The organism is Mongoliitalea lutea, from assembly GCF_014652135.1.
GTDB lineage: Bacteria > Bacteroidota > Bacteroidia > Cytophagales > Cyclobacteriaceae > Mongoliitalea > Mongoliitalea lutea.
The window spans coordinates 1-49,304 of the sequence record NZ_BMYF01000028.1; the positions used below are offsets into that span (position 1 = coordinate 1).

A 49,304-nucleotide genomic window follows, 5' to 3' on the forward strand; every position below is an offset into this window, starting at 1 on the left:
CATGTGTAATTTATGTTGTCGTAAACACAAAGTACACAAAATAGGGTAGGTTTAAGCAATTGAATCTACCCTTATTTTAAAATCGTTTCTCGGACACTAGTGATTAGATACCATTTATTTTAGAACAGCACTACTGTAAGCTGCCAAAATCAATTTGCCCTCATCAATTTTTGCAGTACCCAAAGAATGAAGAAAATGGTCATATTCATTTGGCAGATTTAAAGAAACCTCTGTATCACCAATATTGTGCACCACAAATAATGATTGATTCTTGTAATCCCGGAAATAGGCCATCACTTGCGTCTCAAGGTCTCCCTCGTACAAATTTAAATCACCTAATGCCAAAGCACGATTGGAGTTACGCAACTTGATGATTTCTTTGTAATGGTTGAAATAAGAAGTTGACATCGATTTTTGAATCGCCAATGGAGTGACCGTTTCATCGGTACTGTACTCCGGCTCTATCCACCGTGTTCTTCCTTTATCATTATTTTTCAGATCCCACAAGAAAGGTTCACGGATATGCTCATCAGGTTTTTTACCTAACATACCTATTTCCTCTCCATAATACAAGTAAGGAGCCCCAGGCATAGTCATCAAAATGGCAATCGCTTGCTTTAATTTTTTAGGATTCTCATCCAAAGAATTCAATAAACGCTCTTGGTCATGATTGGAAGAAAAGGTAGCATCAATAAAATCTTTGGTGATGCCTTGGTAAAAGTCTAAGACTTCTTTTTGCTTTTTGGCAAGCAACATCCCATCCCCTTTGCGATAGGCTTCGATTAAAGTATAGTGAAAGTCAAAATTAAACAACGCAGGAAGTCCAGGCAGATATGGCGCTACAATTTCTTTGCGATCATACACCTCACCTACCAAGTAAATATCAGGCTTGATAGCAGTCATTTTATCACGGAATTCCTTCCAGAACGCATGGTTATCCTCCGGTCTGTCATCTGGAAATATATGTTTAGCAGCATCTAGTCTGAATCCATCTACACCGACTTCCTCCAACCAAAATCTCCCTATGTCATAAATTTCTTCACGCACTTTAGGATTATCAAAATTCAAATCTGGCATTCCACCCCAGAAAAATCCATAGTAATAATCTTCTCCAAAGCCTGGATCGTGCCATTGACGGATATTATCACTATCCAATGTGATGGTTTTTTTATTGATAAAGTCAGCAATGGTGTCTTTTTGAGCCCATACATAATAATCTCTGTAAGGGTTATCTCTTCCTTTTTTGGATTCAATAAACCATGGGTGCTCAGTACTTGTGTGATTAATGATCATATCAATCACAATTTTAATATCCCGCTTATGGGCTTCCTTAATCAGATTTTTGAAATCCTCCAAAGTCCCGTAATCAGGATGAATTTCTTTATAATCGGTCACATCATACTTATGGTATGTGGGTGATGGCATGATTGGCATAAACCAAATAGCATTGGCCCCTAACTCTTTGACATGATCCAATTTTTTGATTACCCCATTGATATCTCCGATTCCGTCTCCGTCAGAATCGTAAAATGACTGGATAAAAATTTCATACGTAATGCCCGCATGGGGCCAATGATTTTCAACCTCCCCAGAACCAACACCTCCACATGATGACAACATTCCCACGATAATGGAAAAAGCAATACCTTTTAAATACTTCATAATCCTCGAGAAACAGAAAAAGTCACTTCCCGTGACTTTTTCTGATTTTTTAAAGTCAACTAATTAGTTCCTATTGATGGCATTCAACATATCGAATGCCAATTCCAAACGCTTAATAAAGGTCTCTTCACCTTTTCTTAACCATACGCGTGGATCGTAATACTTTTTATTTGGACTATCTGCACCTTCAGGATTACCCAGCTGTGTTTGCAGATATCCTTCATTGGATTTGTAATAGTTCTTAATACCTTCCCAGAATGCCCACTGCTGATCTGTATCAATATTCATTTTGATAGAACCATAGCTATTGGCTTCTCTAATTTCCTCTAATGAAGAACCCGATCCTCCATGGAAAACAAAGTACACTGGCTTAGGACCTAATCCATGCTTTTTGCTGATATAGTCTTGGGAGTTTTTCAAAATCTCTGGCTTCAAGCTGACATTTCCTGGCTTGTACACCCCGTGAACATTTCCGAAAGAAGCTGCCACAGTAAATAAATCAGAAACCTCTCTCAGTTGCTCAAATGCGTAGCAAACTTCCTCAGGCTGTGTGTATAGCTTACTGCTGTCTACGTCTGAATTATCTACCCCATCTTCTTCTCCACCTGTAATACCCAATTCGATTTCAATAGCCATTCCTAGCTTAGCAAATTCCTTGAAGTATTCAACGGAAATTTCCAAGTTCTCATGCACTGGCTCTTCCGAAAGATCTAACATGTGACTGGAAAACAATGGCTTTTTAAAGGCTTCATAATAAGCTTTTCCTTCTGCTAATAGCCCATCAATCCAAGGGAGGAGTTTTTTGGCCGCATGGTCTGTATGTAAGATTACCGGAACCCCATACGCTTCTGCCATTCTTTGTACATGCATTGCTCCAGAGATACCTCCTGCAATTGCACCTTTTTGTCCTTCATTGCCAAGACCTTTACCAGCAAAAAACTGCGCTCCTCCATTCGAAAACTGAATGATAACTGGAGAATTCACTTTTTTGGCTGTTTCCAATACTGCATTCACTGTACTGGTATTGATTACATTTACAGCTGGCATTGCAAACTCAGATTCTTTGGCATATGCCAATAAATCTTTTAGCTCTTCACCGTACTTTACACCGGGTTTAAATTTCATGGTTTTTGTTGTTGATTACTGTTTCAAAAATCGTTTCCTGATAACCGTACGATTATCATTGATTTCAAATATATAAAGACCCGATTTAAAATCCTTTAAATCCATTTGTAAAATGTTGTCTCCACCCGAAAATACCTGTTCTGTCAATACTGCTCCTGTCACATCAATAACACGGTATTGGAAAGATTCCATGCCCTCAGGAATGAGAATATTCACTCGATCCTGAGCCGGTACAGGGTATATTTTAAGCTGGGAAGCATCGATTTCAGGATTGATAGACAATATTGGGTCCTCCATTAGAATTCCTTTTTCAGGTGTCGGCAAAGGCTGATTAGTGAATAAAAGGAATTCGTTGGCCCTTAATCTAAATGTCCTAGAATTACCTGTAACAGTAACCTCTTCCCCCGTGAAATAATTATAATACGTACCTGGTCCTGGGAAACTCAAATTAGCACTATTCAAGTCAGTAAGTCCAAAATTACCGTGAAGAATCACCTGAAAATCCCCATCCACCAATCGAATAGATTTGAGTGGCTGTGATAGATTTAGAACTGCATTATCTGGATTATTGAAGGCATTATGTTCGCTCTTCAAATGAATCATGGCTCGATAAAGTTTAAATAAGCGCTGTCTCTCCGGATTGTCCAAATACTCCCAGCGCGTAGGCTTGATTCCCAAACGATCATTATTCAACTCCAGATCATAACCAAATTCTTCAAACTGCCAGAGCATTTTCGGGCCTGGTATGCTAAAGAAGAAGGCTGCCATCAATTGATTCCTGTTAACTGCATTGGTCAGATTTCGGATATTTAATGGTGTAGTAGCACCCCAAGTCAATGACTCCCACATGGTGCGCTCCTCATCATGGCTTTCCATGTAGGTAACCAAGTTGTTTTTAGCCCATCCCCTTGTCTGGAAATAGCCCCAATCAAAATTCCGGTTACCTCCTTTAGCTATTTCACGGAAATTAAAGTTTTCATTTCCCCAAAACATCATCCCATAATCTGCCAACTCACGCTCTTCTGAATTATCCGCAAAATGCTCCAAAATCACATAGGCATCTGGATGTGAGCTTTTGATGTTGTCGTAAATATTCTTCCAAATAGCAATCCTAGACTCATCCCGCTGACTCCAAAATCCAACATCATCTCCAGAGTTCACCTGAGTAAAGCCTTTACTCAGATCAAATCTGTACCCATCAAATTTATATTCAGTTAGCCAGTAATTATTTACGGAATCCACAAATGCTTTGGTGTATGGACTCTCGTGATTGAAGTCATACCCTACGTTGAATGGATGCTTAGCTACCCTATTCAACCATGGATTATCTTCAGTAGGAGCGCCAAAATCACCATCATTGTACAAGCGTACAAAAGGATTTTGACCAAAAGCATGATTGAGCACCATATCTAGGATCACTACCATATCCCGCTTATGAGCCTCATCAATCAATTCTTTCAAATGATTTCTAGGACCATAAAACTTGTCGACAGCAAAGAAAAATGACGGATTGTAACCCCAAGAGATATTTCCCTCAAACTCTTTGATAGGCATCAATTCGATTGCATTGATACCCAAATCTTTCAGATAATCCAAACGTTCGATGACAGCTTTGAAAGTTCTCCGTTCATCAAAATCCCTCACCAACAATTCATACACAACCAACTCTTCTGGCTTAGGCTTGTTATAATCGGTATATTTCCACTCATAGGGCTCTTGGGCTGTTTGAAGGAAGGTGGCCTGAAACTGGGTTTTCCCCTCTGGATAAGGTTTTAATCCCGGGTATCTATTTTGTTGGATAATCTCCGTATCCAAGAAAGGATCGGATATTTTATCCGCATAGGGATCCCCTATCCGTATTTCACCATCTACCAAATATTGAAAAATATATTCCTCCTGAGGAATCAAATCTTCAATTTTCAACCAAAAAAGTTCACCATCAGGCGTGAGGTTCATTTGGTAATCTGCTAGAACTTCCCAATCGTTGAAGTCTCCTATGACAAAAACATTCTTCTTTCTAGGGGCTTCCAATACTAAAATAACTTCTGTATCAGAGATATAATTTATCCCTCTTCTAGCCCCTTCTGGCAATGGCATTCTTGGACTTGGTCCTACTACGTTGATTCGTGCCGTAGATTCAGCGGTATCCTCTCCGCTTGTTGCAATTGCCTTTAATTCAAACTCTCCAGCTTCAGCAGCTGTAAAGGTATATTCTAAATTGGAGGCTTCTTCCCCAAAGGCAACTCTTGCTCCATTGACCTGAATCTCCAAATCAGAGACCTCATTCGCCACTATTCGCACCAATTGTTGCTCTCCAATTTCCAGCAAGGTTGTTGGACTACTCGGTTGTTGGAATGTAACTTCAAAACCTTGGCTTAAATTGACAAAAAAGTCTTGATTGGTAGCTGTTTTACCTTCTAAATTTCCGCTGGCATTTCTGAAAACCATACCCAATCTGAAGATGGTTTGATTGGGATTGATGTTAAAAAATTCATTAGGAGTCAATTCCCATTCCCAAATATTTTCATCCACTTTGGTCATGCGTGCATCTGGATTGGAAGTCCCCCACTGAAAAGGCACGATTGCCCATGTGGTGGATGTTGGCCCTGCAACTACGGCACCTATGTGGATATATACTGGTTCAACACCTCGGAGGCCTGTTGTCCCTTGAGTAGCATCGTAAATTATTTTTACCTTTTGATTGGCTCGTGGAAACTCAGGTATCGTAGTGACCTGAGCAAAAGTAAGAGCACATAAGCATAAACTAAAAAATAAACTAAAGAAAACTTTTTTCATACAAGTGGAATTACTAACTGTGGCAGCATGAGAATAGAATAAAAAAGGCTACCTGATAAGAGTAGCCTTTTTTATCAAGGTTAATTTTTATTGTTCGATCAAGATATATCTACCATCCAGGGAATTGAACCAAATCAAGTAATTACCAGCTTGAGGAACTGGAATATTTGGACCACCTTGTACCCCTTTTCCTGATATCGGAGTATCAGCTCCCCAGTTGACTGCCCAATCATTGTCCGCTCTAAACTTAATATCACCTTCTGTTAGCGTAGCAGTGATTTTCCATATATGGCGGTCAAATGCAAAACCAGTCATGGCGGTTGAAGCATCCCAGCCATTAGCAGTTGCGGAACCGATAATTCCGACAGTTGCAAAAGTAGTATCAGTAGGTCCATCAAACGGCTCTAATGAAAAGGCTCCATCTGATAAATCAACCGTAAATGTATAGAACCCAGCAGCAGGCACAGGAATAACATCTGGTTCATTACCACCATCATTAACTCTAACAGTAGTTCCATTATCAGTTCCCCACTGTGGTTGCCACTGACCTAGAACTTCAAGCAATTTAAACGCACCTTGAGCAAAGAAACCGGAGTAGACATACAAATCAGGATTTTCTGGATCTCTGAACAAAGCAGGATTCTGATTATTATTATTCCATCCTGGCTTAGTTGCATCTCCTACTAAAAATAAATTTCTTAAGATTTCAGCCGCAGCAAATGTAGAAACTGTAATAACAGAAGTTGGACCAATAATAGGAGATAGGGATCTTGAAGTGGAAGCTCTCACTCTGAATTCAAGAGGACCTGATTCACCTGCCAAAATGCCTTTTGCAATTGCTCTTCTATTCAATACATCACCTCTAACTTGAATGGTTGTAGTTTCTGAGGAAGCAACGTCCAATGGGCTGGCAAAGTTTGCTCCTTGTCTGTCTACTTGAAGCGTGTACAATACATCGGTAGGTACTCCAAAGTCTGCTGGAGAAACAGTGAACGAAATCATCGCCGCTGAATCGGCCTCTTCAATTACAATAGTTGATGGCGCAGACAAAATACTAGAGCCTGTCTGAGGAATGATAGGCGGATTATCAATATCTCCGCAGGACCATAGTAAAGGTAGTAGCAGGGCTACCAAAGATAGTTTAGTAAGTACTCTCATAAATTAGTAGTTTTGGTATTCATTTGGATTTATTTATATTGGTTATGTTCAATTTTTTCCCTGTTTTAACTCAAACTTGTGCAGTGGATTAATCTTTTGTCTATTTCAAATGAATTCAACCACATGAAATATTAGCAAAATCTTGACGTTATACCAAACAAAAGCAAAACTTATTTTAGATTTAGTTTATGCAAACGTCACCGCAAACGTTTTCAATGACTAAAAAATATTTTCGTAAACCATGCAAAACACCAAAATCCTAGCTTTCAGGAACTTTTTTTTAGTTTGTGAAAAACTAAGTTTCCGCAAATAATTTCTATCTTTAACATCTTAGAAAAGTATAATTTTTATGAAATTAGGTCAAGCTACAATCAAGGATATTGCTAAAGAGCTGAATGTGAGTTTATCTACTGTATCCCGTGCGCTAAAAAATTACCCTGGGATCAGCGAGGAAACGAAAAGACGCGTGAAGGAGACTGCTGAGCGATTGAATTATCGACCTAATGCTGTTGCACTGAGTTTACGACAGAGTAAGTCCTTCACTATCGGTGTAATTATTCCAGAAGTTGTTCACTTCTTTTTTTCTACTGTGATCAGTGGAATTGAAGAAGTGGCTTATGCAAATGGATACAATGTAATTCTCTGCCAAACTAATGAAAAGTACGAGCGCGAAAAAAGTATTCTCGACACCATGCTTGCCAACCAAGTAGATGGCTTATTGGTATCTTTTTCGAAAGAAACAAAGGACTTTGACCACTTTACCAAATTAATCGAACTGGAACTTCCTATAGTATTTTTTGATAGAATCCCTGCTATTGACAGCTCGGTACACGTGACTGTCAATGATTTCCAAGGAGCTTATGATGCAGTAACACACCTACTCCAACAAGGATACAAGAAAATTGCGCATATTTCTGGCCCTGAAAATCTCACAATTACTAAGCAAAGAAAAGAAGGGTATTTGAAGGCCATTAGAGATTTTGATGAAGCAATATCCTACACCAAAATCCTTGAATGCCCTAGCGGTAATGAAGACGAAAGCTTTAAATTGGTAAACGCATTATTCACAAATGGTGAAGAGAAGCCTGATGCTATTTTTGCCCACCATGACCTGGCAGCCGCAGGTGCTTTGATGGCTTTGAAATCATTAGGCATCAAAATCCCTGAAGAAGTGGGCTTGGTAGGTTATTCTAATTGGCAATTTTCATCCATGATAGATCCCCCATTGAGTACAGTCTCCCAACCTGGAGCATCCATAGGTGAGACTGCTACAAAACTATTGTTGGATATGATCAATAAAAATGGAAACACGGGAACTATATCCAAAAGTGTCATGCTTGACACAGAATTGATCATTAGAAAATCTTCTAGTAAATAAAAAATTACATAAAAATTAAACTTTTTGTGCAAACGTTTGAATATTGGAAAATTTGAAAAACAGCCACCTTTGAACAAACATCAAGTGGCAAAAATTAATCCCACTCTATTGTAGACACTTTTTTACTTCATTTTTACTACTTAATTTAGTTAATTCCTTCAACTCAATTATAACCAAAGACCAATGAAGTCAGCCTCTCAGCGATCAGTTAGCAAGCAAAATTTAGCGGTTGGTAAAGTTAATTTTTGGAAAAAAACAGAACGTGGTATCAGCGGAGAAACTGAACATGCTTTTTTCCAATTGACCGTTTATGCGGACCACACCATCAGAGTTCAAGTAAGTAGAGAAAATAGTTTTTCCGGCAATCCATACAGTGTCATTGCTCAACCTGCCAATACTGAATTCACTATTACCGAAAATGAAGACAAAATCACTTTACGTACGTCAATCATCCAATGTGAAGTAAATCTACAACCTTTTCACCTCAGCTTTTTAGATAGTAACGGTAATTCACTCAATCAAGACGACCCTGCATTTGCGGTTTCTTGGTTGGGGACAGAAGTGACCAATTATAAAAAAGTACAAGAAGATGAAAAATTCATAGGCTTAGGAGAAAAGACTGGTGGACTTAACCGGGCAGGCAGTGCATATACCAATTGGAACACCGACTATTTCGGCTACGGTGTAGGTGATGATCCACTTTACATGAGTATTCCTTTCTATATTGGCGTTCATCACGAGCGAGCATACGGTATTTTCTTTGATAATACTCATAAAACCATTTTTAACTTTGGAGCCTCCAACAACCGCTTTATTTACTATTCGGCAGATGATGGAGATATGGACTATTACTTTTTCCATCATGAAACAGTAGCTGATATCATTCAAGCATATTGCCAATTAACCGGTACCATGGAACTCCCCCCTCTTTGGTCTTTAGGCTTTCAGCAGTGTAGATATTCTTATTATCCTGATTCGGAAGTGTTGACTTTAGCAAAGACTTTTCGGGATAAAAATATGCCGGCGGATGTCATTTATCTGGACATTCATCACATGGACAAATACAAGGTCTTTACTTTTGACCCGGAGAAATTTGCTGATCCGAAGGGGATGATTTCCCAATTGAAAGACATGGGCTTTAGAGTAGTAATCATCATGGACCCTGGCATCAAAACTGAAGAAGGATACACTCCATATACCGAAGGCTTAGCAAAAGATTTATTTGTCAAATATCCAGATGGTAGCATTTACGAAGGTCAAGTATGGCCTGGTTGGTGTGCTTTCCCGGACTTCACCAAAGAAGAAACCAGAACCTGGTGGGCCGAACAAATGGAATTTTATAAAAATGCAGGTGTGGATGGCTATTGGACTGACATGAACGAACCGGCATCTTGGGGACAATTCACTCCTAATTTGATTGAATTTTCATACGAAGGTGAAGAAGTGTCCCATAGAAAAGCAAGAAATATCTACGGCTTCCAAATGGCCCGCAGTGCCAAAGAAGGTGCCGAATTCCAAAATCCGGAGGAACGTGCCTTTGTCCTGACAAGAGCTGGCTTCTCCGGAATCCAACGCTATGCTGCTGCTTGGACAGGTGACAATGTAGCAAGTGATGAGCACATGTTGGCCGGCATCCGCTTGGTGAATAGCCTTGGTTTGAGTGGGGTTTCATTTGCAGGCTATGATGTAGGAGGATTTGCAGGAGAGGCTTCCAAAGGTTTGTTTGCACGCTGGATGAGTGTAGCTGCTTTTGCACCATTTTACCGAGCCCATAGCATGATCAATTCCAATGATGCAGAACCTTGGGCCTTTGGAGAGGAAGTGGAAGAAATTTCCAGAAATTATATGAAGCTCAGGTATCGACTACTACCAACTATTTACAGCAGCTTCAAGCAAAGTGCAGATACAGGACTTCCAATTTCCCGAAGCTTGGCAATAGACTATTCCTTTGATACTAAAATCTATGAGTCTGCTTTTCAAAATCAGTACCTTTTCTGCGATCAATTATTAGTAGTACCCGTAGAGAGCTTCAAAGAAATCACTAAAGTTTACCTTCCAAAAGGAGACTGGTACTACCTGTTTGATGACCAAAAACATGTAGGAAATCAAGTGATCTACCAAGATTGCCCGCTTAACTACTTACCTGTTTATGTCAAAGGTTCTGCGATTTTGGCATTACAGTCTGATATCAGCCACTCAACAGATACTACTGACGGAATCCTGCAACTACATGTATATCAAGGACAAGAGCCAAATTCATATCTGCATTATGAAGATGATGGGATATCCAAAGCTTATCTTGAGGGAGTCTACCATAGCCGGAAAATCACCTGGAATCCTCAGGAAGGAACTTTGCAAATCGAAGCCGCCGAAGGAACATACCCAAGCAAGTTTGAGAAAATAGCGGTCTACATACATGGAAGAGAAGTAAACAAAGCTCTTATACAGGAACAAAGCACCGAGGTTGTTAAAGAAACCGTTGCTTTCTTAGGGAAATTAACTGAGTTTGATCCCTTACCCGAGTATTTGCATCCCTATTATGAAATCAAAGACGTTCCTTGTATTCAAGTAAGCAATACAAGCGAAGCTATTGTGATACACTTACAATAACCCATCAACCACCATCCTTTATGGAACAATCTGAAAATAAACCAAGGCTTAGTTTCTGGCAAATCTGGAACATGAGCTTTGGATTTTTGGGAATTCAATTTGGATTCGCTTTACAGGGAGGATTTATGTCCCGGATCTTCCAAACCTTAGGAGCAGATAAAGACACCATTCCAATTTTATGGATTGCTGCACCTTTGACAGGCCTGATTGTACAACCGATCGTGGGGTATCTGTCTGATAGAACTTGGCATCCACGCTTTGGGAGACGGCGCCCCTTTTTCCTGATTGGTGCAATCATGAGCACCATTGCACTCTTTTTTGCCCCCTACTCCAGTGCTTTATGGATGGCGGCAGGTGCACTATGGATCTTAGACGCTTCTATCAATATCAGTATGGAACCTTTTAGGGCTTTGGTAGCGGACAAACTCCCCGACTCCCAGCGCTCGTATGGTTTTGTGGTGCAAACATTGATCATTGGGGTAGGAACCTGGGTAGCCAGTAACCTGCCATGGATGATGACTCAACTAGGAGTTTCCAATACTGCTGCACCAGGAGTCATCCCCGATTCTGTAAAATATGCATTTGCTATAGGAGCACTTATTCTTTTTACCTCTATCTCTTATACCATTTTCACTACTGATGAGTATCCTCCAGAGGATTTAGAAAAATTCAAACGTGAAAAAGAGGCAAGTAAAGGCTTTTTTATTGGGGTGTCTGAAATATTCAAAAACATTATTGGAATGCCTTCCGTCATGCTAAAACTCGGAGTCGTTCAGTTCTTTTCATGGTTTGCATTTTTCACTATGTGGTCTTTTGCTACTCCTGCCATCACCGAACATGTCTTCAAAGCAACGGACACAAGCTCCCTAGAATATAACAACGCAGCGGATGCAGTAGGGAACTACCTGGGGACTTATGGGTTGGTATCCATGATTTTTGCACTAACCTTGGCATTTATCACAAGTAAAGTCAAAATCAATCGAAAACTCCTCCACATGTTTTCCTTATTTGCTGGTGGAATAGGTTTCATCAGCATTTATTTGGTGGAAGAACCCTGGATGCTTCATATTTCATTTTCTTTAGTAGGTCTTGCTTGGGCAAGTATCCTTTCTATGCCTTATGCCATGCTCTCTAGTTCGGTAGACCCTAAGAAAATGGGCGTATTCATGGGGATTTTCAACATGTTCATTGTCATCCCTCAAATCGTAGCAGCTATCGGTGGAATCAACCTCATGTACAAATTCCTTTTTGGGGAAGAAGTGATTTTCACCATGGTATTAGCAGGAACTTCCTTAATTTTGGCGAGTTTAGCAAATCTATTGATTACCGATAGAAATGTAACGCACGACGGATAAGGATAAAAAACCGATGAAGCAAGTCAGAATCACAGGAGTTCCAGAGCACTTTAACATTCTTTGGAAAAAGTTAGTCCAAGCTCAACCTTTCAAAGATCAAGGTTATGAATTAGTCTGGATTGACGAGCCAAAAGGCTCCGGAGCAATGAATGCAGCATTGAGAGAGGGCAAAACTGACATTGCCTTATTACTGACCGAAAGCTTTGTGCGGGATAAAATCGACGGGAATCCGGGTCTGATTACAGATTGGTACGTATCCTCTCCCCTTACCTGGGGAATTCATGTGTCAGTCCAATCTTCTCAAAATGCGATTGATTCTTATAAAAACCCTCCTGTAGCCATTTCCCGATTTGGTTCAGGCTCACATCTAATGGCATTCTTATTGGCCAAACGTGAGCATTGGGATTTGGAAAAAGTAACCTTTGAGGTAATTAATGATCTGAAGGGTGCAATTGCCAATGCTGAAAATGGGGGTGAACACATTTTTCTTTGGGAGAAATTCACCACCAATCCTTATGTAGAAAAAGGGATTTTCAAACGAATCGGTGAAATCCCTACACCTTGGCCCTGCTTTGTGACTGTCGCTCACGAAAATTTCTTAGCCTCTGATGCTGCTATCATGAAACAAATTCAGCAAGCCATTAAAGCATCAGCTTTTGAGCTTCAAAAAAATAATGAGACTATTACTGAGATTAGCGAACATTATAACCTGATCAAAAAAGATGTTGAACGATGGATTTCACAAACATCTTGGGCGGTAACGAATGAAATCAAATCATCTGAGTTGGAAGCCGTGATGCAGATCTTAAAAGAATTGGGATTAATATCCCATCAAATTCCAGTTTCTTTATTGGTTTCTACTAAACTGTCTAAACTTTTACCGTAAGATGCAGTAGCAAATAGTAAGCTGACCTCCGTTCCTTTCCCCTGCTCGCTTTGAATTTGAAGCTGCCCATCAATTTTGGCGATAAATTCATTGATGAGTGAGTACCCTAAACCTGTCCCGGACTCTTTTTGAGTGCCATCAGCAGATTGGACCAATGTCTGCCGTGTTGAAACGAGTTCTTTGATTTTTCTTTGACTCATTCCTTTTCCCTGATCTTTGATAGCTATTTTAATCTTTGAATCCTCATTGATTGTTTTGATAGTAATAACAGAGTACTTATCGGAAAACTTGATGGCATTACTCAGAATATTCCGGATGATAAGCGTCAGAATATTTTTATCCGTTTCAATAGCTAATGAGCGATCAACATCAATTTCAATTAACACATTTTTCTCGTCAGCCAAAAAGCGTAAAAGATTGAATGCCCCTTCCACAGATTCAATGATAGGAGTATTTTCTTTGTGAATTTTAAAGCCCTCCATTTGAGATATTGACCAAAATAAAACATTGTCAAGGTTTACATAAAGATCATCAACATTCCGTAATATCTTTTTATGGACTTCTTCAAATTCAACCCTGTTTAAATCTTTATCAATAATTAATTGTAGTATACTTTTCAATTGTGCAACAGGAGCTTTCAGATCATGACCGATAATCGACAGCAATTTATTCTTCGTTCTATTAACTTTTCCTAACTCTTCAGACTTTAATTCCAGATCTTCTTTTTGTTTTTTGACAAGTGCTGTTTCACTCAGTAGGTATTCATAAAGACTTTTCTTTCTTCTATTTAAAAACATCAACCAAAGCACAAGTGTAATCAAAATAAAACCTAACACTACACCAATGAAAGTAAAACGTTTGTACAAATCCAGCTTTATATTGCTCACTTGAGACTCCGCTTTCATTGCAGCTAAAAGTGCATCAGCACGCTCTACTTCAAACATCCCCTGAATAAGTTTGAGTTTATTCTCATCGCTTTCTCCTTCCCTAATTTTATACAACTCTGTATATTTTTTCAAATTTTCAAAAGCTAGCTCTTGGTTGGAAATTTGATCATACACCAAAAAAAGATTATAGTAGGTTTGAACCAATTCATCATGAAAACTCCCATTTTCGGAGATAGCCTTCCCATTTTCAAGAAGGGAAATAGCTTTTAAATTATCTCCTAACAAAAAATATGCTTTACCTAAGCGGTGAAAAACAGATGCCTCAAAGGAGTGTAACCGCTGATGACTCGCTTGATTAAGAGAACTTTCATAAATATCAATAGCTTCCTTAATATTATTTTTCGCCATTAATATATCTCCAATCACCCGCATAGTAAAACTGGCAAAATAAACTGATCCAGCAGCATGATTCCTTTCAAGAGCTTCATTTGCAAAAAAAAGAGCTGAATCAAGTTCATTGATTTTAGAGTAATTCAACGCAATATTATTAAGACTTCGAATGACAGTAAAACTATCATCAATAGATAAGGCTATATTATAAGCTTCTTTGAAGTAACTAATCGCTTGTACATAATTTGTTTGTTGATAATACAATGCCCCAAGGTTATTTAAAACCATTGCTAATTCCGATTGATCTTTTGTTGCAAGACCAATCAAGTACGCATCTTTTGAATAACGAAAAGCAAGATTCCAGTTACCTTTACGGTAATGAATCCATCCAATATTTCCTTTGGATCTACCTAAAGAAATACTATCATTCAACTCATAGGCCAAAGCTTCCGCAGAAATTGCATATCCGAGTGCTTTATCTAGTTCACGCTCTCTTAGAAGAAATGTCAACCTATTTAAAGCATGAAGCTTATTAAATTTATCGCTTGTTTCTAGAACAAAAGAAGCTAAAGAATCAATTTCCTGCACCTGATCAGATGCAATTACTCTGAAATTCAATAATAAATTAAGAAATAATAAATTTAAAAAAAGTCTCATGGCGGTGACGAATATCCACGTTAAAGGTACTAATGAAAAAGTAAAAAACTACAGAATTGTATATTTAAATAGTAACAAATTCGATAGTTCACATATATAAAATTTTGCAAGTCAGCGACTCTTTAAATAGAACTACTCCCTACTTTTACCCTTAAAAACAAACATGTGACCCGTGAGCTTCAAAAACTCACGGATACATTTTTTTTATTCAAGCTATTAACTACTTCAGGAAATTATAATTTATCCCAATCCCAATCTGTATTGATTTGATTAATCGCATAATGTGCTGTTAAATCATATTGGCATGGAACTATGGATACATAATTATTAGCAATAGCCCACTCATCATTATCTTCTCCTTTATCGAAATTCACAAAGTTTCCTGCCATCCAGAAATATTTTCTCCCATTAGGATCAAATCGCTCCTGAAATTCCTCTTCCCACTTGGCATGTGCCTGTCTACATACTTTCACTCCTCTGATTGCTTCATTCCTTTTGGGAGGAAAATTTACATTCAAGGCTATACCTTTGGCCAAACCATTGTTCAATACCTGTTCAGCAATTTTGTACACATACTCCTCTACATGAGAAAAATCTGCTTTAGAGGAGAAATCACACAAACTAAACCCAATAGAAGGCAAACCTTCCAACGCTCCTTCAATAGCGGCAGACATAGTCCCAGAGTACAATACAGAAATGGAAGTATTGCTCCCATGATTGATCCCTGACACTACTAAGTCAGGTTTTTTATCCTTCAGTACATAATGCTTGGCCAATTTGACACAATCAGCCGGTGTACCACTACACTTGTAAGCCTCTATACNGCTATCTGGTGCTACCACCACAACATCCCCCAATTTTTTCATCACATTTACCAGCACACGTATGCCTTTAGACGTGATCCCGTCGTCGTTTGAAACCAAAATCAATGGTCTTGAATTCATAAAATTATCGTATCTGATTATAATAAGCGGTGATTCGTAAGAGATCGCCTCTTTTGTCGTGTGACAATCTATTTTTTCTCATAAACAACTCTACCTCATCTGAGCGATCGCCAAGCACCTCCAATAATTCTCTTTTCTTTTGAGAATACCTGATAATCTTGCCGTCTTTGATAAAATAATAATTGAAGGCTAGCTTATATGCTCCTCCCATTTGTGGTCCCCACATTGGATTCATAGGCATACCTCCCCACATTCCCATTCCTCTGCTGTCTGCCACTACATACTCTCTGCACAACAAAACTATATTGTCTCCTTCCGTCAAAATTTCGAAAAACACAGGGGTGTCATAATCTCCATTTAAAGGAAAAGGCAGTGTGTAAAAGGTACGGACACCTCCATATTGCTCATCAAATATTTCAAATTGAGAAACATTGGAGGCACCAAAAGTATTTATACTGTTGGTCTGTAATTGAACCAGGTTGTTATCCAAATCATACTTCACTTGTCCTTGATAGACCTGTCCATTAACAGTTACAATCTGACCCTTGTGCCAAACCTGAGACGGAAAAACACCTGATTGAGCATTGCTTTGCATGCACACAAGAAGGAAGATCAAAGAAAGTACGTATCTCATAATTCACATTGATTAATACTAAGATAACGAACCCAAAACAAATAAGTTGATTTTCGGAAAGAAAACAGGAGTTAAATTACTTTTTAAGGATACTATGCCCCATTTTATCTCGCTTGGTTTCCAAGTACTTTGAGTTGTGTTGATTCGGTTCAATTTCTATAGGTATTTGCTCTACTATTTCCAAATTGTATCCAATTAATCCAACACGCTTGGTAGGATTATTGGTAATCAATCGGATTTTGCTAATGCCCAAATCCCTCAAAATCTGGGCCCCTACTCCATAATCTCTTTTATCCATTGGGAATCCTAGAGCTAAGTTTGCCTGAACTGTGTCCATACCCTGCTCCTGTAACTTATAGGCTTTTAATTTATTCAACAGACCAATGCCTCTTCCCTCTTGATTCATATACAGCACCACACCTTTCCCTTCTTTATCCACCATCTCTAATGCTTTGTGCAATTGAGGACCACAATCACATCGGCAAGAGCCAAAAATATCTCCTGTTACACAGGAAGAATGGACACGGACCATCACAGACTCGTCTTTATCCCAAGTCCCTTTTATCAAGGCCAAGTGTAAATCATCCGTATTAGTTTGTCTGAAAGCAATTAAATCAAAATCCCCATAAGCCGTAGGCATATCAACGCCTATTTCCCGCTTAATAAGGGATTCATTCTTCAATCGATAAGAAATCAAATCTTTGATTGATACCAATTTCAGATTAAACTTTTTGGCGACTTTGATCAAATCTGGCAGTCGTGCCATGGTGCCGTCTTCGTTCATAATTTCCACCAAAACACCTGCTGCCGAAAACCCTGCCAATCGGGCAAAATCAATAGAAGCCTCTGTATGACCTGCTCTTCTCAATACTCCTCCCCTCTTCGCCTTCAATGGAAAAATATGCCCTGGCTTCCCCAATTCATCTGGATGAATACTATCATCTACGAGTGCGCGAATAGTTTTGGCACGATCACTTGCTGATATACCCGTGGTACAACCATGTCCTATCAAATCCACAGAAACTGTAAATGGTGTTTCATAAGCAGCAGTATTGGTTCCTACCATCAGTTGTAAACCGAGTTGATCACATCTATCTTCAATCAATGGGGCACAAATCAAGCCTCTTCCATGTGTGGCCATGAAATTGATGATTTCCGGAGTTACTGTTTCAGCAGCACATACGAAGTCACCTTCATTCTCTCGATCCTCATCATCTACTACAATGATTACTTCACCGTTTTTGATCGCTTGAATTGCGTCTTCTATGCTGTCTAATTTGAATTCTTGAGACATATTATTTTTTGTATATCTGGGTTAGCTCCCGTAAAATTACTAGGATTTATGAGCAAAACCGTCAAAAACCAATTAAAGTTTTGTTCAGAAGGAGATAACGATCCCCAGCTGCTTATCAATAGCAACCTGATAGTTCTTTAATTCCATATATGTACGGACTTTTTCAGAGACCTCCTCCTCAGATCCCTCATTCATTTCGGCTTTTTTGATCTGATCTCTCGCCTCTTCCAGTAATTTTTTGATTACTTTTTTCTTCAAGTGCAAAATATTATCATACACAGTTTTGGCCAAATCATCTGCTTCATGTGTAGTAAAGATCTGAAACCTCGATTCCCATAATGTAGACAACTCGTACTTCGGTGTAATCAAATTGATGACTTCTCGTTTGATTTCACTGTCTTCAATAGAAAGGAAATAAGCAGGTTGGGGAAGTAAACCTTGTTTGAGTGCATCCTTAAAAATTGCCAGAATCTTATTGAAAACAGGTGTTTCAAAAGTCAAGTCCTCGGTCTCCTGCAACAAATACTCACAAACACTCAGCTCCTCCGAAACCATTTCAAAACCGTAATTGACCAACAGTCGAAGCATCTCCCGCTCTTGCAATTGGATCAATTGCAAATTACTTGTCTCCTCCTTGGTAACAGGAAGTAAAGTTTCTATGGGAATGCTCGGTTCTTCTTCCGCTCTTTTTTCTTTAAAAAACTGGTCCTTTTGAGACTTAAGTAGGATTTTATTCAACTCCGTCATCAAAATATCCTCATCCATTTCCAATAAACTGGAGGACTTTTTAATGAATACGGAACGGATAATCGGATCAGGAATTTTGGAAAGACTCTGCACTACCTGCTTGACAAGGTCTGCATATTTGATTGGATCTTTTGCCGCTTCTTCCGCATACAAGCCTATTTGAAAAGAAATAAAGTCAACTGCCTTTTCTCTCAAATACTGCTGAAAAGCCGAACTACCAACTTTTCTAGCATAGGAATCAGGATCTTCTCCATCTGGAAAAACGACAGCTTTTACGTTAAGTCCGCCTTCCAGAATCATATCAATCCCACGTAAAGAGGCTTTGATTCCGGCGGCATCACCATCATACAATACGGTGATGTTATCCGTGAAGCGCTTGATCAATTTTATCTGATTCTCTGTCAAAGAAGTCCCAGAGGAAGCCACCACATTCTCGATGCCTGCCAAATGTAAACTGATAACATCCGTGTATCCTTCTACCAAATAACAATTATCCTGCTCACGAATGGATTTCTTTGCCTGAAAAATACCGTATAGGATATCACTTTTGTGGTAAACTTCTGTTTCTGGAGAGTTGATGTATTTAGGCTGCTTTTTATCATTGGTCAAGATTCGCGCGCCAAAACCAATGGCCTTTCCTCCAAGGTTGTGGATGGTAAACGTGACTCTTCCTCTAAATCTATCATAAAACCTGCTGGCATCTCCTTCCTTTTGAAGAATCAGGCCTGCCTTTATTAAGAGCTCTTTTGAATGTCCAGCTGCCTCAGCCGCTATCAACAATTTATCCCATGCATCTAAGGAATATCCTAAATCAAATTTTTCTATGATGGAAGGACTGAATCCTCTCTCTTTGAAGTAAGACAGGCCAATGGATTTACCTTCTTCTGTTTGCAGATTTTTAACAAAAAACTCTTTGGCAAAATTGAGTACGATATAGAGACTTTCCCGCTCATTGTGAGCTACAATAGCTTCAGGACTCATCTGCCTGTCTTCTTCGATTTCTATGCCATACTTTTGGGCAAGATGCTTGATGGCCTCGTTAAAACCAATGCCTTCTATATCCATTACAAACTGTATAGGGTCTCCAGCTTTACCGCAGCCAAAACACTTATAGATTTGTTTGGCAGGAGAGACGGAGAAGGAAGGGGATTTTTCATTGTGAAATGGACAACAAGCCCAAAGATTTTGACCTTTCTTTTTGAGGGGCACATAGTCACCTACCACCTCTTCTATATCGGCGCGTTCTCTTACTCGTTCTGTGGTCTGCTTACTGATGGCCATAATCTGGATAAAAAACCAAAGATAAGAAGACAATCTTTATTTGAAAGCCTTCTATCGAATGTGAAACTATTTGCCTCTCCCGGAAGTTTGGATTAAAGATTAAAATCCTTTTTGAAAGGTTTTTATTTAGCTTAATTATAAACTAATTTGCACGGAAAATTTACAATCAGTTATGGCTATCAGTCAAGAGCAAGTACTCAAGTCCCTATCAAAAGTTGATGATCCAGATTTGAAAAAAGATTTGGTCACCTTGGGAATGATTCAGGGATTAGAAATCGTAGGTAACACCATCAAATTCAAAGTAGTGTTGACTACTCCTGCCTGCCCGCTTAAAGAAGTAATCAAGAATAATTGTATCGAAACACTTACCTCAGACTTGGGTGAGGACATCGAGTTGGATATAGAAATGACTTCAAATGTAACTACTGCAAGAACTAATGCACCCTTGTTGCCTGAAGTCAAAAACATCATTGCTATTGCCTCAGGTAAAGGTGGAGTTGGAAAATCTACTACTTCGGCAAATCTAGCAGTTGCCTTAGCGAATGCAGGTGCCAAAGTAGGCCTCATAGATGCAGATATCTCTGGTCCTTCCATCCCTACCATGTTCAATGTAGAAGCTGAACAGCCTATGGTGAAACAGGTGGATGGAAAGAACACCATCATTCCCGTAGAGCAATATGGGGTGAAATTGATGAGTATAGGTTTCTTAACCCCAGCTGATGCAGCTGTGGTGTGGAGAGGACCAATGGCGAGCTCAGCACTTCGACAGTTTATCCAAGATGTGGAATGGGGCGAATTGGATTATTTGCTGATTGATCTACCTCCAGGGACCTCAGATATACACCTGACTATGGTACAAACAGTCCCTGTTACAGGAGCAGTAATAGTCACTACTCCCCAAAAAGTTGCCCTAGCAGATGCTACCAAAGGTCTAAGCATGTTTAAGCAACCTCAAATTAATGTTCCCGTTTTAGGTGTTGTAGAAAATATGGCTTATTTTACACCCGAAGAGCTCCCTGATAATAAGTACTACTTATTTGGAAAAGACGGTGGAAAAAAATTGGCTGAGAAATTTGACATACCTTTCTTAGGAGAAGTACCTATCGTACAGAGTATTCGAGAAAGTGGAGATACCGGATATCCTGCCGTATTGAAAAAAGGAGTCACCCAAGACGCATTTTCTGCTCTTGCAGAGTCTGTCGCAAGACAAGTTGCTATCAGAAATGCAGAAAAATCGAAAACAGAAGTAGTACAGATAAATTAATATCACATGAATAGAACATTGTTGGAAAGAGTTGAAGTAGCATTGGATACAATCAGGCCTTATCTGGAAGCTGATGGTGGCAATGTGAAAGTTGTGGATGTTACAGAAGAAATGACTTTACGATTGGAACTCACAGGTACTTGCAGTTCTTGCCCAATGTCAGCAATGACACTAAAGGCAGGTGTTGAAGAAGCTGTAAAAAAAGCTGTTCCTGAGATCCTTAAAGTTGAAGCTGTAAAAGTTGAAGTAGCCTAATTAAGTCCCGAATGTCCCAACGTCAGCTAACTAGTTTTCAATTAAAAGAGGTATTTTTTCTTTTATTTTTTTTCACTTTCAGCAATTTAGCGTACTCTCAAGCTTTTTTTGGCAAAGCTTTTCAACATATACATGATGAAAAATGCGGCCATCGATTCATGGAGGAACTCTTTGAGGAAAAACTAGGGATTTATGGCACTAAAGAGTATTTCGAATCTTGGCTAAAGGAGAAAAAAGTAGTAAGGGACGGTAAATTGCAGTCCCTACGTACTCAAAATGAAATAAAAACTATCCCCGTAGTAGTCCATGTCATTCACAATGGAACAGCCGAAGGTGTGGGTGCAAACATTCCGCTTGGGCAAATTGAATCTCAAATAAAAACACTAAACGAAGATTTTAGAAGACAGAACCCTGATAGGACACAGACTCCGGGCGATTTTCAATCAGTAGCAGCTGATACTAAGATTGAATTCGTGTTAGCTAAACAGGACCCAAACGGTCTTCCAACAACAGGTATCGTAAGAGTGCAGGGACCTCGTAATGTATACTCTCCAAGTGATGCTACTTTAATCAGTCAGACCTCTTCTTGGCCACCAGAAGAGTATTTCAATATTTGGGTAGTTCAATTGACATCACCAATTATTGGATTTGCTGTTTTCCCAGTTTCTGATCTTCCAGGACTAAATTTTCCTACCAGTATCCGTGATTTAGATGGTATTACAGTAGATTTTCGCTATTTCGGTACAGGTTTCAATGCTGTCTCTACATCTAGAGGTAGAACTGCCACACACGAAGTTGGGCACTTCCTTGGCTTAAGACACATTTGGGGTGATGGTGACTGTTCAGTCGATGATTTTGTTGCAGACACTCCGCGTCAAGATGGTCCTAATAATATTTGTAGAACTATCAACCCGCGAATTACATGTGATTCGCGGGATATGGTTGAAAACTACATGGATTACACCACAGACGCTTGTATGAACCTCTTCACTATGGGTCAATCTGAACGAATGAATATCGTATTAGAAAACAGCCCAAGAAGAGCTAGTCTTGTCAATAATCGGGCTACCAGAGAACCTGAACTACTGGCAAATGACCTCAGCCTTAGAGCTGTACTTGAACCTCAGGACTTTATTTGTGACCCTGTGGTAATTCCAAGTTTGGTGGTGTTAAATACAGGAAACAATGCAGTAAATAGTACTACCATCGAAATCCGTCTTAATAATCAAATCATTGAGACGAGAACATTCGATTTGGATTTGGCTACGGGCGAGTTTGACACCTTACGATTTAATGCCTTAGAATTGGCAGGGGTTGGAAATCAATTTACAGCAACAATTCTGACAGTTAATGGTATTCAAGATATAAATAGCTCCAACAATACGCTAACATCCACGCCTGTTTTGCAAGGACAAATTTCTTTACCGTATAATTTGGACCTTCAAGATGTGGGAAACAGTTGGATCATTCGAAATCCTGATGACAGCTTCACTTGGGAGGTAGTTAATAATCAATTTGTTGATGGTAGTGTCAGACCATTGATCAGATTACGGAATTATGAGTATGACGCTAACGGTCAATTGGACTTCCTAATATCTCCACAAATCAATTTATCCGAATTCCCGAATGCCCAACTAGTATTCCGAATGGCCCATGCACCTTTCGCCGCCCAAGGTTTTTCAGATGTTTTATATGTCGCAATATCAACAGACTGCGGAAATACGTTTAACCTAATCGATGCGCCTTACGCTAAAAATGCAGAATTCCTGCAAACTGTAAATCCGATTTTGGATGAATTTGTAGCAAATTCCGACGCGCAATTTAGGACTGAAATAGTAAACTTAGCACCTTTTAAAGACTTGGGAAATGTAAGGATTGCCTTTATCAATCAAAATGGTTTTGGAAATAATATTTTCCTCAAAGATATACAAATTTTGACCGAAGAAACCTTCAATTATAAAGTAGAAATGAGTAGTTTGATTTCGCCAAATCCAATAACTAACAATAACTACGAAAATGAACAAATTGAAATTTTTAATTCGGGAAATTTACCCGCAACTGGTTTTATTTTAAGAAGGAGGTATGGGAATAGCCCCCAAATTCCCTTCATATTTAGAGGACAAATAGCACCGGGAGCTTCTGCCATATTGAACCTGCCAAAGACTACTCTGAATGGAACTCAAAACTTCCAATTCTCCTTAGAAAATCCAAGTTTTGATCAGAACCCAGGGAATTCCTCCAGTCTTTCCAGATTTGTTGTGATCGACACGGAAACGCAAAGAACACCTTGGAGACAAAATTTTGACAATATTGCCACACTTAGTCCGTGGGTAACTATCAACCCGGAAAACAACAATCCTGCATGGACGCTAACACCTGTTCAGAATGCTCCAAATTCTAATGTAGTACGCGCCCAAGCGACTGCTCCGGGTAACTCATTCTGGTTGGGAACTCCGATTTTCGAATTGAATAGAAGTCCACAAGCTGGTTTATTCTTTGATAGAGCTGCCGGACCAATGCCGTCCACTGCAGTACTTCGAGTATTGGGTAGTGAGACAGGAGGAGGTACATACAGAGAAGTTTTGACCTTGAGGGGAAGTGAGATTAGTACGGTTACATCTGGTGAACCAAATCCCAATAACCCAAATGATTTTAGACGTACGTTTGTCAACTTATCAGAATTTGCCGGTAGGGGTAAAACTACCAGCAGAGTGGCTATCGTATTGGAGGGCATTAATCCAGAAGATGGCCCTGTATTCCTAAACAATGCAGAATTGTTTATTTCAGCTAATCCTGAACCTGTAGATCCAGGAGTTGGAAATGTGAGACTATACCCGAATCCAGCCAGAAATCAATTTAACTTGGCCTTCAACCTTAGGAATTTTGAAATGGTCAACATCAAAATGATCTCCCCTACAGGAGCACTCGTCCATGATGTTGATTATCCAAATACCTTGAACCAGACTTATAGCTTTACGACTCAGATGTTGTCCAAAGGTCTATTTATCATACAAATCAGTAGTCCTACGATCACAGAAACAAAAAAGCTTTACATCCATTAAGGGGATCAACAAATCTTTTAAGGGCTGGTACTTTTCCGAAGACCAGCCTTTTCTTTATTTTTGGCCTCTGTTTTGTGATAAATTGTATAGATTTGTCTAAGTCTCCGTACTTTCATAAGCACGCAAACGTTACTAATTCAAAATATAATTCCATGAGTAAACTGAAGGACTCAACAAAAAAAATCCTTATTCACTTTTCAATCATATTAGGGTTGACGATTGTTCTTGCCTTTATTTTTCTACAAATCTTTCTACCTAGCTACACCAATCATGGAGAGACAGTGACTGTACCCAATTTGGAAGGCTATAACTATCAGGAAGCAAGTAAGTTTCTAGCAGACCGTGATCTAAGCTATGAAATCAATATTGATAGTGGGTTTAATGCTGAAGTGAAGCCATTCACTGTTTTGCAGCAAAATCCAAGACCGGGAAACCAAGTGAAAAAAGGGAGAAAAATTTATCTGACGCTCAACTCAAGAAATGCTCCTTTGATTCGAATGCCAAATTTGGTCAATACACCGCTCAAAAATGCGCAAGAAATATTAGCGAATGCAGGCTTGATCCGAGGAGAAATTGTATATGTGCCGGACATTGGACAAAATGTAGTACTGGAACAAAAATTCCGAGGTAGAAACATTACCGAAGGTTTTGAAATCCCCAAAGGTTCTCAAATTGATTTGGTGGTAGGTGATGGTTTAGGAAATCAGATCTTGGAAGTTCCTAGAATTATTGGTATGGATGAAACCGATGCTGAATTTTTAATTATCGGTTCTGGGTTAAGGTTTGGGAAAATAAACTATATTGAAACGGATTCGGTGCTTTCTGGTACAATCATTCGTCAAATGCCTCCTGCGGGTTCGGAAGTACGAACGGGAGAACCTATCGATGTATGGATTTCCGAATCCAAAAGATTTTCTAACTTTTAACTATGCCCACGAGGAAACAAATAGTGATTGTATTGCTTTTGCTAAGCATTGGCTTTAGTGCTATGGCTCAGCTTCAGCAATTACCCACTCCCCTTCCTCCACCCCCCAAAAGCACACAGCAAAATCTGAGAATCAACCATGAAGCTTTGTCCCTTCCCTTTTGGGATGATTTTTCTTTGGGAATCATCGACAGTACGAAATGGATCAATGAAGGAACTACTGTAAGTTTGACCGTAGGAAATGCTGCTCCGACAATTGGAGTGCTATTACTGGATGGAATTGATGAACGGGGGGCTCCCTACTCCAATAACCCTTTGGAACAGGGATTTGCCGACAGAATCACTTCACAAGTAATTGATCTATCCAGCATAGCCCCAGCACAAGCAAATACGGTTTTTTTGAGCTTTTATTGGCAACCAGGCGGCAAGGCCGAGATGCCGGATTTCAACGATGAACTAAGCCTTGAATTCTTGAATGAACTTGGAGAGTGGATAGATGTCTGGAGCCAACGTGGCGATTTAGAATCCAATCGAAACTTTTTCCTTCAGGAAGTGATTCAGGTGACTCCAGAGTTCCAGCATGCAGTCTTTCAATTCAGATTTAGTAGCAGAGGAAGAATTTCAGGACCTTTTGATTCTTGGTTGATTGATTATGTATACCTCAATCAATTTAGAAATCCAAACGATATTGCAAGGAGGGACCGTGCACTTACAGAAACCAGTAGAAGACCATTGGAGAAATACTCAGCAATTCCTTTTTTCGAGTATCAAAGAAGAGGTGATGAACTTTGGAACAGAACATCGAATGAGTTTAATAATCTCAATAATTTATTCTCACCAATGGAATTCACCATTGCGCTGAAAGATCAGTCAACGGGAGAAATTTTACAGGGGATCAATACCAACACCCCTATTAACCCTGTTCCTTTAGCCTTTGAGCGAAGAAGATTCCAAAGTAATGAAATCGGATCTCCACCTAGTCTGAATACTGAAACTGATATTGAATTGTTGACCTACCTAAGTACAGGAGATGAATTTCTATTCCAAATAGTCAACGGAGATACAATCCGCTATCAAAATATTGACTTACGGGTCAACGATACTACACGCACAATCATACCAATCCGGGATTTCTTTGCCTATGATGATGGTAAAGTGGATTACTCTGCTGGTATCAATCAACGATCAGGCATGTTGGCCAACCGGTTTGAGGTTACCTCTCCCAGCTATGTCAAAGGTATCAGTATCAACTTCACTAATTTTGCGCAAGTAGGTAGAGTATTGGATTTAATGGTTTGGAACAATCTGAATCAGGCCCCTGTATATGTTCAGGAATTTTTCCTACCACCCTCTGATGGAATCAATGAGTTTACCTATTTTGAGCTTGAAGAAAACGTATTAGTTGATGATGTGTTTTTTGTCGGATTCACCCAATTCACTAATGAATTCATTCATGTAGGATTGGATAAATCATTTGATAATGGTCGGGAAATTTTCTTTAATGTAAGTGGCTCTTGGCAGCAAAACACCATCGTGGAAGGTTCCCTGATGATTCGGGCGCATATGAGTGAATCTCCTGTTTTTGAAGAACAAAGTGAAGCTGATACAAGTACACAAGTATATCCAAATCCAGTATCTTCAAGATTATTTATTGAAGGAAAAGCGGAAGCCATTCAGGTATTTGATCCATTTGGTCGCTTGATAAATCTTCCTCAAACGGTAGATGGGGATAGGAAAATCCTTAACTTTGAAGGCATGATGAAAGGTATTTATTTGTTGAATATCTTCCAAAATGGCACTGTAGAAACCAAACGAATTTTAGTACAATAAGATGCAAGATATAACAGTAGAAGAACTCAGAGATAAGCTGAACGCAGGTGAAGATTTCCTATTTATTGATGTGCGTGAAGAATGGGAATATGAGGAGGACAATTTAGGAGCAAAGAATATTCCTTTGGGAGAACTCCCTTTTGCTTTAGAGGAATTTGAAGCATTCAAAGACAAAGAAATCGTATTGCAATGCAGGTCAGGTGCCAGAAGTGGCAATGCGAAAAACTTTATGGCCAGCAAAGGTTTTACAAAGGTCAGAAACCTACTAGGTGGAATCATGGCCTACCGAGAAATGAAAGAGGAAGAGGGCTAATCCTTTTTATGGGGAAAGCGGAATAAGCTTTCCCTTCTTCGGGTTTAATGGAATCGGCAATCCAATGTCAGGACAGGTTATTGGAACAGTTAAACCCAAAAAACATGAAAAACGCAGTAATTACCGGCGGTAGTAGCGGTATTGGCTTAGGCATTGCCAAGTATTTTGCCCAGCATGGTTACAATCTTTTAATCAATGGTCTTGAAAAAAATGGGCAGGAAATTGCCTCTTCCATTGCCGAGACCTACGGGGTCACATGTATTTTTAGCCCTGCCAACTTATTAATTCCCGAAGAAATTTACCAAATGATTGCTTTAGCAGAAGAGCAATTGGGTTCCATTCAGGTATTAATCAATAATGCAGGCATCCAATTCGTATCACCTATAGAAGAATTCCCCGATGCCAAATGGGAAGCCATCCTAGGTGTCAATCTATCCTCTGTATTCTACGCATCCAAAGCTGCTTGGAAAGGGATGAAAGCTCAAGGTTTTGGCCGAATCATCAATATCACTTCTGCTCATGGTTTAAGAGCGAGTGAATTCAAATCAGCCTATGTAGCTGCCAAGCATGGGGTCACAGGACTGACTAAAGTATTGGCACTTGAAGGTGCTCCATTTGGTATTACCTGCAATGCTATTTGTCCGGGATATGTCCGTACACCATTGGTGGAAGGTCAAATTGCCGACCAAGCCAAAGCCCACAACATGAGCGAAGAAGAAATCATAGAAAAAGTGATGCTTAAAAAACAAGCCATCAAATCATTTATTGCCATTGAAGATTTGGCTGCGTTGGCACTTTTTCTGGCTTCTGAAAACTCCAGCACCATGACGGGCGTTAGTCTTCCAATGGAAGGTGGTTGGACATCCCAATAACTCAGGCGCATGGAGATAATTGCAATTATTAGTTCATTGGTTTTATTGATGGTATTGGCATACCGTGGATATCCGGTGATTTTAATTGCTCCTCTCTTGGCCATCCTTGCAGTCCTTCTGAGTGGAGAACAAGGGGCACTTGCATTTTACTCAGAAGTATTTATGAAAGGATTGGGCAACTTTATCATCAAATACTTCCCCATCTTTTTATTAGGAGCCATTTTTGGTAAATTGATGGATGTCTCTGGTGCTGCTCGATCCATTTCCCATCAAATCATCCAAAGCTTAGGGAAAAACCAAGCAGTAATAGCTGTGGTGACATCATGTGCGCTCTTAACCTATGGAGGTGTTAGTATTTTTATTGTAGCCTTCGGGATTTTTCCGATGGCTCAAGCACTATTTAGAGAAGCTAACATTCCGAAGCGATTGATCCCCGGAACCATCGCATTGGGAGCCTTTACTTTCTCCATGACTGCACTTCCCGGCACCGTTCAAATTCACAATATCATCCCTATCCCCTACTTTCAGACGGATGCCTTTGCTGCGCCAATCTTTGGCTTAACAGGAAGTTTGATCATCGCAAGTTTGGGAATTACATGGCTGCAGCACCGGGTCAAAAAAGCTAGCCAAGCTGGTCAAGGGTATGGGTTTGAAGTTGATGAAATGTCTACAAATATTGACTCCTACCCAGCTTTTTGGAAATCCATAGCACCGATTCTTCTCCTGATTAGCCTCAATTTCCTTTTTTCACAGGTAATCATTCCATCTTGGGACGATACATTTTTAGAAAATCCAGCTTTTGGCAATGTGAGTTTGGAGAGTGTCAAAGGAATTTGGTCCATCATTCTAGCCATGATTTTAGCAATTGCTAGCCTTATTGCATTACACTTCAGGCGACTCACTACCTTAAAAGAAACCCTCCAACAAGGTATTCAAAGTAGTCTCATGCCAATTTTCAACACTGCTACAGAAGTCGGTTATGGGAGTACAATCGCTGCATTAGCAGGTTTTGCAATTATCAAAGATTATGTTCTAAATTCCTTTCAAGAAATTCCCTTGCTCAGTGCAGCAGTAGCAATCAATATTTTGGCAGGTATCACGGGGTCTGCCTCGGGTGGTTTAGCTATCGCTTTGGAAACATTGGGTAGCACCTACTATGATTTGATGATCCGTGAAGGCATTAGCTTGGAACTGATGCACCGAGTGGCATCCATGGCGAGCAGCGGCTTGGACAGCCTTCCGCATAATGGAGCAGTCATTACCCTTTTGATGATTTGCGGAATGACTCACCGACAAAGCTACCTGGATATAGCTGTAACGACATTACTCATTCCTGTGAGCACTTTATTTGTGATGCTATTGGCAGTTTCTTTTATTTAAGCTTTCCCAATAAAAATTCATTCGCCATCTTTTCCGTAGGATGATACTCAATTTTCATATCATGATGCTTATCGATCAGTTTTTTGGCAATGCTCTTACTGGAAATCGTCCGAAAAGTAATCGGAGAAGGGATAATGGCCATTCGGATGTTTTCACCCAAACTTTCAAATAATACTGGAAACCAAGTTTTGTACAACCATTTTTGTTGGGCATCTGTAAGGGGCTGTATCTCTCGTTGATCAACTAAAATGCGTTTGATCTGATGGTCAGCCATGTATTTCAAACCAAAATTCAATGCTTCTTGATACGTTTCCATGGGAATTTTTCCTTTCCATACAAATCGCACACTTTCCCGATCTACATCGTGAAAAATTTTCACCAAAGCCTGTTCATAAATGATTTGCATATCCTGTCCGAAAGTATTGCTAAAAATATATACCTCAGGGCACAAATAAAACATTCTCATCAAATAAATAAACCCTTCACTCAAGAAGCGAAGGGTTTAATGGAATCATTAGGACAGGTTATTATCGTTACTTCTTATTGAAGTTAAATTTCACTTCCAAGGAATATAATCTCCCGATGATCGGAGAACCCACAAACTCCCGCTGCTCTGCATTGAACAAGTTGGAAATACCACCACCTACGGTAATCATTTCACTGAAGGCATAGCCAGCCGAAATATCCACTGTTGTAAATCCTCCCAAAGGACCATAGTTGTATAAAAATGGAGCCACTCTGGTATTTGCTCCCGCAGCTGTGGCAATTTGATTCCCTGATCTAAAGTCGTATTCTGGCAACCAACGCACATTTACAGAGGCATTTACTTTGTTATTCACCAAGTTCAAAGCAGAAAAATTGAAATTAGCTCTGTGGGCTGGAGCATTCAACACTTGTAATGCTTCTCTAGATGCAGGAGGCAACAAGGAAATATTCGCATCATCGTCAAATTTCCCTTCATCAGTAATATTAGATCCGAAGTATGAGTATTTCGCTCCGAAGCTGAAGTTTTTGTTGAACAAATAGTTAAAGCCTAAATCAGCTCCCCAGTTAGTTACTTCACCGAAATTCAAATAGGTAAGGTTGATACCACTCAAATTAGCTGGAACTGGCTGTCCACCTCTTTCCACAATGCGTTCGCCACCCAAGAATAAGTTCACCGCAGGGCTGATGAAGTTTCTTGTAGTCCCATACCAAAAAGTACCATCAAAATAGAAGTTTTTAGCAGGAGTACCTTTGTAACCGAATTCCCACGTTGTATTTTCTTCAGGTTGTAATGGATCGATGGTTCTTCTAGCACCTGTAGCTAAATTCTCCAATGTCAACCCCTGACCTGAACCAATAATAGCTCCGTTAACCCCCGCAATTGGGAACAAAAACTCCAAGAACTGAATGGATGGAGCTGCATATGCACGACCATACGTCAAACGGAAACTACCATCACCAACTGCTTGGGTTAAAGCTAGTCTTGGACTTACCTGTAAATCATAGTAATCATGTTTATCCACACGTAAAGCACCTACAAATTTCAGGGTATTGGTCAATTCATAATCCGCTTGGGCTACAGCACCATATTGGGAGATAATAATATCTCCGTCGATATCAAATAAGTACGTACCCAAACTATTGGCCACATCTCGCTGATAACTACCCGCCAAGACATAGCTGAATTTCCCTACACTGTTATTGTATTGCACTTCGGCATTTAAGCGTGAAGACTCATCTTTAAAACCTGGAAAGCCAAGTCCACCTTCAGAAACAGGAAGCAGTGACCTTCTTCTTGCCTCTTCAGGACTATTACCCTGAGCGAGTAAGGTAGCATAATTGACTGTTCTACCGTTAATCTGGAAGGTATTACCAGCATTATTCCAAGTATTGGTCAATTGGGCAAAAATACGTGGGGAAACATAGCGGGCCTGTAAATAACTGAATGTCCATCCATCAATTTGGTTTCTTCCCAAATTGGTAACACCAATATTGGATCCTTGCCCGATTCCATAATCCAAAATAATATCATGGCCTGTCTTGGGTGTATAATAAACAGCAGCACCACCACGGATTGCCTTAAAGTTAAAATCAGGATCTAACTCTGGAATTGCCAATGCACCAACATACACAGTATCTATAAATTCAAAATCACGTCCCTCGGTATATTCGAAATTTACTTTGTAGGCAAATTTGTCGGACACCTGATCCGCATGTCTAATACGACCGGAGAAAACACTTTGATTTCCTACACCTAAAGCAACTGTTGTTCCTTGAGACGTTCTTGGATCTTTTGTAATAGTATTGACAACACCTGCATGCGCATTAGGTCCATACAATGCTGAAACAGGTCCAAGGATTACCTCTACGCGCTCAATGTCTTCCTTAATAATGGTATTGTAGAAACCTGCCGGTAAGCCAGTTCCTCCCGGTAACATACCGTTTCTACCATCATTCAATTGAAGCATACGCACGTTGAAAGCGGAGTTAAAACCTCTTGCGTTGATCCCAATCCCGATCACACCTGAGCGAACCACTTCAATACCTTGGATTTTGAAAAGCATTTCCCCAACGTTGAAGGAAGGCAAACGGTCCAGGTCTCTGGAAGAAATTACTCCAATGGAGGCAGGAGCATCGGTTAATCGTTCAGGTTTTCTTGTGGCCGAAACAACCACTTCTCGACCCAAAATCGCAGTACTTCCCATGGAAATTGTGCCAAGGTCCAAATCTGAATTTAAGGTAATTCTTCGTGTGATTGTCTCGTAACCTAAAAATGAAAATCTCAAGGTGTAAGCACCCTCATTAACTGATGGAATAGCAATCTTCCCATCCAAATCCGAAGCTGCTCCAAGCCCCGTACCTTCCAAAATAGCATTGACACCGATCAAAGGTTCTTTGGTGTCCGCATCTACTACTTTCGCAGTGATGTTGAATTTTTGGGCGAAAGCAAACTGAACACTCAGTAGCAAGATGCCCATCATCAGGGTAAATCTTTTATTCATGGATAAATTGGGTTTAATTGTTTTTGGCGTTCGTAAACTTACATAAAAAACAATAACAACAAAATATTATATATGCTATTTGATTTTTTACAAAATAATGATTTAAAATAATGCAATTTTGACTTGTTTTTTCCAAGAAGAAAATACACTCATATCCCATTGATATTCAAAAATATAGATAGCCTCAATAACCAAATAAAAATACCCCATCTTAGAATCTCAATATTTCCAACCCTCTTTTTATACTCAAAAAAAAACTTAAAAAAAAATTCGGAGCCATCCTAACAGCTCCGAATCTTCCTTTACAACACCAAATAAAAATTGGGATTTAACTTATTTTACAAATTCCCGAATGAAGCGATTAACCTCGATTGCTTGCTCAAACATCAGCATATGACCTGCAGCAGGTATCAAATTCACCTTCACATCAGGTATCATCTTTTTAGCAGAGGCCGCGACAGCCTCAGTAGTCAAGTGGGGATTAAGCAATTTATTTGGAATGAGGTCATCGTTAGCTCCAAAAAGGACTAGCACAGGAATTTTCAAACTTCCAAGCAAGTCAGCAACAGGCTGTCGCACCATTCCTCGAATGCCATTGACCACCATAGCTGCATAGCGCGGAAACTCTGGATCATCTTTGATGACGATTCTATCATCGATCATAAATCGAGCATCATCGGTATATGAATAGAAATTTCTTTTCAGGTTGGATTCGATTTCTTGATCTGAACTTGCCGCAATAGCTTCTGGACTTATCATTTCGAAGAAAGCTTTTTGTTGATCGGTAAAAGTCTCAATACCCGCAGGAGCCACTAAAATCAGGGATTTGACTATTTCGGGATAAGCAAGCCCTACATGAATAGCAATCTGCCCTCCCATAGAATGCCCAACCAAATGAATCTCTGAAAGCCCAAGATTTTGAACTAATTCCTGAATCACTCTTGCTTGATCTTTCAGCAAATAGGTTTCCTCTGGTTTGCTTGATTTTCCATAGCCCAGTAAATCGACCGCAATGCAGCGGTAATGCTTGCTCAATTCCTCCACATTCTTTTTCCAAGCAGGTCCATAGCTTCCCAAGCCATGAACAAAAATAAGTGTCTCTCCTTCCCCTTCATCCATGAAGGCTATTTCCTGTCCATTGGACAAACTGACTTTTTTAACTGAGTAAGGGTACTCGATACTTTCAAAAATGTCTTGTCCCTTTACCGAAAATGAATAAAGACTAATCAGAATTACGATAAATAGATTTTTCATAGGGTTTGTAGTTGCGCGGTTTTAGTTTTTTTACTCCAGAAAATCAGCAAATTTCCAACAATAATAGAAGCAACAATGGCGAATGCAGCTGCTATCCCGGGATTTTTGACAGGACCTTGCATATAGGATGTAAGAGGAACATAGTATACGGAGAAGTGAACAAGCACTGCTGTCAAAGATGCCCCAAAGGCAGCCATTACAGGCGTTCCTTTTCTAAATGTCCCATACAATACAGGAAAGAAAGCTGCTGAAAAATAAGCGTATACTCCATTTTGAGCAAAAATTCCTACAGATAAATTCGGGTTAATCAATTGGTCTTTGGTAAGGAAAAAACTCACCACTGCAAGCATAATAATCACCAATTTATTGATGAAAATGCCATTTTTTTCTATGTTCAAAGCTTTCCCTGCCAAAGGATCTAATATATCAGAAGTAATGGTAATAGAAAGTGACTGAATCAAGCCCTCCAAGGTACTTAAACCTGCGGAAATCAACCCAAGAATCAAAATCAATCCCATATACACAGGAAAATGATTGACCACATACCAAGTCACCACATTGTCTACAGGGATAATTTTATCTCCATCCAACAACTCAGGGTTCAAAATCCGCACATACAAGCCAACCAAAACTACAGAGAAGAACAAAATCTCAGTCAAAACTGCTACCCATAAGAATTTATTGACATGCGCTTCACTTTTGAGTAAAAGTGACTTGGTAATAATATGAGGCTGGCAGACAATAGCAATTCCCACGATGATTTGACAGATAACTATTTCAAAGAAATCCCGAAACAAAGGGCTTTGCTCATTTTTCCACTCAGCTAACACAGGATCTGTGGCCTTTAATTTTTCTAAAAACCCATAAACTCCCGTTGAAAAGTGATCATATCCAGATCCTAACAAAATAATGGCTACTGTTACCATCAAAATCGCCTGTACCATGTTTGTGTAAACCATGGAATTAGCTCCTCCAAACATCATGTATCCAAAAATAAAGGCAATAAGCATGAAACTCATCCAAATCTCATCCACACCCAAAGAAGCTGAGAGGACCTTGGTCAAACCAACACATATCAACACAATGAATGTGATCAGTAATAGGGACAGAAAAGCGAAAAATATCGAGTATCTTTTACTACCATACATATTGCCTATCCATTGGGCCATGGTGAGCGCTTTCACAGTTTGACCCGCTTTGCGGAATCCTTTTGTTAGGACAATCAACGAACCCAAAGCTGCCAATGGCAACACTACAGCCATGGAAATAACCCCTGCTACACCATAATATGCCACAAAACCTGGGTTGATAATGAAGGTGGCAGCAGAAGTCATACTTGCTGCAAGGCTTAAGCCTACTGCGGTGGGAGAAAACAAAAAACTCCCCAAAGCATAATCGTTGATTGATTTAGTTTTTTTAGCACCTCTGAATACAAAAAATAAAATAACAGCCATGTAGGTCAGTACCAAGGCTAAAACAGCTGTGCTCAAAGAATTTGCAACATCCATAAATTCACGGTTTTTTTGGGTTTAATCGATTATTTTCCGCCAAAAACAATTAACCCTATTATCCGCGAAGAAATTTATATTTCACAAACTTAAACATTTTTCTTTTATTTAGAGCTTTATCAACCAAAAGGCACATTATGAAACACTATCATTCCCTACCTTCGGGGCATCGTATGTACTACGAAATCCGGGGAAATACCGATAGTAAACATCCTCCTTTTGTGTTTTTGAATGGACTTTCCCAATCTACCCAAGCTTGGTTAGGAGTCATTCAAAAGGACTTTGGAGAGGAGTTTACTTGCATCCTCGTTGACCTCATATTTCAAGGTCAAAGTGACAGTGCAGAAACGTTTAAATCATTTGAAGAACATGCAGCAGACTTACATGATCTCCTCTCCAAACTCCCCTACAGTAGCTTTCATTTAGCTGGCATCTCTTATGGTGGAGCAGTGGCTCAGCGATTTATCGTACTATACCCTGAAAAAGTAACTCAAGCGTATTTGATTTCTACCTTTTCCAGTAAAAACGAATATTTCAATGCTATCGGTCTTGGTTGGAAAAAAGCCTTGCTATGTGGCGATTATGAACTGATGTTTGACGTTATGCTTCCTTTTGTATTGGGAAAAAGTTTCTTCGAAAACCCAGTTGTCCCCTTGAAGACGCTCAAAATGTCCAAAAAAGACATGAGCCCAGCCACAGAAGACTTGCTAAAACTGATGGAAGCCACAGAGAAATCAGAAAATTACCTCTACAGCTTGAGCGACTGTCAAGTTTCCTGCATCATCATCCATGGTGAAGAAGACCTCCTTTGCACCCCTGAAATGGGAAAAGAAATGGCATCTTATCTTCCTAAAAACGAATTTATAGTATTACCGGGTGTAGGACATACCTTAAACCTGGAAGCAATAGACCCACTTAAAAATATCTTGGCATCAAGGGCCAAAGCAATAGCGAAAGCTGTAGACGCATAAAATTGAAGGAATCATTCTGGACAGGTTATTGATTCCAAAAAAACTACCCCAATGCAGAGGTAGTTAAGAGCTGAAATAACATTGATTATTTTTTTAATTTTCATTCATTTGAGGCTGAGGATTCCAGACCGGAGTCAACTCTCTCTCCTCTAATCTTACTAACAATCCCTTTTCAAAGGTTGCCAACACAAAAAAACGATCGTCGCGCTGCACACGGTATGTTTTAAAATCTCCGTCAATTCCACTCAGGACAGCTTCTTTATTTTGTCTCAAAAACTTCCGCTCGGTCATACCTTGCTGAAATTCAGGCCTTACTCCTACACATGCATTCAAAAGCAAAGCTACCATGATAATCAATCCATATTTTTTCATCATACTTTTGTTGTTTTTTCATCAAAAAGTGCAAAAACATTGCCAAAAAAGATCCTCTCTGATTGTTAGCAACTTATAGAATTGGCAGAAGTTTTTTTACACAGAACATTTGTCAAGAAATAATTTTAGCCTACTTTTGTGGCCTAGCGGCACGACCAGCTCCTGCTGAATCCCCCAGGTCCGGAAGGAAGCAAGGGTAGGCGGTTGTAGCGGTGCGATGCCGCTTCTTTTTTTACTTCCCTCTGTAATTTAATTGTTTGCGAAGCATATCTTGCTCCTTTGAGAAATCAAAATCCCTGCTGTATCGCTCAAGTTTCTTTTGTAAATTATCCAAAAACTTAAGGTGTGCAGGACTATCAGGATTGAATGGCTTATGCATCAAATCCTTTTTTATCCCCTCAAACTCTCCTATCAAATCAAATGATCGGGGATCTACCCATGTCTGCTTAAACCGCTCCCAAATATACCCTTCTGCGATTTCATTGGGATGAATCATGTCTTCTTTGTAAAAACGATAATCTCTGAGTTCATCCATCATAATCTCATAACTTGGGAAATAATGAACAAAATCATATGTCTCTTCCAAATCATTTGCTGCCATACGAAGGACTGACTTACTCAATTGATTTTGAGGGATGCCATCTTTGATATGCCGCACAGGACTTACAGTCAAAATGACTTGAATCCCAGGATTGACTTCTACCAAAAGATTGAAAAATCCTGCAAAAGCTTTTTGGATTTCATCGGGATGCAATAGTCTTTTTTCAAAAAGATGCCCTGGCTGTTTATGACAATTGGCCACTACTTCCTTATCAGCCCCAAACTCGTACACCCAAGCAGTACCCAGGGTAATCAGAACATGGGAAGCCCTTTCCAGAACCTGTTGGGTATGTTGTTGCTTTTTTAATATTAAGCGCTCTAAAGAATCCTGACTGTAGGCCACCACATCCGAATGCATCCCATAGTGCAGGTATAAGCCATCTCTTACCAAAACCAACTTTTTGTCCAATGGCATCTCCAACAGGGAGTCCTCCATCACTCTGGCAATTGAAATGGGATTGAAAATCGTACCGAAAGGATTGTTCAACACAGGGAATTTTCTTTCAGTCAATTTATCCCCAATGACTGTAGAAAAACAGGAACCAATGGCATAGATACCCGAATGATGATTGATTTTTACCCGAGCTTCAGGTATAGAAAATGAAGTAGTCAATTGCATGCCTAAAAATAGAAAGAAAGCCTCAATCCGAAAAACATATTCAGCAATGGAAGAAAAATTAGGAATGGAACGCGGATGAGGCGGATGTATGCATCGCGGATTTGCGCTGTTCTGCGCTGCCCGAGATTTGCAATCTCGGTCAGCAGATAAATGGGGATTTGCAATCCCCTTCGATGAAATGATATGATTACTTCAAATCGGCTCTAATCTAATTTTACTTTTACGTAATCCATAAAACTCTCCACAACTACTATTCAAATACTCCTCTTCCGATTCGACAATACCAGCCTGAACTGGATTATTATGGATGTATTTTATTTTAGTCTTCAAAAAATCCTCAGTGTAAATTTCTTCACCATGATAACCAGACTCCCAAAACCAGATTTTTTCATCTTTTCTTAGCAACCAAAGAAGCCAACTTTTCCTACTTTCTTTAGGGTTTTCTTGAATGGCTTTGTAAATAGCTTTTGCAGAAAATTTCTTAAAATCTCTAATGATATCACTTAAAGGTGTCTTATCTGAGCTTAAAATAAAATGGCAGTGATTTGACATGATTACCCAAGCATAAACTTTTAATCCTTTATGAAACTGACAATAGTTGATGCTATCAATTAAAATATCAACGTACAGTTCCCGTGTAAAAACATCAGCCCACTGATGAACTGTAAACGTCACAAAATAAAGCGCCTGTTGATCTTTTATAGAGAATGGTGAAGCCATAAACTAAGCATTATAAACCACATCTTTAAAACACAGTTAAAATACGATTTATCTAGTGGGATTGCAAATCCCACTTTATCTGAATCACGAAATTGCAAATTTCGAGAAACAGCGCTATTTGCGCTGTCCGAGATTTGCAATCCCCGAAGTCAATCTTAAGTTCAAAGCCTGTCTTCACAGAAAAATTAATAGCCCAATCTTAGTAGCAAGATTATAGGTGATTTTCAACCCATTGGGAGATTGCCCTAGTGGGATTGCAAATCCCACTTTATCTGAATCACGAAATTGCAAATTTCGCGAAGCATTAAAAAAACTAAACCCCTCTGAAATGGAGGGGTTTAGTTTTTAAGCGTTATTCTCAATCCAATTGTAGGCGTTTTTAAAAGCCTCTATCCATGGAGTGACTTCGTCTCCGGCATGATCCGCAGGATAGTGAGGCCAGTTCCAAGGCTTAATAGACCGCTCGATGTGGGGCATGATAGCTAAATGCCTACCATCTTCCGATGCAATACCCGCTACGGCGAAATCAGAGCCATTTGGATTACCGGGATAGGCTTCATAGCTATAAGTCATACCGATATGGTAAGCATCTTTTCCTTCCGGAAGATAGAATTTACCTTCCCCATGGGCAATCCAAACACCCAATCGTTGACCTGCCAATGACTGCAACATTACCGTATTATTTTCAGGAATGCTTACATTCACAAAGCCAGATTCAAACTTATGACTTTCATTGTGCAACATTTTTGGCTTTTGCTTATGGTCTTTGGTTATCAATCCCAATTCCACCATCAGCTGACATCCGTTACATACACCTAAACTTAGCGTATCTTTTCTTGCATAGAAATTATCCAACGCAGCTTTAGCTTTTTCATTGTACAGGAATGCTCCTGCCCAACCTTTGGCAGAGCCTAACACATCAGAATTAGAGAATCCACCTACAAAAACAATCATTTGCACATCTTCCAGATTTTCTCTACCGGCAATCAGATCGGTCATGTGAACATCTTTCACATCAAAACCCGCTAACCATAAAGAATAAGCCATCTCTCGATCACCATTTACTCCTTTTTCTCGGATTATCGCAGCTTGTCTTCCTGAAGTTACTCTTCTGTAAGGATTCAAGCGATATGCATCAAATGTACCTTCCCAGGTATCTGAGAAAGTAAATGAAAGAGGCTGCTGCTTATAGTTTTCTTTTCTAGCCAAAGCCAATCGTTCACCACTTTGATGCTTGTCCAAGAGGTAAGATGACTTAAACCAAGTATCCCTCATTTCTTCTACTGAAAGCTCCAAAGAGATATCAGTAAAGGTTACCTTACCTGTGGATGTTACCTCAGCAAGAGAAACATAGGAAATACCATAATTATCTAATAGCGCACGCACTTTTTCTACTTCCTGCACTTGAATAAGCACCCCTGGATTTTCTGCAAACAAAGCTTTGACAAGATCTTTATCCATCAATCGATCGGTTTTTACCTGAAGCCCCACAGTAGTAGAAGGGAAACACATTTCCAATAAAGCAGTAATTAAACCACCAGAAGAAATATCATGACCTGAAAGAATTACTTGGTCTTCAATCAATTTTTGGATGACCATAAATGCCTGTCCAAAATATGCTGCATCTTTCACATCGGGAGTTTCATTCCCAACCGTATTCAGCACTTGGGCAAAACTTGAACCACCTAATTTGGCAGTATCTTTAGAAAAATCTATATAAAAGACCTTGGAACCTTCGATGGGTTTTAAATCAGGTGAGATCGTTTTTGTCGGCGCTGAACACTCAGCAACAGTTGAAATGATCACAGTTCCAGGAGAATAAACCGTTTTTCCATCGGGATATTTCTGGGTCATGGACAAGGAATCCTTACCGGTAGGAACATTTACACCCAAAGCAATCGAAAACTCAGAAATCGCCTCAACAGCTCTATACAAACGGTCATTTTCACCTTCATTTTTAGCAGGCCACATCCAGTTGGCAGACAAAGAAATCCCTTGCAAACCCTGCTCGATTGGTGCCCAAACCAAATTTGTCATAGCCTCAGCTATTGCTAACCTGGAACCTGCCTCAGGATTGGCCAAAGCTGCCACAGGAGCATGTCCGATAGAAGTTGCAATTCCTTTTTCTCCCGTAAAATCCAAAGCCATTACCGCCACATTGTTCAAAGGCAACTGAATCTCCCCTACCGTCTGTTGTTTGACTACTCGTCCTGTCACAGATCTATCAACCTTATTGGTCAACCAATCTTTACAAGCTACTGCTTCTAGCTGAAGTACTTCTTGGATATAGGCTTTTAATTGTTCCGGTGAATAGCTTGGCTCTGCAAAGTTTTGATCCTGTTTGGTATCCTCCAAGATTGTCTTAGGCGAGCTCCCAAACATGTAAGCTAAATTCCAATCGATAGGCTTTTCACCTGTTTGAGAATTTTCAAACTTGAAATGCATATCGCCTGTGGTCTCACCCACTACATAAAATGGTGCTCTTTCGCGCTCTGCAATTTTTTGTAGGGTGGCTACATCCTTAGGATGCACTACCAAGCCCATTCGCTCTTGGGATTCATTACCTACGATTTCTTTGGCAGACAAGGTAGGATCTCCGACAGGGAGCTTATCTACATAGATGGTGCCTCCTGTGCTTTCCACCAATTCAGATAGACAGTTTAAGTGTCCTCCCGCCCCATGATCGTGGATAGAGATAATCGGGTTTTCAGCACTTTCAGCCATGGCCCGTATCACATTGGACACCCTTTTTTGCATCTCAGGGTTAGAGCGCTGGATGGCATTCAATTCAATAGCATTACTAAACTCCCCTGTATTTACAGAAGAAACAGCACCACCACCCATTCCAATGCGGTAATTATCACCGCCCATGACCACTATCTGATCACCCTTGGATGGTTCTGATTTTTTCGCATAGGCTTTATTGGTAAATCCAATTCCTCCTGCCAACATAATCACTTTATCAAATCCGTGGTTTTTCCCCTCCTCTTCATGTTCAAATGTCAATAAGGAACCACAGATTAACGGCTGACCAAATTTATTTCCAAAATCTGAAGCTCCATTGGACGCTTTGATCAATATATCCAAGGGTGTTTGGTATAACCATTTCCTTTCGGCCAAATTCTTTTCCCATGAACGCCCCTCTTCCGACCGAGCGTAGGAAGTCATATACACTGCTGTACCAGCTAAAGGGATAGATGCGGTACCTCCAGCCATACGATCTCTGATTTCGCCTCCTGAGCCGGTAGCGGCACCATTAAATGGCTCTACAGTGGTAGGGAAATTATGTGTCTCTGCTTTTAGTGAAATAACTGAATCGATAGCGTTAATTTCAAAAAAATCTGCCTCATCCTGTCTTTTAGGAGCAAACTGCTGCACTTTAGGCCCCTCTACAAAGGCTACATTATCTTTATAAGCTGAAACTATTCTGTTTGGATGCTTCTTGGAAGTTTCTTTAATTAATTGGAATAAGGTGTGGGGCTTTTCTTCCCCATCAATGATAAAATTACCATTGAAAATTTTATGCCTGCAATGTTCAGAATTTACTTGACTAAACCCAAAAACTTCGGAATCTGTTAAGAGTCTACCTAACTTCTCACTTACATCATTCAAATAAGCTATCTCTTCTTCACTTAAAGCCAACCCCTCTTTCTTACTGTAGGCCGCTATGTCCTCAATAGATTTGATTGACTCAGGGCTCAAGTGTATATCAAAAATCTCCTGATCCAACTCATGGTAAATCCTTTGAAGCATAGAGTCGATTTTTTCATTACCTGACATAGAGGCAAACTCTTCTATCCGCCTGATTCCTGTGATACCCATATTCAGGGTAATTTCTACTGCATTAGTAGACCAAGGTGTAACCATTTCTTTTCTTGGGCCAACAAATTCACCTTTTATAGATGCTTGTTCACTCAAGATTGCATTGCCAAGAAGCCAGGATAATTTCTCTATATCTGCTGCTGCAAGTGGAGATGCCGACTCTACGGCGTAAACTAGTTTGTTTGGGGATTGAAAGAAGAAAATCATTCGATTATGAGGAGCTGTTTTTTGGAAAGGCAAAGGTAAACATTTGAGCTAAAAGAATAAACAATTGTTTTTGGAGAAAAAAACGACATATTTACCTTCAACAAAAGGTTTAAACTATAGTCCAATCCAACTGATAGTGAGGAGTATTGATCAGCTTAAGAATTTGACTGGCAAATAATTGTTTACCAAATTTTATTTTTCTGCAAAGTTTGCCTAAATTTGCGGTCTTGAATTAAAGAGTAGAGATGAAATTCTTACGGAATTACAATATTGACATAGTAAAACTAAGAGAAGGAGACCATGCCTTTTCTTTTGATGTCTCTGGAGAGTTCTTTGAGTTTTTCGAAGCTACAGAATGGGTCAAAGATGCTCAAATCAGTACTTCTGCTAAGCTAAAAAAGACCTCAGCAGTAATAGAGGTTGATTTTAACATTAGAGGCACTGTCAGGTTGATTTGTGACAGGAGTTTGGAAGAGTTTGATTACCCACTTGAGTTAGATGAAAAAGTCATCTACAAATATGGCGCCGCAGAACAGGAGTTGAGTGAAGATTTATTTATCATCACTAAGGACACTCCAAGTATCAATGTAGCTCAATTACTGTATGAATACATTTTAATTGCAATTCCTGCAAAAAAAATCCATCCTGATTATGAAGATGAAATGGATGATGAGGATTTTGAAGGAGATGGAGTTTATGTATATATCGACGGAGAAGACTCTTTTGAAGAGGATACTCCGGAAGAGACCAAAGAAGAAAAAGAAGTTGACCCTAGATGGGCAATATTAAATAAGTTAAAAGCAAAAGATTAATCTAAACATAGTATAGCGATGGCACATCCTAAACGAAAAATTTCGAAAACAAGAAGAGACAAAAGGAGAACACACTATAAGTTGACAGCTCCTGGATTGGCGCAATGCCCTACCACAGGTGAAATGCACCTTCCTCACAGAGCTTTCTGGCTTGACGGTAAGTTATATTACAAAGGTCAAGTGATTATGGAAAAAGAAGTTCTAGCTTAATTTACGTATAAGGCCTTATATCAAAATCCATTGCCATGCAGGCAGTGGATTTTCTTTTTTGGGCCTAAAAAAAACAGAGTAAAAAAGACTAATTGACTGACCTATCATCACCTAGATTGTTCTTCCAACAAAAAACTTTGGTGAAAATGCAGTTTTTAGATAATTTTGAAAGCTTGTCTAGTAGATAAGTGAGTCAAGGACAACTAATCAATCATGACTTACTAAGCAAAATTCAGGTTAGCAAGTAGACCTACAAATTAACGATCAAATGAAGAAAACCAGAGCAGTGATTACTGGCGTCCACGGATGGGTACCGGAATATGTTCTTACCAACAGAGAGTTGGAGACCATGGTAGACACCAATGACGAATGGATAGTTACCCGTACAGGCATCAAAGAACGACGCATCCTTAAAGGAGAAAATCAGGGAACATCGGTAATCGGAATCAATGCTATCAAGGGATTACTCAAAAAAACCAATACCGACCCGGAAGATATTGACCTAATCATCTGTGCTACTGTCACGCCGGATATGCCTTTTCCGGCCACAGCCAATATTATCGCAGATGGTGTAGGTGCAAAAAACAGTTTCAGCTTTGATATTTCAGCAGCTTGTTCAGGATTTTTATATGCTTTAACCATGGGTTCTCAATTCATTGAAACCGGCATGCACAAAAAAGTGATCGTGGTAGGTGCTGATAAAATGTCCTCTATCATTGATTATCAAGATCGTGCCACTTGCATTATTTTTGGAGATGGAGGAGGTGCTGTGCTCCTAGAACCTACGGAGGAAGAAGTTGGTGTAATGGATTCAATGCTCAAATCAGATGGTTCAGGTGCTCCATACTTACATATGAAGGCAGGCGGAAGTAGAAGGCCCGCAACCATTGAAAGCGTCAATGCCAGAGAGCACTTTGCATTTCAAGAAGGTTCTACCGTGTTCAAATTCGCAGTAACCAATATGGCAGACGTGAGTGCAAAAATCATGGAAAAGAACAACCTCAAATCAGAAGACATTGCATGGTTAGTCCCTCATCAAGCAAACAAACGCATCATTGACGCAACAGCCAATAGAATGGGCGTAGGCCCTGATAAAGTAATGCTAAATATCGAGCGGTACGGAAATACAACGGCCGGAACACTACCTTTGTGTTTGTGGGATTATGAGCCACAACTTAAAAAAGGTGACAATATAATTTTAGCTGCATTTGGAGGAGGATTCACTTGGGGATCCATCTATCTGAAATGGGGCTATGATGGAGCAAAATAAGAAATAAATTAAACCTGAAATATAATGGCAAGTACAGCAGATTTCAAAAATGGATTGTGTCTTGAAATGAACAATGACATTTACTCCATCGTAGAATTTCAGCACGTCAAACCTGGTAAAGGTGCTGCGTTTGTAAGAACAAAACTGAAAAGTCTCACCTCCGGTAAGGTTTTGGATAAGACCTATAATGCTGGGGAAAAAGTGACTACAGCACGGGTGGAAAAAAGACCCCATCAATTCATTTTTGTCGATGACTATGGGTATAACTTCATGGATACTGAGACATTTGAACAAATACCTATTGCAGAAAAACTAATCGAAAGACCTAACTTGCTAAAAGAAGGTCAGATGGTAGATATCCTTGTTCATGCAGAAACAGAGACACCTCTTTCAGTGGAATTACCTCCATTTGTAGAATTAATGATCACGTATACAGAGCCTGGTATCAAAGGAGATACAGCAACAAATGCACTGAAACCTGCTACAATGGAAACAGGTGCGACCGTAATGGTTCCTCTATTTGTAGAGCAGGACACTATGATCAAAGTGGATACACGTGACGGTTCATATTCTGAACGTGTAAAATAAAATTCTTGGCCTTTACTGAAAGCACGCTTTCAGTAAAGGTGTTTTATGGTTATCAAACTTAAACCCTCAAAATTGAATCACATGAAAGCAAAAGAAATTCAAGAGCTTATTGACTTCATATCTAATTCTGGATTGGCAGAAGTGAAAATTGAAACGGAAGAATTCAAACTTTCCATAAAAAAATACTCTGAAGCTCCTGCTGTAAAATTTGAAGCAGCTCCTGCTCCAGTGGCTGTTTCTGCTCCGGCAGCCGCAGCTCCTGCTCCAAGTCCAGCTGCTCCAGCTGCAGCTTCTAAAGAAGATACAAGTAAGCTAATTGAGATTAAGTCTCCTATGATTGGTACCTTCTACAGAACTCCAAATCCAGATGCAGACGCATTTGTAAATGTTGGAGATACTGTTAAGCCTGGTCAGACTGTTTGCATTATCGAGGCGATGAAATTATTCAATGAAATTGAGTCTGAGGTATCCGGTAGAATTGTAAAAGTATTGGTTGAAAATGCTCAGCCTGTAGAGTACGATCAGCCTTTATTCTTAGTGGATCCAGCTGGATAAGCTGTCATGTTTCATCAAAATCAATCGTTGTGTTTAAAAAAATATTAATAGCCAACAGAGGAGAGATCGCTTTACGAGTGATCAGAACCTGCAAGGAAATGGGGATTAAAACTGTCGCAGTGTATTCCACTGCTGATAAAGATAGTCTTCATGTTCGCTTTGCTGATGAAGCTGTGTGCATCGGACCTCCTCCTAGTAGAGAGTCTTACTTAAATATCCCAAGAATCATTGCAGCTGCCGAAATCACCAATGCAGATGCTATCCATCCAGGATATGGCTTCCTCTCTGAGAATGCTGAATTCTCCAGAATTTGTGAAGAATATGGTATCAAATTCATTGGTGCCAGCCCAGAGATGATCAACAAAATGGGTGATAAAGCTACCGCTAAAGCAACCATGAAAGCTGCTGGTGTGCCTACAATCCCCGGTTCCGAAGGTTTATTGGAATCCATGGAGCAAGGACTAAAACTTGCTGAAGAAATGGGTTATCCCGTTATCCTAAAAGCAACCGCAGGTGGCGGTGGTAGAGGTATGCGTATCGTCAAGGAATCTTCTGAATTTAAAAAAGCTTGGGATGACGCGAGACAGGAATCCGCCGCTGCATTTGGCAATGATGGCTTATATCTTGAAAAGTTTGTAGAAGAGCCAAGACATATTGAAATTCAAATTGTAGGTGATAGTACAGGTCGTGCATGTCATTTATCAGAAAGGGATTGCTCTATTCAAAGAAGACACCAAAAACTGGTAGAAGAAACCCCCTCTCCTTTTATCACAGATGAATTAAGAGAGGCTATGGGTAAAGCTGCTATCAAAGGTGCTGAAGCTATCGCTTATGAAGGTGCAGGTACTATTGAGTTTTTGGTGGATAAACACCGAAATTTCTACTTTATGGAAATGAATACCCGTATCCAAGTAGAGCACCCGATCACCGAAGAGGTAACTGATTTTGACCTGATCAAAGAGCAAATCAAAGTTGCTGCTGGAGAAAAGATTTCTGGTAAGAATTATTATCCGAAACTCTATTCAATGGAATGCAGAATCAACGCAGAAGATCCAGCCAATGGATTTCGTCCAAGTCCAGGTAAAATCCAGAATTTGCATCTTCCAGGTGGTAAAGGCGTTCGAATCGATAGCCACGTGTATGCCGGATATGTAATTCCGCCTAACTACGACTCCATGATTGCAAAACTTATTGTGAGTGGCCAGTCAAGGGAAGAAGTAATGCTTCGAATGAGAAGAGCTTTAGAGGAATTTGTTATTGATGGCATCAAAACAACCATTCCATTCCATATAGCTTTATTGAAAGACGAACAGTTCAAAAAAGGTGATTTTACTACGAAATTCCTTGAAACATTTGACTTCTCAGTCATCAAATAAAAAAAGACCTCCGAAAATCGGAGGTCTTTTTTTGTTTTTTTAAATCAACAGGATCGTCTCACCCATTTCAAGTTCAGGAGGATTAGACCGCATGAGTGTTCCCCGCTGCTCTAAATAAACTATTGATGTTCTGCTGTATTGCATTTTGAACAATGCCTTGACAGCATCAGCTTCTTCACAATTCTCTAAAAACAATACGTCTGGAATTTTTGCGAAATGTTTTAAACTCTCAAGAGTTCGTTCATTTAGCAGAAAAAAACCCAAACATTCAAATTCATTAGAATTTAATGAGTTAATGATTTTTTGAATTGATCCTGTACAATTTGCAAACACACAATAACTTTGACGATATTTTTGAAAATCCACCACCCTTTTTTTAAATAACTCTTAATTTTTTAATTTAAAACCAAAAGCACCTCAACTACATTATTCTAAATCAACAGGTTCTTATTTGCCACTGTTGATTTAGAATAATTTGATCGAGACACAAAATATTAGTTCTTCACAACTTGAATCCAACCTTTAAATTCATGCGACTTCCCTTGATTATCTATTGCTGTGAAGATATAGAAATAAGTTCCAGCCACTAAACCAGGTGCATCCCAGTCATTTTTATAGTTTTCAGTTCTGAATACATGATCACCGTATCTATTAAATATTACAATTCTGTTAGAAACAAATTTTCCAATACCCATTATTTTAAAGGTATCATTTTTACCATCACCATCTGGTGTAATAACATTTGGTATAAAGAATGGTCTTATAATATTTACATCTGAATCTGAATTATTAGCAAGATTTACATCAGTCTCTTCACTCGTTACGTTTACAACATTTGTTATAGTTTTAGAAGAGCTTCCACTTAATGGTTCTGCTTGAACTCGCAACATTATATCTAAAACAACATCTGCTGGAAGTTCAGGCAATGACCAAATTAATCTATTTCCTTGAACTAAGAAGGAAATCTCCAATCCTGAAATTGAACTAACTACTACCTGATTAATAAACATAACACCATCAGGCAATAAATCTTCAATAATTACATCTGTGGCATTTGTCCCTCCAATGTTACTTACTTGAATAGCGTATTCAAATACGTCTCCTTCCCAAAGTTCAACTTGGTTCGATGTCTTGGTTACCTCTAAATCAACTTCATTTCGCAACAAAGTGAAGATAACAAATGCTTCATCAAAATTATCAGGATTATTTGCATCCCTTAAGACATACCTTAATCGATACTCTCGAGCTTCGTTTATACCAGGAATCAATAGTGACATATTCCCTTCAAAATCGATAAATAATCCTTGAATCCCATCCAAGTCTATGAATTCAAACTCAACTTGTTCTGGATTAGGTCTTTCTCTATTTAAAAGGTCATTCTCTAAAATATTACCTAGAGAACCCGAGAAGCTAACAAAATGGATTCCGAAATCATCATCGTTAGCAATAATTTCTGGAGCTATCACTATTACAATCACCGTCGCTGTATCACAGTTACCAGGGTTCAATACCTCACAGATGCTATAAGTCAACTCGTAATCTCCCGCAGGCGTGTTCGGTGCTACCGTTATTGTGCCATCAGGGTTCAACGTCAACTCAGGGTCTGAACTTACTACCGTCAAGGTCACATCTGATGGATCTACAGGGTCTCCGTTCAAGGTATCGTTACCCAATATGCTCGCTGTTGTTCCGCCATCTGCTCCGTTGATAGGTCCGAAGTTATCATCA

The 49,304-nt window shown here is 39.5% G+C and carries 38 protein-coding genes and 1 other RNA gene; 20 read left to right on the plus strand and 19 right to left on the minus strand.

What is annotated here, in order from left to right; translation table 11 throughout:
• Window positions 1-114 precede the first annotated feature (114 nt).
• The 4 genes from IE080_RS17905 to IE080_RS17920 all read right to left on the minus strand — a co-directional run bounded on the left by IE080_RS17905 (window position 115) and on the right by IE080_RS17920 (window position 6,741).
• Window positions 115-1,620: an alpha-amylase family glycosyl hydrolase gene (locus IE080_RS17905; RefSeq protein ID WP_373295142.1), complete on the minus strand. Its 1,506-nt coding sequence runs from the start codon at window positions 1,618-1,620 to the stop codon at window positions 115-117.
• Between the two features lie 105 nt (window positions 1,621-1,725).
• Window positions 1,726-2,787 carry a class II fructose-bisphosphate aldolase gene (fbaA, locus tag IE080_RS17910; RefSeq protein WP_189586051.1) on the minus strand — a complete coding sequence of 354 codons (1,062 nt, stop codon included), beginning with the start codon at window positions 2,785-2,787 and terminating at the stop codon, window positions 1,726-1,728.
• 15 nt (window positions 2,788-2,802) lie between these two features.
• Window positions 2,803-5,583 (minus strand): alpha-amylase family glycosyl hydrolase, encoded by a 2,781-nt coding sequence (locus tag IE080_RS17915; protein WP_189586054.1) that lies wholly within the window; start codon window positions 5,581-5,583, stop codon window positions 2,803-2,805.
• Between the two features lie 87 nt (window positions 5,584-5,670).
• The gene (locus IE080_RS17920) at window positions 5,671-6,741 is read right to left on the minus strand and encodes a SusE domain-containing protein (RefSeq protein ID WP_189586057.1); all 1,071 of its coding nucleotides are present in this window, start codon (window positions 6,739-6,741) and stop codon (window positions 5,671-5,673) included.
• Between the two features lie 349 nt (window positions 6,742-7,090).
• On the opposite strand from IE080_RS17920, the gene IE080_RS17925 reads away from it, so the two are divergent.
• The 4 genes from IE080_RS17925 to IE080_RS17940 all read left to right on the plus strand — a co-directional run bounded on the left by IE080_RS17925 (window position 7,091) and on the right by IE080_RS17940 (window position 12,970).
• The gene (locus tag IE080_RS17925; RefSeq protein ID WP_189586060.1) at window positions 7,091-8,119 is read left to right on the plus strand and encodes a LacI family DNA-binding transcriptional regulator; all 1,029 of its coding nucleotides are present in this window, start codon (window positions 7,091-7,093) and stop codon (window positions 8,117-8,119) included.
• A 183-nt stretch (window positions 8,120-8,302) separates the two neighbouring features.
• Window positions 8,303-10,729 (plus strand): glycoside hydrolase family 31 protein, encoded by a 2,427-nt coding sequence (locus IE080_RS17930; RefSeq protein WP_189586063.1) that lies wholly within the window; start codon window positions 8,303-8,305, stop codon window positions 10,727-10,729.
• A gap of 20 nt (window positions 10,730-10,749) precedes the next feature.
• On the plus strand, window positions 10,750-12,084 hold the full coding sequence (locus tag IE080_RS17935) for an MFS transporter (protein WP_189586066.1): 1,335 nt from the start codon (window positions 10,750-10,752) through the stop codon (window positions 12,082-12,084).
• A 13-nt stretch (window positions 12,085-12,097) separates the two neighbouring features.
• Window positions 12,098-12,970, plus strand: coding sequence for a type 2 periplasmic-binding domain-containing protein (locus IE080_RS17940; protein ID WP_189586069.1), 873 nt, complete (start codon window positions 12,098-12,100; stop codon window positions 12,968-12,970).
• On the opposite strand, the gene IE080_RS17945 is transcribed toward IE080_RS17940, so the two are convergent.
• The 5 genes from IE080_RS17945 to dnaG all read right to left on the minus strand — a co-directional run bounded on the left by IE080_RS17945 (window position 12,916) and on the right by dnaG (window position 19,804).
• Complete coding sequence (locus tag IE080_RS17945) at window positions 12,916-14,904, minus strand: tetratricopeptide repeat-containing sensor histidine kinase (RefSeq protein WP_189586072.1); 1,989 nt, start codon at window positions 14,902-14,904, stop codon at window positions 12,916-12,918. The genes IE080_RS17940 and IE080_RS17945 overlap by 55 nt on opposite strands.
• Window positions 14,905-15,137: 233 nt before the next feature.
• On the minus strand, window positions 15,138-15,848 hold the full coding sequence (gene surE, locus IE080_RS17950) for a 5'/3'-nucleotidase SurE (protein ID WP_189586075.1): 711 nt from the start codon (window positions 15,846-15,848) through the stop codon (window positions 15,138-15,140).
• Window positions 15,849-15,852: 4 nt separating this feature from the next.
• Entirely contained in the window at window positions 15,853-16,482 is a 630-nt protein-coding gene (locus IE080_RS17955) for a hypothetical protein (protein ID WP_189586078.1), read from the minus strand.
• A 76-nt stretch (window positions 16,483-16,558) separates the two neighbouring features.
• On the minus strand, window positions 16,559-17,776 hold the full coding sequence (locus tag IE080_RS17960; protein WP_189586081.1) for a bifunctional 3,4-dihydroxy-2-butanone-4-phosphate synthase/GTP cyclohydrolase II: 1,218 nt from the start codon (window positions 17,774-17,776) through the stop codon (window positions 16,559-16,561).
• Between the two features lie 84 nt (window positions 17,777-17,860).
• Window positions 17,861-19,804, minus strand: a complete 1,944-nt coding sequence (gene dnaG, locus IE080_RS17965; protein WP_189586084.1) for a DNA primase — start codon at window positions 19,802-19,804, stop codon at window positions 17,861-17,863.
• 172 nt (window positions 19,805-19,976) lie between these two features.
• On the opposite strand from dnaG, the gene IE080_RS17970 reads away from it, so the two are divergent.
• From IE080_RS17970 to IE080_RS18005, 8 genes are all read left to right on the plus strand, one after another.
• The gene (locus IE080_RS17970; protein ID WP_189586087.1) at window positions 19,977-21,068 is read left to right on the plus strand and encodes an Mrp/NBP35 family ATP-binding protein; all 1,092 of its coding nucleotides are present in this window, start codon (window positions 19,977-19,979) and stop codon (window positions 21,066-21,068) included.
• 6 nt (window positions 21,069-21,074) lie between these two features.
• Window positions 21,075-21,323 (plus strand): NifU family protein, encoded by a 249-nt coding sequence (locus IE080_RS17975; protein WP_189586089.1) that lies wholly within the window; start codon window positions 21,075-21,077, stop codon window positions 21,321-21,323.
• Window positions 21,324-21,481: 158 nt separating this feature from the next.
• Entirely contained in the window at window positions 21,482-24,385 is a 2,904-nt protein-coding gene (locus tag IE080_RS17980) for a T9SS-dependent choice-of-anchor J family protein (RefSeq protein WP_189586092.1), read from the plus strand.
• Window positions 24,386-24,537: 152 nt separating this feature from the next.
• Window positions 24,538-25,311 carry a PASTA domain-containing protein gene (locus IE080_RS17985; protein WP_189586094.1) on the plus strand — a complete coding sequence of 258 codons (774 nt, stop codon included), beginning with the start codon at window positions 24,538-24,540 and terminating at the stop codon, window positions 25,309-25,311.
• A 2-nt stretch (window positions 25,312-25,313) separates the two neighbouring features.
• Window positions 25,314-27,140 (plus strand): T9SS type A sorting domain-containing protein, encoded by a 1,827-nt coding sequence (locus IE080_RS17990; protein WP_189586097.1) that lies wholly within the window; start codon window positions 25,314-25,316, stop codon window positions 27,138-27,140.
• A gap of 1 nt (window position 27,141) precedes the next feature.
• Window positions 27,142-27,453, plus strand: coding sequence for a rhodanese-like domain-containing protein (locus IE080_RS17995; protein WP_189586100.1), 312 nt, complete (start codon window positions 27,142-27,144; stop codon window positions 27,451-27,453).
• Window positions 27,454-27,557: 104 nt separating this feature from the next.
• Entirely contained in the window at window positions 27,558-28,325 is a 768-nt protein-coding gene (locus IE080_RS18000) for a 3-hydroxybutyrate dehydrogenase (RefSeq protein ID WP_189586103.1), read from the plus strand.
• A 9-nt stretch (window positions 28,326-28,334) separates the two neighbouring features.
• Complete coding sequence (locus tag IE080_RS18005) at window positions 28,335-29,705, plus strand: GntP family permease (RefSeq protein WP_189586105.1); 1,371 nt, start codon at window positions 28,335-28,337, stop codon at window positions 29,703-29,705.
• On the opposite strand, the gene IE080_RS18010 is transcribed toward IE080_RS18005, so the two are convergent.
• From IE080_RS18010 to IE080_RS18025, 4 genes are all read right to left on the minus strand, one after another.
• Window positions 29,698-30,195 (minus strand): hypothetical protein, encoded by a 498-nt coding sequence (locus IE080_RS18010; RefSeq protein ID WP_189586108.1) that lies wholly within the window; start codon window positions 30,193-30,195, stop codon window positions 29,698-29,700. The genes IE080_RS18005 and IE080_RS18010 overlap by 8 nt on opposite strands.
• Window positions 30,196-30,238: 43 nt before the next feature.
• The gene (locus tag IE080_RS18015) at window positions 30,239-32,692 is read right to left on the minus strand and encodes a TonB-dependent receptor (protein WP_189586111.1); all 2,454 of its coding nucleotides are present in this window, start codon (window positions 32,690-32,692) and stop codon (window positions 30,239-30,241) included.
• A gap of 333 nt (window positions 32,693-33,025) precedes the next feature.
• On the minus strand, window positions 33,026-33,946 hold the full coding sequence (locus IE080_RS18020) for an alpha/beta fold hydrolase (RefSeq protein WP_189586114.1): 921 nt from the start codon (window positions 33,944-33,946) through the stop codon (window positions 33,026-33,028).
• Window positions 33,943-35,454 (minus strand): sodium:solute symporter family transporter, encoded by a 1,512-nt coding sequence (locus IE080_RS18025; protein ID WP_189586116.1) that lies wholly within the window; start codon window positions 35,452-35,454, stop codon window positions 33,943-33,945. Before IE080_RS18025 ends, IE080_RS18020 begins: the two co-directional genes overlap by 4 nt.
• 137 nt (window positions 35,455-35,591) lie before the next feature.
• Between IE080_RS18025 and IE080_RS18030 the strand changes: the two genes are divergently transcribed.
• Entirely contained in the window at window positions 35,592-36,425 is an 834-nt protein-coding gene (locus tag IE080_RS18030; RefSeq protein WP_189586119.1) for an alpha/beta fold hydrolase, read from the plus strand.
• A gap of 93 nt (window positions 36,426-36,518) precedes the next feature.
• On the opposite strand, the gene IE080_RS18035 is transcribed toward IE080_RS18030, so the two are convergent.
• Window positions 36,519-36,800, minus strand: coding sequence for a hypothetical protein (locus tag IE080_RS18035; RefSeq protein WP_229800721.1), 282 nt, complete (start codon window positions 36,798-36,800; stop codon window positions 36,519-36,521).
• 140 nt (window positions 36,801-36,940) lie between these two features.
• On the opposite strand from IE080_RS18035, the gene ffs reads away from it, so the two are divergent.
• Window positions 36,941-37,027: signal recognition particle sRNA small type (ffs, locus tag IE080_RS18040), an RNA gene on the plus strand.
• A 2-nt stretch (window positions 37,028-37,029) separates the two neighbouring features.
• On the opposite strand, the gene IE080_RS18045 is transcribed toward ffs, so the two are convergent.
• The 3 genes from IE080_RS18045 to purL form a co-directional block, all read right to left on the minus strand.
• Window positions 37,030-38,016: a GSCFA domain-containing protein gene (locus IE080_RS18045; protein WP_189586122.1), complete on the minus strand. Its 987-nt coding sequence runs from the start codon at window positions 38,014-38,016 to the stop codon at window positions 37,030-37,032.
• 192 nt (window positions 38,017-38,208) lie between these two features.
• A complete protein-coding gene (locus IE080_RS18050; protein WP_189586125.1) occupies window positions 38,209-38,736 on the minus strand; it encodes an REP-associated tyrosine transposase in 528 nt (175 codons plus the stop codon).
• A 345-nt stretch (window positions 38,737-39,081) separates the two neighbouring features.
• A complete protein-coding gene (purL, locus tag IE080_RS18055; RefSeq protein ID WP_189586155.1) occupies window positions 39,082-42,765 on the minus strand; it encodes a phosphoribosylformylglycinamidine synthase in 3,684 nt (1,227 codons plus the stop codon).
• 245 nt (window positions 42,766-43,010) lie between these two features.
• Here purL and IE080_RS18060 point away from each other — a divergent pair, with 245 nt between their 5' ends.
• From IE080_RS18060 to accC, 6 genes are all read left to right on the plus strand, one after another.
• On the plus strand, window positions 43,011-43,577 hold the full coding sequence (locus tag IE080_RS18060) for a YceD family protein (protein ID WP_189586129.1): 567 nt from the start codon (window positions 43,011-43,013) through the stop codon (window positions 43,575-43,577).
• 18 nt (window positions 43,578-43,595) lie between these two features.
• Window positions 43,596-43,787, plus strand: coding sequence for a 50S ribosomal protein L32 (rpmF, locus tag IE080_RS18065; RefSeq protein ID WP_189586132.1), 192 nt, complete (start codon window positions 43,596-43,598; stop codon window positions 43,785-43,787).
• A 268-nt stretch (window positions 43,788-44,055) separates the two neighbouring features.
• The gene (locus tag IE080_RS18070) at window positions 44,056-45,057 is read left to right on the plus strand and encodes a beta-ketoacyl-ACP synthase III (RefSeq protein WP_189586135.1); all 1,002 of its coding nucleotides are present in this window, start codon (window positions 44,056-44,058) and stop codon (window positions 45,055-45,057) included.
• A gap of 24 nt (window positions 45,058-45,081) precedes the next feature.
• Window positions 45,082-45,645, plus strand: a complete 564-nt coding sequence (gene efp / locus IE080_RS18075; RefSeq protein WP_189586137.1) for an elongation factor P — start codon at window positions 45,082-45,084, stop codon at window positions 45,643-45,645.
• 81 nt (window positions 45,646-45,726) lie between these two features.
• Window positions 45,727-46,200: an acetyl-CoA carboxylase biotin carboxyl carrier protein gene (accB, locus tag IE080_RS18080; protein ID WP_189586140.1), complete on the plus strand. Its 474-nt coding sequence runs from the start codon at window positions 45,727-45,729 to the stop codon at window positions 46,198-46,200.
• Between the two features lie 29 nt (window positions 46,201-46,229).
• Window positions 46,230-47,576 carry an acetyl-CoA carboxylase biotin carboxylase subunit gene (gene accC, locus IE080_RS18085; protein WP_189586143.1) on the plus strand — a complete coding sequence of 449 codons (1,347 nt, stop codon included), beginning with the start codon at window positions 46,230-46,232 and terminating at the stop codon, window positions 47,574-47,576.
• Between the two features lie 39 nt (window positions 47,577-47,615).
• Here the strand turns inward: accC and IE080_RS18090 are convergent, their stop codons facing one another.
• Together IE080_RS18090 and IE080_RS18095 are read right to left on the minus strand one after the other, a co-directional pair.
• A complete protein-coding gene (locus IE080_RS18090; protein ID WP_189586146.1) occupies window positions 47,616-47,942 on the minus strand; it encodes a hypothetical protein in 327 nt (108 codons plus the stop codon).
• Between the two features lie 128 nt (window positions 47,943-48,070).
• A partial coding sequence (locus IE080_RS18095) for a T9SS type B sorting domain-containing protein (RefSeq protein WP_189586149.1) occupies window positions 48,071-49,304 on the minus strand: 1,234 nt, incomplete at its 5' end.

Coding starts and splice junctions, on each gene's coding strand:
- IE080_RS17945 (WP_189586072.1), bottom strand. CDS start 14,904: ATGAGACTTTTTTTAAATTTATTATTTCTTAATTTATTATTGAATTTC.
- IE080_RS17970 (WP_189586087.1), top strand. CDS start 19,977: ATGGCTATCAGTCAAGAGCAAGTACTCAAGTCCCTATCAAAAGTTGAT.
- dnaG (WP_189586084.1), bottom strand. CDS start 19,804: ATGGCCATCAGTAAGCAGACCACAGAACGAGTAAGAGAACGCGCCGAT.
- IE080_RS17920 (WP_189586057.1), bottom strand. CDS start 6,741: ATGAGAGTACTTACTAAACTATCTTTGGTAGCCCTGCTACTACCTTTA.
- IE080_RS18035 (WP_229800721.1), bottom strand. CDS start 36,800: ATGATGAAAAAATATGGATTGATTATCATGGTAGCTTTGCTTTTGAAT.
- IE080_RS18060 (WP_189586129.1), top strand. CDS start 43,011: ATGAAATTCTTACGGAATTACAATATTGACATAGTAAAACTAAGAGAA.
- IE080_RS18015 (WP_189586111.1), bottom strand. CDS start 32,692: ATGAATAAAAGATTTACCCTGATGATGGGCATCTTGCTACTGAGTGTT.
- IE080_RS17925 (WP_189586060.1), top strand. CDS start 7,091: ATGAAATTAGGTCAAGCTACAATCAAGGATATTGCTAAAGAGCTGAAT.
- IE080_RS17975 (WP_189586089.1), top strand. CDS start 21,075: ATGAATAGAACATTGTTGGAAAGAGTTGAAGTAGCATTGGATACAATC.
- fbaA (WP_189586051.1), bottom strand. CDS start 2,787: ATGAAATTTAAACCCGGTGTAAAGTACGGTGAAGAGCTAAAAGATTTA.
- IE080_RS18030 (WP_189586119.1), top strand. CDS start 35,592: ATGAAACACTATCATTCCCTACCTTCGGGGCATCGTATGTACTACGAA.
- IE080_RS18005 (WP_189586105.1), top strand. CDS start 28,335: ATGGAGATAATTGCAATTATTAGTTCATTGGTTTTATTGATGGTATTG.
- rpmF (WP_189586132.1), top strand. CDS start 43,596: ATGGCACATCCTAAACGAAAAATTTCGAAAACAAGAAGAGACAAAAGG.
- IE080_RS17960 (WP_189586081.1), bottom strand. CDS start 17,776: ATGTCTCAAGAATTCAAATTAGACAGCATAGAAGACGCAATTCAAGCG.
- IE080_RS18070 (WP_189586135.1), top strand. CDS start 44,056: ATGAAGAAAACCAGAGCAGTGATTACTGGCGTCCACGGATGGGTACCG.
- IE080_RS18000 (WP_189586103.1), top strand. CDS start 27,558: ATGAAAAACGCAGTAATTACCGGCGGTAGTAGCGGTATTGGCTTAGGC.
- IE080_RS17955 (WP_189586078.1), bottom strand. CDS start 16,482: ATGAGATACGTACTTTCTTTGATCTTCCTTCTTGTGTGCATGCAAAGC.
- IE080_RS17985 (WP_189586094.1), top strand. CDS start 24,538: ATGAGTAAACTGAAGGACTCAACAAAAAAAATCCTTATTCACTTTTCA.
- IE080_RS17935 (WP_189586066.1), top strand. CDS start 10,750: ATGGAACAATCTGAAAATAAACCAAGGCTTAGTTTCTGGCAAATCTGG.
- efp (WP_189586137.1), top strand. CDS start 45,082: ATGGCAAGTACAGCAGATTTCAAAAATGGATTGTGTCTTGAAATGAAC.
- IE080_RS17905 (WP_373295142.1), bottom strand. CDS start 1,620: ATGTTGTCATCATGTGGAGGTGTTGGTTCTGGGGAGGTTGAAAATCAT.
- IE080_RS17990 (WP_189586097.1), top strand. CDS start 25,314: ATGCCCACGAGGAAACAAATAGTGATTGTATTGCTTTTGCTAAGCATT.
- accB (WP_189586140.1), top strand. CDS start 45,727: ATGAAAGCAAAAGAAATTCAAGAGCTTATTGACTTCATATCTAATTCT.
- IE080_RS17980 (WP_189586092.1), top strand. CDS start 21,482: ATGGAGGAACTCTTTGAGGAAAAACTAGGGATTTATGGCACTAAAGAG.
- IE080_RS17930 (WP_189586063.1), top strand. CDS start 8,303: ATGAAGTCAGCCTCTCAGCGATCAGTTAGCAAGCAAAATTTAGCGGTT.
- IE080_RS17915 (WP_189586054.1), bottom strand. CDS start 5,583: ATGAAAAAAGTTTTCTTTAGTTTATTTTTTAGTTTATGCTTATGTGCT.
- IE080_RS18050 (WP_189586125.1), bottom strand. CDS start 38,736: ATGGCTTCACCATTCTCTATAAAAGATCAACAGGCGCTTTATTTTGTG.
- IE080_RS17995 (WP_189586100.1), top strand. CDS start 27,142: ATGCAAGATATAACAGTAGAAGAACTCAGAGATAAGCTGAACGCAGGT.
- IE080_RS18020 (WP_189586114.1), bottom strand. CDS start 33,946: ATGAAAAATCTATTTATCGTAATTCTGATTAGTCTTTATTCATTTTCG.
- purL (WP_189586155.1), bottom strand. CDS start 42,765: ATGATTTTCTTCTTTCAATCCCCAAACAAACTAGTTTACGCCGTAGAG.
- IE080_RS18045 (WP_189586122.1), bottom strand. CDS start 38,016: ATGCAATTGACTACTTCATTTTCTATACCTGAAGCTCGGGTAAAAATC.
- IE080_RS18025 (WP_189586116.1), bottom strand. CDS start 35,454: ATGGATGTTGCAAATTCTTTGAGCACAGCTGTTTTAGCCTTGGTACTG.
- IE080_RS17940 (WP_189586069.1), top strand. CDS start 12,098: ATGAAGCAAGTCAGAATCACAGGAGTTCCAGAGCACTTTAACATTCTT.